Source organism: Geobacillus sp. BK01, from assembly GCF_052220245.1.
Lineage (GTDB): Bacteria > Bacillota > Bacilli > Bacillales > Anoxybacillaceae > Geobacillus.
On the sequence record NZ_JBQPTH010000020.1, the window covers coordinates 1 to 46,121 of the forward strand.

43 protein-coding genes, 1 tRNA gene, 3 pseudogenes and 1 riboswitch are annotated in these 46,121 nt (G+C 51.7%); of the genes and pseudogenes, 11 read left to right on the forward strand and 36 right to left on the reverse strand.

Going from position 1 to position 46,121, the window contains the following annotated elements; translation table 11 throughout:
* Positions 1–422: 422 nt before the first annotated feature.
* The 7 genes and pseudogenes from ACTVDO_RS14595 to ACTVDO_RS14625 all read right to left on the reverse strand — a co-directional run bounded on the left by ACTVDO_RS14595 (position 423) and on the right by ACTVDO_RS14625 (position 9,045).
* Positions 423–1,583 (reverse strand): 2-methylaconitate cis-trans isomerase PrpF family protein, encoded by a 1,161-nt coding sequence (locus tag ACTVDO_RS14595; RefSeq protein WP_020960208.1) that lies wholly within the window; start codon positions 1,581–1,583, stop codon positions 423–425.
* A gap of 185 nt (positions 1,584–1,768) precedes the next feature.
* Positions 1,769–2,962, reverse strand: coding sequence for a tricarballylate utilization 4Fe-4S protein TcuB (gene tcuB / locus ACTVDO_RS14600; RefSeq protein WP_020960209.1), 1,194 nt, complete (start codon positions 2,960–2,962; stop codon positions 1,769–1,771).
* On the reverse strand, positions 2,949–4,331 hold the full coding sequence (tcuA, locus tag ACTVDO_RS14605; RefSeq protein ID WP_442901762.1) for an FAD-dependent tricarballylate dehydrogenase TcuA: 1,383 nt from the start codon (positions 4,329–4,331) through the stop codon (positions 2,949–2,951). The genes tcuB and tcuA overlap by 14 nt, the downstream gene beginning before the upstream one ends.
* Before the next feature lie 159 nt (positions 4,332–4,490).
* Positions 4,491–5,657: a tryptophan synthase subunit beta gene (gene trpB, locus ACTVDO_RS14610; protein ID WP_020960211.1), complete on the reverse strand. Its 1,167-nt coding sequence runs from the start codon at positions 5,655–5,657 to the stop codon at positions 4,491–4,493.
* A 242-nt stretch (positions 5,658–5,899) separates the two neighbouring features.
* Positions 5,900–6,214 (reverse strand): annotated as a pseudogene (locus ACTVDO_RS14615) (D-glutamate cyclase family protein); the annotation flags it as partial.
* Positions 6,215–6,284: 70 nt separating this feature from the next.
* Complete coding sequence (locus ACTVDO_RS14620; RefSeq protein WP_023817658.1) at positions 6,285–8,726, reverse strand: DEAD/DEAH box helicase family protein; 2,442 nt, start codon at positions 8,724–8,726, stop codon at positions 6,285–6,287.
* On the reverse strand, positions 8,719–9,045 hold the full coding sequence (locus ACTVDO_RS14625; protein WP_020960214.1) for a nucleoside triphosphate pyrophosphohydrolase: 327 nt from the start codon (positions 9,043–9,045) through the stop codon (positions 8,719–8,721). Before ACTVDO_RS14625 ends, ACTVDO_RS14620 begins: the two co-directional genes overlap by 8 nt.
* Before the next feature lie 216 nt (positions 9,046–9,261).
* Between ACTVDO_RS14625 and ACTVDO_RS14630 the strand changes: the two genes are divergently transcribed.
* The 3 genes from ACTVDO_RS14630 (at position 9,262) to ACTVDO_RS14640 (ending at position 10,755) form a co-directional block, all read left to right on the forward strand.
* Entirely contained in the window at positions 9,262–9,720 is a 459-nt protein-coding gene (locus tag ACTVDO_RS14630) for a CBO0543 family protein (RefSeq protein ID WP_020960215.1), read from the forward strand.
* Positions 9,721–9,789: 69 nt separating this feature from the next.
* A complete protein-coding gene (locus ACTVDO_RS14635; protein WP_020960216.1) occupies positions 9,790–10,122 on the forward strand; it encodes a hypothetical protein in 333 nt (110 codons plus the stop codon).
* A 165-nt stretch (positions 10,123–10,287) separates the two neighbouring features.
* Positions 10,288–10,755, forward strand: a complete 468-nt coding sequence (locus ACTVDO_RS14640; protein ID WP_020960217.1) for a CBO0543 family protein — start codon at positions 10,288–10,290, stop codon at positions 10,753–10,755.
* Between the two features lie 59 nt (positions 10,756–10,814).
* Here ACTVDO_RS14640 and ACTVDO_RS14645 read toward each other — a convergent pair whose 3' ends face one another.
* The 5 genes from ACTVDO_RS14645 to ACTVDO_RS14665 all read right to left on the reverse strand — a co-directional run bounded on the left by ACTVDO_RS14645 (position 10,815) and on the right by ACTVDO_RS14665 (position 16,185).
* The gene (locus ACTVDO_RS14645) at positions 10,815–11,786 is read right to left on the reverse strand and encodes a sugar phosphate isomerase/epimerase family protein (RefSeq protein ID WP_020960218.1); all 972 of its coding nucleotides are present in this window, start codon (positions 11,784–11,786) and stop codon (positions 10,815–10,817) included.
* 96 nt (positions 11,787–11,882) lie between these two features.
* Positions 11,883–13,037, reverse strand: coding sequence for a Gfo/Idh/MocA family protein (locus ACTVDO_RS14650; protein ID WP_020960219.1), 1,155 nt, complete (start codon positions 13,035–13,037; stop codon positions 11,883–11,885).
* Positions 13,034–13,783 (reverse strand): ThuA domain-containing protein, encoded by a 750-nt coding sequence (locus ACTVDO_RS14655; protein ID WP_020960220.1) that lies wholly within the window; start codon positions 13,781–13,783, stop codon positions 13,034–13,036. Before ACTVDO_RS14655 ends, ACTVDO_RS14650 begins: the two co-directional genes overlap by 4 nt.
* Positions 13,784–13,989: 206 nt before the next feature.
* Positions 13,990–15,069, reverse strand: a complete 1,080-nt coding sequence (locus ACTVDO_RS14660) for a Gfo/Idh/MocA family protein (RefSeq protein WP_020960221.1) — start codon at positions 15,067–15,069, stop codon at positions 13,990–13,992.
* Between the two features lie 117 nt (positions 15,070–15,186).
* Entirely contained in the window at positions 15,187–16,185 is a 999-nt protein-coding gene (locus ACTVDO_RS14665; protein ID WP_442901763.1) for a LacI family DNA-binding transcriptional regulator, read from the reverse strand.
* 216 nt (positions 16,186–16,401) lie between these two features.
* Here ACTVDO_RS14665 and ACTVDO_RS14670 point away from each other — a divergent pair.
* Together ACTVDO_RS14670 and ACTVDO_RS14675 are read left to right on the forward strand one after the other, a co-directional pair.
* Positions 16,402–16,503: pseudogene (locus ACTVDO_RS14670) on the forward strand (DUF4351 domain-containing protein); the annotation flags it as partial.
* 21 nt (positions 16,504–16,524) lie between these two features.
* Positions 16,525–16,962, forward strand: a pseudogene (locus ACTVDO_RS14675) (GNAT family N-acetyltransferase).
* Between the two features lie 76 nt (positions 16,963–17,038).
* Here ACTVDO_RS14675 and ACTVDO_RS14680 read toward each other — a convergent pair.
* The 8 genes from ACTVDO_RS14680 to ACTVDO_RS14715 all read right to left on the reverse strand — a co-directional run bounded on the left by ACTVDO_RS14680 (position 17,039) and on the right by ACTVDO_RS14715 (position 25,441).
* On the reverse strand, positions 17,039–18,334 hold the full coding sequence (locus ACTVDO_RS14680) for an MFS transporter (protein ID WP_442901764.1): 1,296 nt from the start codon (positions 18,332–18,334) through the stop codon (positions 17,039–17,041).
* A 219-nt stretch (positions 18,335–18,553) separates the two neighbouring features.
* Positions 18,554–18,997, reverse strand: coding sequence for a MaoC/PaaZ C-terminal domain-containing protein (locus ACTVDO_RS14685; protein WP_442901765.1), 444 nt, complete (start codon positions 18,995–18,997; stop codon positions 18,554–18,556).
* A 309-nt stretch (positions 18,998–19,306) separates the two neighbouring features.
* On the reverse strand, positions 19,307–20,134 hold the full coding sequence (locus ACTVDO_RS14690; protein ID WP_442901766.1) for a carbohydrate ABC transporter permease: 828 nt from the start codon (positions 20,132–20,134) through the stop codon (positions 19,307–19,309).
* A 13-nt stretch (positions 20,135–20,147) separates the two neighbouring features.
* On the reverse strand, positions 20,148–21,455 hold the full coding sequence (locus tag ACTVDO_RS14695; RefSeq protein ID WP_442901767.1) for an ABC transporter permease subunit: 1,308 nt from the start codon (positions 21,453–21,455) through the stop codon (positions 20,148–20,150).
* A gap of 159 nt (positions 21,456–21,614) precedes the next feature.
* Positions 21,615–22,928 carry an ABC transporter substrate-binding protein gene (locus ACTVDO_RS14700; RefSeq protein WP_442901768.1) on the reverse strand — a complete coding sequence of 438 codons (1,314 nt, stop codon included), beginning with the start codon at positions 22,926–22,928 and terminating at the stop codon, positions 21,615–21,617.
* Positions 22,929–23,357: 429 nt separating this feature from the next.
* Positions 23,358–23,762: a hypothetical protein gene (locus ACTVDO_RS14705; protein ID WP_020960230.1), complete on the reverse strand. Its 405-nt coding sequence runs from the start codon at positions 23,760–23,762 to the stop codon at positions 23,358–23,360.
* 13 nt (positions 23,763–23,775) lie between these two features.
* Complete coding sequence (gene glsA, locus ACTVDO_RS14710) at positions 23,776–24,705, reverse strand: glutaminase A (protein WP_442901780.1); 930 nt, start codon at positions 24,703–24,705, stop codon at positions 23,776–23,778.
* Positions 24,706–24,865: 160 nt separating this feature from the next.
* Entirely contained in the window at positions 24,866–25,441 is a 576-nt protein-coding gene (locus tag ACTVDO_RS14715) for a Uma2 family endonuclease (protein WP_442901781.1), read from the reverse strand.
* A 304-nt stretch (positions 25,442–25,745) separates the two neighbouring features.
* Between ACTVDO_RS14715 and ACTVDO_RS14720 the strand changes: the two genes are divergently transcribed.
* Positions 25,746–26,480: an MBL fold metallo-hydrolase gene (locus ACTVDO_RS14720; RefSeq protein ID WP_442901769.1), complete on the forward strand. Its 735-nt coding sequence runs from the start codon at positions 25,746–25,748 to the stop codon at positions 26,478–26,480.
* Positions 26,481–26,635: 155 nt separating this feature from the next.
* Positions 26,636–26,709: transfer RNA gene (locus ACTVDO_RS14725), tRNA-Pro, on the forward strand.
* Between the two features lie 78 nt (positions 26,710–26,787).
* On the opposite strand, the gene bioF is transcribed toward ACTVDO_RS14725, so the two are convergent.
* Complete coding sequence (bioF, locus tag ACTVDO_RS14730) at positions 26,788–27,960, reverse strand: 8-amino-7-oxononanoate synthase (protein ID WP_442901770.1); 1,173 nt, start codon at positions 27,958–27,960, stop codon at positions 26,788–26,790.
* Positions 27,961–28,167: 207 nt separating this feature from the next.
* Here bioF and ACTVDO_RS14735 point away from each other — a divergent pair, with 207 nt between their 5' ends.
* The gene (locus ACTVDO_RS14735) at positions 28,168–28,350 is read left to right on the forward strand and encodes a small acid-soluble spore protein H (RefSeq protein ID WP_442901771.1); all 183 of its coding nucleotides are present in this window, start codon (positions 28,168–28,170) and stop codon (positions 28,348–28,350) included.
* A gap of 48 nt (positions 28,351–28,398) precedes the next feature.
* Here ACTVDO_RS14735 and ACTVDO_RS14740 read toward each other — a convergent pair whose 3' ends face one another.
* The 6 genes from ACTVDO_RS14740 to ACTVDO_RS14765 form a co-directional block, all read right to left on the reverse strand.
* Entirely contained in the window at positions 28,399–28,536 is a 138-nt protein-coding gene (locus ACTVDO_RS14740) for a hypothetical protein (protein WP_020960236.1), read from the reverse strand.
* Positions 28,537–28,628: 92 nt separating this feature from the next.
* On the reverse strand, positions 28,629–28,997 hold the full coding sequence (locus ACTVDO_RS14745; protein ID WP_020960237.1) for a VOC family protein: 369 nt from the start codon (positions 28,995–28,997) through the stop codon (positions 28,629–28,631).
* Positions 28,994–29,776 (reverse strand): YhfC family intramembrane metalloprotease, encoded by a 783-nt coding sequence (locus ACTVDO_RS14750; RefSeq protein ID WP_442901772.1) that lies wholly within the window; start codon positions 29,774–29,776, stop codon positions 28,994–28,996. Before ACTVDO_RS14750 ends, ACTVDO_RS14745 begins: the two co-directional genes overlap by 4 nt.
* Positions 29,777–29,798: 22 nt before the next feature.
* Entirely contained in the window at positions 29,799–30,446 is a 648-nt protein-coding gene (locus ACTVDO_RS14755) for an SdpI family protein (protein WP_442901773.1), read from the reverse strand.
* On the reverse strand, positions 30,433–30,717 hold the full coding sequence (locus ACTVDO_RS14760) for an autorepressor SdpR family transcription factor (RefSeq protein WP_020960240.1): 285 nt from the start codon (positions 30,715–30,717) through the stop codon (positions 30,433–30,435). The genes ACTVDO_RS14755 and ACTVDO_RS14760 overlap by 14 nt, the downstream gene beginning before the upstream one ends.
* A 519-nt stretch (positions 30,718–31,236) precedes the next feature.
* Positions 31,237–31,758 carry a DoxX family protein gene (locus ACTVDO_RS14765; RefSeq protein WP_442901774.1) on the reverse strand — a complete coding sequence of 174 codons (522 nt, stop codon included), beginning with the start codon at positions 31,756–31,758 and terminating at the stop codon, positions 31,237–31,239.
* A 265-nt stretch (positions 31,759–32,023) separates the two neighbouring features.
* Here ACTVDO_RS14765 and ACTVDO_RS14770 point away from each other — a divergent pair, with 265 nt between their 5' ends.
* Positions 32,024–32,305, forward strand: coding sequence for a PAS domain-containing protein (locus ACTVDO_RS14770; protein ID WP_158413367.1), 282 nt, complete (start codon positions 32,024–32,026; stop codon positions 32,303–32,305).
* Entirely contained in the window at positions 32,272–32,802 is a 531-nt protein-coding gene (locus tag ACTVDO_RS14775) for a diguanylate cyclase (RefSeq protein ID WP_158413368.1), read from the forward strand. Before ACTVDO_RS14770 ends, ACTVDO_RS14775 begins: the two co-directional genes overlap by 34 nt.
* Before the next feature lie 154 nt (positions 32,803–32,956).
* Here ACTVDO_RS14775 and ACTVDO_RS14780 read toward each other — a convergent pair whose 3' ends face one another.
* Positions 32,957–34,393, reverse strand: a complete 1,437-nt coding sequence (locus ACTVDO_RS14780) for a sodium/proline symporter (RefSeq protein ID WP_442901775.1) — start codon at positions 34,391–34,393, stop codon at positions 32,957–32,959.
* A 285-nt stretch (positions 34,394–34,678) separates the two neighbouring features.
* Between ACTVDO_RS14780 and ACTVDO_RS14785 the strand changes: the two genes are divergently transcribed.
* On the forward strand, positions 34,679–35,920 hold the full coding sequence (locus ACTVDO_RS14785) for an aminopeptidase (RefSeq protein WP_442901776.1): 1,242 nt from the start codon (positions 34,679–34,681) through the stop codon (positions 35,918–35,920).
* Between the two features lie 126 nt (positions 35,921–36,046).
* Here ACTVDO_RS14785 and ACTVDO_RS14790 read toward each other — a convergent pair whose 3' ends face one another.
* The 8 genes from ACTVDO_RS14790 to ACTVDO_RS14825 form a co-directional block, all read right to left on the reverse strand.
* Positions 36,047–36,352 carry a hypothetical protein gene (locus ACTVDO_RS14790; protein WP_020960248.1) on the reverse strand — a complete coding sequence of 102 codons (306 nt, stop codon included), beginning with the start codon at positions 36,350–36,352 and terminating at the stop codon, positions 36,047–36,049.
* Between the two features lie 212 nt (positions 36,353–36,564).
* Positions 36,565–37,335, reverse strand: coding sequence for a 3-oxoacyl-ACP reductase (locus ACTVDO_RS14795; RefSeq protein WP_442901777.1), 771 nt, complete (start codon positions 37,333–37,335; stop codon positions 36,565–36,567).
* A gap of 12 nt (positions 37,336–37,347) precedes the next feature.
* Positions 37,348–38,379 carry an ABC transporter substrate-binding protein gene (locus ACTVDO_RS14800; protein WP_020960250.1) on the reverse strand — a complete coding sequence of 344 codons (1,032 nt, stop codon included), beginning with the start codon at positions 38,377–38,379 and terminating at the stop codon, positions 37,348–37,350.
* Positions 38,376–39,131, reverse strand: a complete 756-nt coding sequence (locus ACTVDO_RS14805) for an ABC transporter permease (protein WP_020960251.1) — start codon at positions 39,129–39,131, stop codon at positions 38,376–38,378. Before ACTVDO_RS14805 ends, ACTVDO_RS14800 begins: the two co-directional genes overlap by 4 nt.
* Positions 39,128–39,874, reverse strand: coding sequence for an ABC transporter ATP-binding protein (locus ACTVDO_RS14810; protein WP_020960252.1), 747 nt, complete (start codon positions 39,872–39,874; stop codon positions 39,128–39,130). The genes ACTVDO_RS14805 and ACTVDO_RS14810 overlap by 4 nt, the downstream gene beginning before the upstream one ends.
* 14 nt (positions 39,875–39,888) lie before the next feature.
* Positions 39,889–41,340, reverse strand: a complete 1,452-nt coding sequence (locus ACTVDO_RS14815; RefSeq protein WP_442901778.1) for an acyl-CoA reductase — start codon at positions 41,338–41,340, stop codon at positions 39,889–39,891.
* A complete protein-coding gene (locus ACTVDO_RS14820) occupies positions 41,337–42,422 on the reverse strand; it encodes a LuxE/PaaK family acyltransferase (RefSeq protein ID WP_041267942.1) in 1,086 nt (361 codons plus the stop codon). Before ACTVDO_RS14820 ends, ACTVDO_RS14815 begins: the two co-directional genes overlap by 4 nt.
* A 69-nt stretch (positions 42,423–42,491) precedes the next feature.
* Positions 42,492–42,600, reverse strand: a riboswitch (TPP riboswitch).
* Positions 42,601–42,836: 236 nt separating this feature from the next.
* Positions 42,837–45,575: a tetratricopeptide repeat protein gene (locus ACTVDO_RS14825; protein ID WP_442901779.1), complete on the reverse strand. Its 2,739-nt coding sequence runs from the start codon at positions 45,573–45,575 to the stop codon at positions 42,837–42,839.
* Positions 45,576–46,121: the final 546 nt, after the last annotated feature.

Here is a 46,121-nt window from a genome sequence, read left to right on the forward strand (position 1 = left end):
ATGGAAATCTTTGTCCGAAACAATTCACAAAAAATTTAGCACATTCCTTCAGAAAAGGGGAGAGGGCTTTCTGAAAGAATGTGCAAAAAATGGGCGTTTTGTGCTGAAATAAAATGATAATTTACACCCAAGCATGAAAATAACCGCTCATGGATTCATTATTTTCACAGAAAACATCCATGAGTAAGCTTTTACTCGCCACCCAAGCATGAAAATAACCGCTCATGGATTCATTATTTTCACAGAAAACATCCATGAGTAAGCTTTTACTCGCCACCCAAGCATGAAAATAACCGCTCATGGATTCATTATTTTCACAGAAAAAAAGACAGCAAGCGCCGGAGGGAAATCCTCCCTATTGCCCGCCGTACTATCCTAAGAGATAATTTTTCTCAAAAAACAATGAATCAATTATTGTAATGTTAGGCTTCTCCATTAAATAAAGCTATCGGTACAACAGAGTAGCCTTCCATAATCCTTCTGGCAGTGCGTCCAATGGCCGCACGTTTCACCCGATACTCCCCATTCTCTCCTATAACAATTGCCTCAACCTCTATAATACCTGTCGGATGGCCAATCTTAACTGGTCCTTTATGACCAGAGAGAATATCGTGTACAACCGTCCCTGGTATTTGGCTAGCTGTAGCTAACGCAATAGCTCCGCTAACAGCAAAAGCCGGATGCAATGTCCCCATAGCAATATACCGCCCAATAATATGAATATCGTTGGCAGAGATGATTTGTTTTTCACTCGATACATAGCTCTTGCGTTTGGCGATGACACATATCTTAGGCAACGCATGAGTAAACGGACTTGGATTATCGTCCGGATCGATTAAACCTATTTGTTTTCCAATCTTCACACGGATTTCTTCTAGAACATCGAGAAGATCCTTTTTATTGAAATCTTTACCCACTTCTGTACCTTCAATACCCATTTGATCTGCTTTTACAAAAATAAGGGTATTAGCAGAATCGACTACAGACACTTCGATCTCCTTGCCCGAAGAAAGCCTGATCTTATCTTTCACATCACCTGTCGGTAACACTTTCCCAGTGATGGCTCCCCCAGAGTCTAAAAAATTTACACTAATCTTAGATGCAACCCCTAACACCCCAGAAATTGAGAAGTCTCCCTCGTAGACAATCTCTCCATTTTTAACTGGGACTTCTACTTCTATAATTTTATTTGTGTTAGTATTGAAGATTCTGACAACGGTATAAGGTTCTGTAATTTTACAAAACCCCTCCTCAACTGCATATAGCCCAACTGCTGCTGCCATATTTCCGCATGTAGGTGTATAATCAATTACTTCTTTAGTCACACTTACCTGTCCAAATGTATAGATAATATCAACGTTTTCCTGTTCAGATTTTCGAATTAGCGCTAATTTACTCGTTGTAGGTGATCCTCCACCAATACCATCTATTTGTAATGGATTAGGACTACCATAAATCTTTAAAATGACTTTGTCACGCGTTTCCGTATCCTTTGGCAAATGTTTCTCGTCAATGATTAACCCCTTGCTAGTGCCTCCCCTCATATAAACACACGGTATTCTGACTAATGATTGCCCAGCCAAGAGCGAACTCCCTCCCCATAGACATATGCCCATATCAAGAGTATACGCTTGTAATATATGTTACATTTATTGGAATATATTGCATAATAAAGGTACAGTTTTGCTCCCATTACTGAATACTTTTTTACCGTAGTGAAGAACACATTTATTCCTCAACTTTACTGGAAATACAAGTATATTTCACGTTAATTATTTATTTTTATCCCTTTTTGTACGACCAATGGTTGTTTGGCCTTTTGAACCACTCTTGTTTCCCTTTCCACTCGCTCCTCTTGGGCATAGTTAACTAAAGATAAAAATCGATAAACAAAATGGGCAAATTTCGAGTAAGGTGCTGTAAAGAATAGAGTTGCAACACTTGCTAAATGAATAGACAACCAAAATCCCATTAAGACTGTTTCACGAAAACCTAATACGAGCATCCCGGTCAGTGCAACGAATAACAAAGCAACGGAAAAAGTGCTGCCTTTTTTGACAGAAAATTCATCATCAACCTCTTTATCTGTCTTAGTTTTCAAATACAGTAGGCCGATAAGTCCGATAATCATCATAATTCCACCAACGGTACCTAAAATAACGACTGGATGAAACACTGGATACGGTGCCGGAACGTGTAGAACATGATCATAAAATGCTGCTAAAGTCGTAGAGGCGAAGTCAAGCAAAAATCCATAGCCAACCAAATGATGCAACCATCTACGGTTTGCCGCCGGCTTTTCTGTTGGATACGTACAACCGGCACCACCACCATCAAGATAACGAAGACTCATGGCGTATTTTATTGCAGTAATAATATCTTTCCATGCAACTTTATCCGTCTTTGAAGATCGTATATCACGCCAGTATCTAATCGCACCGATAAGCCAACCTACAACCATCCATAAGCCTAAAATAGTAAACACGCTAATCATGACGCCTTTCGGAATAATTTCATAGAATGATCCTTCCCCTGTATAGCGTTCGAAGGTACCTGAAATCCCGTTTTTGACAAAAGCACCTCCGACAAATACCAAAATGGAAACAATAAATACAATCCAAAAACCCGTTAGCTTTTCACCCATCAATTTTGCTAATGAACTTGGCCATGCGTATTTCACATACGTTTCCTCTCGAATTTTCGCAAACGTCTTCGGTGGGTTGATGCCGAATTCATGAGGAGTCGTAAATGGGCAGGCATAATAGCAATCACGACAGTCATGACACAAATTAGCTAAATATTTCATATCATTATCACTAAATTCACGGCGCCATTCAATTGCCCGCCATACAGCGCAAAAACCTTCACAATAGCGGCAAGCGTTACATAACTCCATTTGTCTCTTTCCATCTTCGTATAGCTCTCTTATTTTTTGATTTTTAGTTTCCTTACTTAACTGCATACGCTGCTTCCCTCCCTGCAATTCTTCCTAGGGTGGCACCTAGTGTAAGCCCAAATCCTGCTAAATATCCACGCCGAAGGACATTTCCAGAGGCAATTTCTCCACAAGCAAACATATTTTCTGCTAACCGCCCATCTTTCATCATCATTCTTGCTTGTTCATTCACCTTCACTCCTAAATAGGTAAAAGTAATACCGGCTTTTAATGGATAAGCATAATATGGCGGTGTATCGATCTTTAAAGCCCAGTGGCTTTTCCTTGGTGTCAGTCCCTCTGTTGTACAGTTATCTAATTCTGCCGGGTTAAAGTCTCCCGGCCGTACAGCAGCATTATATTCTGCAACCGTTGCTTCGACGGCATTGGGGTCTAATCCTAATTTTTCTGCCAACTCTCTTATGGATTGCGCTTTTTCCGACTTCCACACAGAAGGCATAAATTTTCCTAACACTTTACTATCAAAAATCGAATATGCGATTTGACCAGGCTGTCTTGCAATCAAACCTCCCCAAATGGCGTAACGTTTCGGCCAAAAATCCTCTCCCTCATCATAAAATCTCTTGCCATGTTTATTCACAACAATACCGAAAGGTACGCTATCCAAGCGTGTAACAATTCCCCCATCAAACTTTGGCGCTCTTCCATCTACCGCAACGGCGTGAAAAGCATCTTCCTCTCCCACCTTTTCGACACCTTTATTTAGGAGAAGTTCTAACACATTCCCTTGATTATAAGGAGTTCCACGGATAATAAAGTTATCGGCCGCATCTCCCCAATATCTTCTATGCCATTCAATATTGGCCTCGAAACCGCCGGAAGCGACAATCACCATTTTGGATCTTACTGTAATATACTCACCGTTCCTTTTGATGGTAGCTGACTTAAATACGTTCCTATCAATATCCATATCCACTAACATGGCCTCATACCAAATTTCAATGCCCTTTGCTTCAGCGGTATGATAATACGAATTCATCATCGCCTTACCGCCACCAAGTTGAAAAATGTTAGTACGACCTAGATGAAGCGTCCCAGATAATGTTGGCTGCCATCGAATCCCTTGGCTAGACAACCAGCTAGGCAGCTCCTCCGAATTACAAACTATTAATTTGGCGAGGTTTTCGTTAATTTCTCCGCCTGCGACTTTTTTTAAATCTTCCAAAAATTCATCTTCCAAATAAGTGCCGATCATATATTCACTTGGACGCGTATGCATAACCCGAAAGTCCCGTGTATGTCTGCTGTTGCCGCCGCGGTAAAACTTTGGCGCTCGCTCGACAACGAGCACTCTCCTCGCTCCATGATCGCGCGCCGATAAAGCAGCGCTCATTGCCGCATTTCCTCCCCCAACCACTAAAACATCGGTTTCCATGTGCAACCCCTCTTCCAAGTATTTTCAAAATAAGAATAATATATTTTGTCAAATAAAAAAAATACAAATTATTTATTCTTATCGATAAAAAAATACTATGATAAAACCTAACAAAAAAGCAGAATGCATCCTGTGATGCATTCTGCTAAACAATTAGCCTTATTTCGAGTTTAACATGCCAAACACTTGCTCGACATCTTTATCTCCGCGCCCCGACAAATTCACAAGAATGATCTGGTCTTTGCCCAATGTCGGCGCAAGTTTTATCGCGTACGCCACCGCATGGGCGCTCTCCAGAGCGGGGATGATTCCTTCCGTTTTGGACAACAGTTGGAACGCCTCAAGCACTTCCTCATTCGTAACCGTATAATACTCAGCCCGCCCGGACACTTTCAAATGGCTGTGCTCCGGACCGATGCCCGGATAATCGAGCCCAGCGGCGATCGAGTATGTCGGTTGCGGATTGCCGTTTTCATCAAGCAACACGAGACATTTGAATCCGTGAAGAACCGCCGGAACTCCCTTCGTCAACGTCGCCGCTTTCTCCGGCTCAACGCCGATGAGCCGCACACTCGGTTCATCCAAGTAGTGGGCGAACGCCCCGATGGCATTGCTTCCCCCGCCGACGCAGGCCACCACCGCATCCGGAAGCCGTCCTTCTTTTTCGACCATTTGCCGCTTGCTTTCTTCGCTGATGACCGACTGAAAATGTTTCACCATTGACGGATACGGATGCGGGCCAACCGCCGAACCAAGCAGGTAGAACGTCGTTTTGTAGTTTTGCACAAGGTCGTTCAACGCCTCATCGACCGCATCTTTCAACCGCCCTTGCCCTTTCGAGACCGGCACGACTTTCGCCCCTAACAGCTCCATGCGGAACACGTTGAGCGCCTGGCGCTTCGTATCTTCTGCACCCATATAGATGGTGCAGTCCATGCCAAACATCGCACAAGCCGTAGCGGTCGCCACACCGTGCTGGCCTGCGCCGGTTTCCGCGATGACCCGTTTCGCCCCCATCCGCTTCGCCAGCAAAATTTGTCCGATGACGTTGTTGATTTTATGCGAACCGGTATGGTTCAAATCTTCGCGCTTCAAATAAATCTTCGCCCCGCCGAGCCGCTCCGTCAGCCGTGCCGCAAACGTGAGCGGGCTTTCGCGGCCGACATACTCCCGCAAGTAGGTTCGAAACTCCTCATTGAATTCCGGATCATCCTTATATTTCAGAAACTGCTCCTCCAAATAATCAAGCACTTCCTGCAATTCATCCGGAACGAAGCTGCCGCCGAATTCGCCGAAATAGCCTTTCGTTTCCTGGACTACACTCATGGCTCATCTCTCCTCTGCTTTCTGAAAGTCGTAACAGTAACAGAATAGACTGTTTTGACAGGCAAGTCAATCAATAATTTTTACTTTTTGAAACATTAAAAAAAGGAGCGGCCCACCGCACAACCATACGCCAAGCATTCAACGCTAGTGCGGTGAACAGGTGCTGTTGCAAAGCCACCGTGCAGCCGCACCCTCACAGCTTCCTACTTCGGATATTCACCAACCAGAGCAGGCAGTTCGGCTTATAAAACCCCAAGCTGCTCATCGCGCAGATCGGTAATAAACATATGTCCTGGGGCATGCGTAATCATCATATCCGGCTTTACTTCCATAGCCACCGCTTGAGGGGTGACCCCACAGGCCCAAAATACCGGGGTCTCCCCCTCACGGATGGTGACCGGATCCCCAAAATCAGGCTTATAAATATCATGAATCCCTATAAGTTTCGGGTCACCAATATGAATAGGGGCACCATGAACGGACGGGAAGCGGCTCGTGACTTGAACCGCCCTGACAACATCCTTATGGGGAATCGGGCGCATGCTTACAACCACTTGCTCGAATTTGATGCCCGACAGTATTTTCTCGCAATCACCGTAAACTACCATAAAAAAGAGAGGAGTTTTCTCATCCCCCCTTCCTTTCAAAATACACATGCAACCGATACTCGCAAATCTCTTTTGTCCAGTTGTGCAATATTTCTTCATGCTCGTTCTCAATGGCAAATTGGAGCGCAAAAACGTTGTTTGCAAAGGAAATCAGCCCATTCGAACTGCCGCTCCATTTCGTCATCGGCATGCGGGTGATCAACCGGCTCACCTTTTCCTGGTCATATTCCCAGAGGCGCTTCGTTTCTCCGTCGGAAAAATCGATGCGCTTTCGGTATTCTTTTTCCGTTAAGTACCGATGGAAAAACGGGGCAGCCTCCTGCGGTGTAATTGGTTGGTGCCATCCGGACGGTCCACGTTCAAGCATGGCTTTTAGGACAACCATTTTATAGCTTTTTGACATCACCGTACGTTCCACTTCAACAAGCCACGATTCGTATTTTCGGAACACGTCCTTTTCTAGATCGGACAACTCATCTGCCCAATATAAAAACCCAACGTAAGATCCGAACTCTGATTTATACTCCGCCGCCTCGCTCCGACCATGAAGATGCAGTTCCAAATAAGTCGGCCGTCTGCCAAGCTCCTGTTTCAACTGCCGATAATCGGCAAGCAGCCGCTCTTTGCGCGGCTGGCGTTTTTTCTGCATCTCCTCGAGAAGATGGATGGCTTGAACATCGAAATGCAGTTCGCACGTTTCCGGAACTGTTGGCACAACGGATTCTCGCGCCTTTTTCTTCGTTTCGCCCCGCTGTGTATCGAACAGGCGCAATTTGACATCCGCATTCCGATAGTTTCCGATTAAATCAATAATCACGCAATAGTCCTTGCCTTCGTACAGCCGCAGCCCGCGCCCGACTTGTTGGGTGAAGACGGTTAACGATTCTGTCGGCCGCACAAACAAAAGTGTATCGACAGAAGGAATATCAACCCCTTCATTGAACAAATCGACGGTGAAAATGGCGTCCAGTTCACGGCGTTCCAACATGGCAATGGCCTGCTTGCGCGAAATAGACGTCTGTTTTGAGTGAAGGCTGACGGTTCGATAGCCATGGCGTTGGAAATACTTGGACAGAAAATCGGCTTGCCGAACGGATGAACAAAAGACAAGTGTTCTCGTTTTCTTATACTGCTCCCACGCTCGCAAAATTTTCTCCGCCACCTCCTCGCGAAGCTGCGCTTGGAGTAGTTGTTCCTCATCATAGCGGTTGCCGAGCCATTTGATTTGCGAATAGTCTATGTCATCGTAGATTCCGTAATAACGGAAGGGAGCCAACCAACCGCGCCGCACCGCTTCGATAAAATCAATGCGGTACGCGACATTGCCGTCGCAAAGAGCGTATACGTCTTTATTATCATTCCGGTCCGGGGTAGCCGTAATGCCGAGTAAAAATCTCGGGCGGAAATAGCGGAGAACCCGCTCATACGAAGAGGCCGCCGCATGGTGGAATTCGTCCACAACGATCAAGTCAAACGAATCCGGTTGGAACGCATGCAAATGTTTTTTCATGCTTAATGTAAAGATCGAAGCAAACACCATATCGGCATTTCCTTCTTTTTGATTGCCATCGTACAGCCCTCCCGTCCGGTCAGGCATCACGCGCTCAAACGACCGCTTGGCTTGGCGGAGAATTTCTTCGCGGTGGGCGATAAACAGCACCCGTGAAAAACGGCGGGCAAAAAAGGCGGCCAAGTATGTTTTTCCGAGCCCGGTCGCCATGACAACCATCGCTTTGTCGTACCCTTCTTCATAGGTGGCTTCCAGACGTCGAAGTGCCTCCACCTGGGCAAAGCGGGGCTGAATTGTTCCGTACGGCGCCGCTGTCTCGCGGACAAAATCGGGAGGCTCGTCGCTCACCTCTATTTCTTTCTGCTCCGCCGGGAGCATCAGCTCGATTTCCTCTGCTTCAACCCATGTACGCGCCAAGTTCGGGTGGCGCTGATGGTAATCTTGGCATTGTTTTTCATAATCAGCGATCGTTTCGACATTGACCGGCACGGTTTCCGGGGCGTAAAACAGCTTTAAAAACTGCTCCATCGCTTCTGCAAATACCCCTTCATCAACGCTCTTATCCAGCCCAAGGTTCCATTCGACCCCGTCAGTGAGCGCCGAGCGGGACAAGTTGGAGGAACCAACAATAAAATAGCCGCCTTCTGCATCTTCGAACAAATACGCCTTCGGATGGAACGAAACTCCCTCACTCCGATACAAACGCACCTCAATATCCGGGTGAATCGAAATCAGTTCGCGCAGCGCTTCCGGTTGAGTGACAAACAAGTAGTCACCGACGCAAACTTTTATATCTGCCCCCCGCTCCGCAGCCGCCTTTAGGTCGCCGTTTAGGAGGCGCACCCCGGACTTCATCGCAAACGATGTCAATATGTATATGGTTGACGAGCGGCTTATCTGTTCCTGCAGCTTATCGAGGAGATACCTAGAAATTAACTCCACCTTACTCATCATGGACCTCAATCAAGAAAATTTTCTCCTGGAAGCCGCCGCGTTTCTCTGCCTTTTCCGCCCGGATTTGTTCAACTTGTTCGATCGAAGCGCCGTGGCATTGGGCCAAAGCATGAATAATTTCCAACACATCCGCCAACTCTTCAAGAGCAGCCTCGTCCGTTTCTGCTTGGACGTATTCTTCAAGTTCTTCAAACGCTTTTTTCTGCAGTTCTTTCCGATATTCTTCATCGCCAAGTATGCGAGTTGTGGATGTTTTCCCTGCTTGTTCGATAATGGCTGGGATGCGGTCGCGGACGAGTTTGTTATATATTGGCATATCCATTCCCCCATTTATAAAGCTATACTACTATTTTACTAAATTCCACATCCTTTTCATAGAAACAATTCCCCCTTCTCTCTCCTTATTTAAAGCTGGCACCAATGATCGCAAAATAATAAATTAAACACTTCACATACTCCCCCCTCCCGCGTGTCATAATAAAAATCGACATGATTTTTGAAAAATCGACATCGTTCGAGTGTGGAGGATCATATGGAACGTTTCGTTCTTTGGCTGCTTGTCGCGGTCGGGGTGGGGCTTTTGCTGTTGAGTTTCCGCTTTTTGCCGGCGCGGGATGTATGGGTGTCGTTTTTGCTGAATGCGTATGCGGCGAGTTTTTTCGGTTCGATCGTGGCGGGGGCCGGGCTGCTGGAGTATCCGGTTCGTTTTTTTGCCGCTTATACGGATAACAGCGTCATTTTTGAATATCTTCTTTATCCGGTTGTCAGTGTGTACGTTTATGCCACCTCGCGCCGGGCGCGCTGGCCGGGCGCGGCGGCGCAATGCGCGGGGTATGCGGCGGCGCTGACGGCCCTTGAGGTTGTCTTTGAGCGGTATACCGATTTGATCGAATATCGTGCCTGGAAGTGGGAATACTCGCTCGTTACGATGTTTCTATTGACGCTGGCCGTTCGGTTGCTCGCCAGGCGAATGGTGGGGGGAACTGAATGAACAGGCATGTCTATTTTTGCCCGTTTGGCGCTATACATATAGTATCGTTGTCCAAAGGGGGGAAAATGGATGGTGCTGTTTGATGTGGAGCATCGGCTGTATTACGAAGCGGTCAATTCGGCGCGGCCGAAAATGGCGCCGATCCGCCAAGACCGGGCGTGGGGGTATGTGTGGAAGACCGTAAACGGTGAGCGGGTGAAGTTTTGGATCGATTTCCGGCGCGGGCGGTACATGTATTTTGAGTACGGGCGCAAGTGGTACCGGGTCGCGTATTTGCAGGCGAACGGAAAAAAGTCGGGCGATGACGTGTTCGATGGCGCGATGATTGATTTGACGGTGGACGGGCACCGGCTGCTGTTCATGAAAGGGCGCGTCGGCCGTCAAACGGCGCGGGCGGTATGAAGCAGGCGGTTGGCCCCTCTGCGGGCGTTGGGGGTCTCTTTCGCGATTGGTGCAGCGGGTGGGCGGCGTTCTAGTTTGGGGCAAACACAACTGGACGGAATAAGATCGTTGTTCGGCTGTGCATACTAGCAAAGTAGGCAAATTCTTCACAGGAGACGATAAGCCATGGACCGGATCCATTTGTGGGCGCTCTTTGTGGTTGGGATGATCTTGTTGTTTTTCGCCTTGCGGACCCCGCCAGTCAAGGAAAAGGTGATAGTGTTCCTGTTGAAAGCGTATTTTTCTACGTTTTTTGGGGTGATAGTCGTAGAAACGCATTGGCTTGAGTATCCCGTCCGGTTTTTAGGGAGCTATTTCGAAACGAGTGTTTTGTTTGAATACTTCCTGTATCCGATCATCTGTGTATATTTCTATCAAACTTCCCGCCGCTCGCGCCTCCCGGGCATTATCGGCCAATGTGCGCTGTATACCGCCGCTTTGACTGCTGTCGAGGTGCTTTATGAAAAGTATACAAATTTGATTGAGTATCACCGGTGGACATGGATGCATTCATTTGTCACCATTTTTGCCTTATCGTTTTCCGTCCGGATGTTGATGAAGCTCATTGACAAATGGGGACAGACGGTTGGCTGACTGGCGCAGACGTTTGAAACGGCGGGCGGCAAGGGATCGTTTTCCCTTGCCGCCATTTTTTACGCCCACCACATCTCCGGCAGTTCTTCTTTGAACAACACCTTTTTCAAGAGGGCGACGGCTTTTGACAGCCCTTCATCAATCGAGGCGAGCATATCTTCATGTTCGATCGAAAGCACATAGTCGTAGCCGACGGCGCGCAGGGCGCTGACGATGTCGCGCCACATTTTTTCGCTTTGCCCGTAGCCGACGGTGCGGAACACCCATGAGCGGTCAAGGATTTGGCTGTAATGTTTCGTGTCGAGCACGCCGTTTTTGCGGATGTTCGCTTCGTCTAGGTACGTGTCTTTCGCATGGACGTGGAAAATCGCCTTTTCGCGGCCGAGCAGTTTGATCGCTTCGACCGGGTCAATGCCTTGCCAAAGCAGGTGGCTCGGGTCGAAGTTGGCGCCGATCGCGTCGCCGACGTGGCCGCGCAGTTTGAGAAGCGTCTCCGGGTTGTAGACGACAAAACCTGGATGCATTTCAAAAGCGATTTGCGTGATGCCGTGCTCCTTGGCGAACGCCGCCTCCTCGCGCCAGTACGGGATGACGACTTCGTCCCACTGCCATTTTAAAATTTCCAAGTAATCCGGCGGCCACGAGCACGTGACCCAGTTCGGGTATTTGGCGCCGGGATGGTCGCCCGGGCAGCCGGAAAAGGCGTTGATGACCGGGACTTCGAGCTGCTCGGCGAGCCTGACCGTTTTCCGCCAAGTGTCATGCGACTGTTTTGCGAACGTTTTGTCCGGATGGAGCGGGTTGCCGTGGCAGCTTAACGCGCTGATGACGAGGCCGCGGTCGGCGACGGCTTTTTTCAACGCTTTGATTTTTTCCGGCTGGTCCAACAACACGTCCGGGTCGCAATGGGCGCTGCCCGGGTAATTGCCGGTGCCAAGCTCCACCGCCTCGATGCCCATGGCGGCGACTTTGTCCAGCATTTCCTCAAACGGCAGCTGTTGATACAAAACGGTAAATACGCCTACTTTCATTTTGCCTTTCTCCCCCTTTTGGCGGCCGCTCTGCCGCGCTGTTTTCGTTTCGCGCTGCCCGCATTAGTCTTACCGACGGGTTCCAACTGGCGCCGGTTATTCCGCCACCCGCACCCACTGTTTCGTGCGATGGCTTTCCAAAATGGCGTCAACGATCTTCATCGTATGGTGGCCGTCGGCGATCGTCGCAAACGCCAGCTCCCCGAGCGCTTCGCCGCGTTGTTTCCGGATGATGGCGCCGTAAAAATCCAAAAACAAGTTTTTCAGCCCGTCCGGCCAGCCTTCTTCATGGCCGCCCGGGTAATGGGCAAGGGAGGCGGCGCGCGGTGAAAGAAGCGCCGGGTCGCGGACGATTTCCTCATTCGGGCCGTTGCGGCGCCCAACCCAGAGGCGGTTCGGGTGCTCCTGGTCCCAGGCGAGCGTCATCTCATCGGCCGCGATTTCAAAGTACAGGCGGTTTTTGCGGCCGGCGCTCACTTGCGAAATCGTAAACGCGCCGTGAGTGCCGTCGTCAAAATGGACGAGCACGCTGCCGCCGTCTTCCGTATCAATCTGAACCGGCTCGGCGTCTTGAGCATGCCCGGATGTAAACGTGCTCCCTTCATGCGCCGGCTTGTAGCGGACCGGATGAACGGTGCGCAAGTCGGCGAACACTTCGACGATGTTCTTGCCGAGCACATGCTGGACGGTGTCGCACCAGTGCGAACCGATGTCGGCGATGGCGCGCGACGGGCCGTTTTGCGCCGGGTCGAGCCGCCAATTGTAGTCGGTGTCATACAAAAGCCAGTCTTGCACATAGCCGCCGTACACGAAATGGACGCGCTTCGCATCGCGGGCGAGCCGCTCTTTCGCCTCGGCGACAAGCGGATAATGGCGGTAGTTAAAGCAAACCGCGCTGAGGCCCGGGCTTTGTTCGGCCAATGTTTTCAACTCCGCCGACTGTTCGCTGTTCATAGCGAGCGGCTTTTCCGACAACAAATGTTTCCCCGCTTCGAGCACCGCCTTGTTGATTGGGAAATGAAGGACGTTGCGCGTGCAGTTGTGGATGACCGCAACGTCCGGGTCGTCAATCAAAGCGCGGTAGTCGCCGTACGCTTTCGGGATCCCGAATTGGCGCGCTTTCTCTTCCGCTTTTTCCTGGCTGCTTGAAGCGATGGCGACGATGTTCACAAACGGCAGGCGGCGGAGCGCTTCAATATGGGAAGAAGCGGAAAAGCCGGTGCCGATGATGCCGACGTTGATCGGGTTCACGGCGTCACTCCCCCTTGTTTCGCTTTGATCGGCTCGAGCGGCTTGACGTTGCCGAAAACGATTTCCCCGCGGTTGACCGGCGCCGCCCAGCGGACAGCGTTGGCGATCACTTTCAGCACGTCCGGATGATGGTACGTCGGGTATGTTTCATGGCCGGGGCGGAAGTAAAAAATTTTCCCTTTCCCACGCGTGAACGTGCAGCCGCTGCGGAACACTTCCCCACCTTCAAACCAGCTGATGAAAATCGTTTCATCCGGCTCGGGGATGTCGAAAAACTCGCCATACATTTCCTCCCGTTCAAGCTCGATGTACGGCCCGATGCCTTCGACGATCGGATGGCCCGGGGCGACGACCCAAAGCCGCTCTTTTTCATCCGCTTCGCGCCATTTCAAATTGCACGTCGTCCCCATCAGCTTTTTGAAAATTTTCGAGAAATGGCCGGAATGAAGGACGATAAGCCCCATCCCTTCGAGCACGCGGCGATGGATGCGCTCCACCACTTCGTCTTTCACTTCATCATGGGCGATATGCCCCCACCAGACGAGGACGTCGCAGCGGTCGAGCACCTCATCGGTCAAGCCGTGCTCCGGTTCGTCCAAGACGGCGGTCGCCGTCTCAAATCCGGCGGCAGCCAAATAGTTGGCGATGACGGTATGCATCCCTTCCGGATAAATGGCTCTTACGTTTTCATTTTTCTTTTCATGGCGGAATTCGTTCCACACAACGACGCGAATTGGTGTAGTCATAGCTAATCCCCCTCGGTTCTGTTTTGTCCCCGTCGCCCTTGACGTTGCTTCCATAGGTGTTGGTCAAGGGCGAATCCGGCTTTGAGAATGTCCCACGATGCCCAATGGAATGGCGCGTGTACCATGTTCGTAGGACGTTTGCCGCTTCCTTCTTCCGGCCTGCCCCCGGATCGGCAGCCAGGCCGGGTGATGCTCTCGCTGTTTTCTTACCATTCGATGCGGACTTGCCGCCCTTGTTCGGACGACTCGTAAATCGCTTCCAGCACTTTGGCGATCGTCAGCCCTTGTTCCGCCGTGCAAAGCGGCGGCGTGTTCTGGGCGATGCTCGTCAAGAAATGGTCAAGAAGCGCCACCCGTTCGCTTTGGTCGTCAAAATGGAGCGTGACATCAGCCGGAACGCCGTGTTCATTGCGGAACCATTTCACTTCCTGGCGCTTGCCGGCGATGTTCCACTCCCAGCGCACGCCGCCTTCGGTGCCGAGAAATTCGACATACGCCCGCTCTTCTTCAATGTGCGACGCCCAGCTTGTTTCAAGCAGCACTGTGGCGTCATTGTCGAGCTGGATGAACGCCGAGGCGAAATCTTCGACCGTATAGGAGGCGTTCGGCGCAAACGACGTTCCCGGCCATGCCCCTTGGCGGCGCGGGCCGAACTTGGCGTACGTTTTCCCGGTCACGGCCACCGGATTCGGATTGCCGAGCAGCCAAAGCGTCACATCGAGCATATGGACGCCCAAATCAATGAGCGGACCGCCTCCGGAGCGCTCGCGGTCAAAAAACCACGCCCCCCACGCCGGAATGCCGCGGCGGCGCACCCAGCCCGTTTTCGCGTAATAAATGTCGCCGAACGCGCCTTCTGCGATGCGTTGATAAAGCCATTGCGCCGCTTGGCGGAACCGGTTGTTCAACGACACCATAAACTGTTTTCCCGATTCGTCGCGGGCGCGGATGATGGCGTCGGCCTCTTCCGCCTTCGTCACCATCGGCTTTTCGCAAAGCACGTGTTTCCCGGCCCGCAAGCTGTCGACCGCCGCTTGGGCGTGCAGAAAGTTCGGCACCGTAATGATGACGGCATCGACATCCGGAGAGGCGAGCAGTTCCTTGTAGTCGCGGTACACGTCACGGATGCCGTACGTTTTCGCTTTCTCTGCAGCGGCTTTTTCATTGACGTCGCAAATAGCCTGCAAAACAGCGCGTTCAGGCAGGGCGAGCGCCGCTTTGATATGTTCTTTAGAAATTCCCCCAGCCCCGATCAAGCCGAGGCGGATCGGACGGTTGTTTTCCATCATTCTTCCCCCTTGCGTCGATTTACGTTTCTGTCGTTGCTTGATGTAATCGATTACATCAGACAACAAAAAAGATTCCTCTGCCCCCGCCGCCGGGAAGAAGCGCCTCCATAGCCCCTAGCGCTTCCCCCCGCACGACTCGCGGATCACCAGCCGGTCAGGCAATACAAACTGGCGACGTTCGACGTCATTTCCTTCAATCAATTGAAGCAACAGCTCCATCGCTCTTTGGCCGATCTCAAACATCGGCTGGGCGATCGTCGTGAGGCTCGGTTCAAAAATCGAGGCCATTTGGATGTCGTCAAACCCGACGACCGCTATGTCATCGGGAACGCGCCTCCCGCGGTGGCGAATGGCTTTAACCGCCCCGATCGCCATCTCATCATTGGCGGCGAAAATGGCCGTCGGCGGTTGCTCAAAGGCGAGCAGTTTCAACGTTAAGTTGTATCCAGACTCGTAGGAAAAATCGCCTTCCTGCACGAGCGCGGCGTCAACGTCAATGTTGTGCTGCGCCAACGCCTGATAATAACCGCGCAGCCGGTCGCGGCTGAGAATTACGTCTATCGGCCCGGACAAGTGGGCGATGCGGCGATGGCCAAGGCGGATCAAATGCTCTGTCGCCTTGCGGGCGCTGCTGATGTTGTCAATGGACACGGTCGGGATATCCGTCCCTTCGAGATACTCGCACGCCAAGACGATCGGAAACTGGCGCGCCATCTCTTCCATCAGCTCTTTGCGGATGCGGGCGGTCAAAAAAATCATCCCGTCGACTTGCCGCTGCGGCAATACGTTCAAATATTGCTCCTCAAGCTGCGCATCGTTTTGCGTATCGCCAAGCAGCACTTGATAACCGTGCTCACGGGCAACCGCTTCAATGCCGCGCAGCACTTTCGAGAAAAATGGGTTCGTAATATCGGGCACAACGACGAGCACCGTCTCAGTTTCCATCCGCCGCAAATACCGGCCGAGCACGTTCGGCTGATAGTTGAGCGCTTCAATTGCCTCAAGCACGCGCCGTTTCGTCTCCTCGGTGACATTGCCGGCGTTGCGCAATACGCGCGATACAGTCGCTGTCGATACGTTGGCCCGTTTCGCTACATCTTTTATGCTTGCCATCGGTGCAATCCTCTCGGTTATGTAATCGATTACATTACCATCGTACAGGAAAGACAGGGCGATTGTCAAGCGTTGTTTTTCTTGTCCTTCGCGCGTTCCTGAATGCGATGGGCCGTTGAATGACTTGAAGGATCCCGCAGCAATTCTTGTGAAAGGCGTTGTCACCGTATCTTTCCCCCATTTCCATAAACACTCGATCGGATGGAGTTGCTGTGTCGGCATGACAATCCGATGGCGGCTTCCCTTCTTGGCAAAATAAGGTATACTGAAAGTGAGAAGGTCGAGTTGAAAAAAGAGTTTTTGCGCATGTTGGTGCGATAGTTGGGAGAGGAGAACTCCATGGAAATTAGAAAACCAAACGATTCGGAATACAAAAAGATTTTATCACTCACACCCCAAGCATTATTCGAAGGCACATTAGGCGAGGCAAAACCGTCAGATGAAAAAGTCAAACAACTGATTGAACCATTATTGCAGAAAGGGGGCTATTATTTGATCGCAACAGAGGACGATCAGCTCATGGGGTGGATGTTAATCGGGGCAAGCTAAGACCCGCTTACTGAGAAAATATATGGATTCATCTACGAGTTGTTCGTTTTGGAAGAATTCAGGGGAAAGGGAATTGCAAAGAAGTTAATCGAAACCGCCATCGAACATCTGAAACAGGATGGATATTCAGAGGTTCGTTTGCGTGTATATGCAGGGAATCAAGCGATGAAACGGTATGAAACATTCGGATTCAAGCAGAAAACCATGATCATGAGCATGAACGTGTAAGGGGCATCCTTAGCAGGCGACAGGAAGAAGCGCCTTTGCCCGAACGCAAAGGCGCCCATCATGGAGTTCAGTCCGATTAATCAATCGCCTGGCGCGCACGGTCTTGAAGCATTTTAACCCCGACGAGCGAAATCAATCCCATGACCACGATGTAGAACGAAATCGCGGTCGCGCTGCCGTATGTGTGCAGCAGCCACGTGCTGATGAGCGGGGCCGGGCCGCCGGCGATGATGGCCGCCAGCTGGTAGCCGAGCGAAGCGCCGCTGTAGCGCAGGCGCGTCGGGAAGTTTTCTGCGATCATGGCCGCCTGCGGGCCATACAGCATGCCGTGGAACACCATGGCGACAATCGTCGCCAGAAGAATCAGGGCGACGCTTTTCGTATTGACGAGCCAATAATACGGGAACGCCCAAAGCATCAGCAAAATCGTGCCCGTCATGTAAACGCGGCGGCGCCCCCACCGGTCGGATAAATGGCCGGAATACACAATGGAAAGTGCATTGATCACCGCGGCGATAATCGTCGCATTGACGAAAATGCTTTTTTCCATTTTCAAAAACGTCGTCCCATAGCTGACGATAAACGTGACAAAAATATAGAACGACCCGTTTTCAATCACCCGCGCCAGCGCCGACCAAATGATTTCCCGCGGGTGTTTGGCCAGCACTTCGCCAACCGGCATTTTGCTTGTTTCTTGTTTGGCGATCGCCTCTTGGAACAGCGGCGACTCCAACACTTTCAGCCGGATGTACAACCCGATGACAATGAGCAGAAAGCTGACGAGAAACGGAATGCGCCAGCCCCATGCGTAAAAGCTGTCGCCGCCAACCGCCAACATGAGCGTCGTGACAAGGGAAGACGACAACAGTCCAAACGGCACACCCATTTGCGGCAGCGAGGCCATCAACCCGCGCCGCTTGCCTTCTTCCCATTCCATCGCAATCAATATGGCGCCGCCCCATTCCCCGCCGACCCCGATGCCTTGAATGAGGCGAAGAACGGTTACCAACACCGGCGCCCATAATCCAATTTGTTCATACGTCGGCATCAAGCCGATCAACGCCGTCGCCAGCCCCATCAACAGCAAGGTGGCCACCAATGTTGCCTTCCGTCCAATGCGGTCGCCGAAATGGCCGAAAATGGCCGCCCCGACCGGCCGCGCAACAAACCCTAAGGCAAACGTCGTAAACGACTGCATAAGGGCCACGTACGGATCGCTTTGCGGGAAAAACAGTTGCGGAAAAATGAGCGCAGCCATCGTCCCATAAAGGAAGAAGTCATACCACTCAATCGTCGTGCCGACCACGCTCGAAATCGCCGCCCGCCTTTTTTGCCGTTTCAATTCGGCGGCATCGATCATCGTTGTTGCCACTGCCAACACTCCTTTCGCCATAATCAACCGATCGAAAAATGGATGAATGATAGCGGAAGCGGCCTCAGCCGCTAATCACCCGGCTTGTTAGCGCTTCCAAAATAACCCTCTGACCAGCTTCCAAACCAACACTGCACCTGCGCCAGCTGCCGACTGTGGAAAACTCATCCATCCTGCTTTCTTCTAGCCTTTGGTTTGGAAAGGACGTTCACCGACCGCCTAGCGGCCCCCTTCCCGCGCCACGAGAACATGCACGATCGCATCGACAGCCGTTTCCCCATGCTGGTTGACGATTTGTTGATGCACGGTCACGAGTCCGGCTTCCTCGCCCCGTTCCGTCAGCTTCTTCACTTCCGATTCCACGTAAATCGTATCGCCGATTTTCACTGGACGGACGAAACGGAGCGCATCGATGCCGTAAAAGGCGAGCACACACCCCGGCTCCATCACCCACAACCCGGTCGCCGCGGACAGCGTTAACATCCCGTGGGCGATCCGTTCGCCAAACCGCGTCTGCCGTGCGTACTCGCGGTCGAGATGGAGCGGATAAAAATCGCCGGAAACGCCGGCAAATCGCACAATATCAGCTTCCGTCACCGTCCGCCCGCGCGAACGATGGCGCTCGCCTACGGCATATCCTTCAAAAGGGCGGTCAAAACGCACTCCTCTCACCTCCTTGCGCAAGATTGGAACAACCCGCCTGCTCCCACCCCCTTTCCGCCCATGCAGGGACATGCCCATTGTTCCAAATAGTGTAAATTTTCAGAACAAAGAATCCAAAAGACGACTGGCACTAACTGGACTTCAAAAGCTGCGAAAGGCTGCGTCCTTTCTGTCCAACGCCTGTCATTAGCATATGAACGACAAGCGGGGGATAGAACGATTCATGTACGGTTTTTGTATTTCCAAATCGTCCTGTCAACACAAAAGGATGCCCTTTGCGGCAGGCACCCTTCTCGCTGCTTCGTTTGATTATTCCTTAACAGAACCGGACGTGAGTCCAGATACGATGCGGCGTTGGAACAACAGCACCATGATCACAAGCGGGATCGTAACCACGACCGTCGCCGCGGAAATTTCGCCCCATGGGATCGTATATTGTCCTTGAAACATGGCGATGCCGACCGGGACGGTTTTGTATTTTTCCGCTGTGTTGATCGTCAAGGCAAATAAAAATTCGTTCCATGCGGCGATAAATACAAGAATGGATGTCGTAAACACGCCAGGCACTGCAAGCGGCAAAATGATTTTAAAATACGTCTGCATCGGCGTCGCCCCGTCCATTTTTGCCGCTTCTTCCAAGTCAAACGGAATTTTGCGGAAAAAGGTGACGAGCAGCCAAATCGACAATGGCAAGGCAAACGTCGTATACGGAATAATTAACCCTAAATAGCTGTTTGTTAAATCAAACTTTTTCACAAACATATAGATAGGGGAAATGGTTGCGATTTGCGGAAACATCGATACCGCAAGCACCAGGCCGAGAATGACGGTCTTGCCCTTAAACTCCAAGCGTGCAATCGCATAGGCCGCAAACGCGGCGACGAATACCGTATACACCGTCGTCACAGTCGCGACGACCGTGCTGTTCCATAAATAGCGCAAAAACGGATAATTCACAAATACGGATATATAGGACTTCAACGTCGGATGGCTCGTAAACCAATCGAACGCCTTTTCCCCAAACAGCTCGCTCAGCGGCTTTACAGAGCTGAGAAGCACCCATAAAAACGGAAACATCACAAAGAAAACAAACAGAGCTAAAAACACGTAAAAGAGCGGACCCGCTTTTTTCGTCATGATCCCACCTCGCTTATCGTTTCACACTCGCGCTGTCAGACAGCAAATCCTTCCCAAGCCACTTAATATAAATCATCGAAATGATGGCTACGCAGAGAAATACGATAACGGCCAACGCCGAGCCGCTGCCGAAATTCGTCTGCGAGAACATGACTTTGTATGCCAGGATGGAAATTGTTTCTGTCGAGTTTGCCGGGCCTCCGCCGGTTAACACGAAAATCAGGTCAAAGACGCGAAATGCATCCAACGTCCGGAACAAAAGCGCCACTAAAATGCTCGAGCGCAGCAGCGGCAACGTCACTTTGGTAAATTGTTGCCATTTTGTCGCTCCATCAATCGAAGCGGCTTCATATAGTGAATTAGGAATCGTTTGCAGGCCAGCCAGCAACAACAAGGCCATATACGGCGTCGTTTTCCAAACGTCGGCAAAAATAACGGCAAACATTGCCCCTGCTTCTGTCGTCAACAAATCCCCCATCCGATCCACAAGGCCGATCGTTTCAAAATATTTGGCGACAATTCCGTTTTGCCCATCGTATAAAAATTTCCACATGAGCGCGGATACAGCCGTCGGAATGGCCCACGGGATCAAAATCGTCGCCCGGACGAGCCCGCGGCCAACAAACGCCTTATTAATAAGCAACGCGATCGCCAATCCGAGTACGAGCTCAACAGCAACTGACACAACGGTAAAAAATGTCGTATTCCATAACGCTTTCCATAAACGCGGATCGCTGAAATTGTCTTTATAATGCTTTAATCCAATAAAATTCGGCTCGATGACGACGCCCTTAAGCCCTTCGGCAAGCCCGACAACCTTATCAGGCTGCTTCAGCTCCGTGTCTTTCCTGACCTGTTTCAATGTTTGGAGAACATCGCGAACCGTGGCCGTCAATTGTTCAGCCGTCTGTTTGTCCAATTCAGCAATTTTCAGTTCTTCGCTCGGAGATTCAAAGTTGTCCAGCGCTTCATTCACCCGGTCATATTGTTTCGCCACTTGCGCGTCGGCGCGGATGGCCGCATCCATTTTCTCTAACTTTTCTTGTACTTGGCTGAGCACTTCTTTCGTTTGCCCATCTGCCGCAGCGATTTCTTGTTTCAGAGCGCCTTGCAAAAACGGATAGTTTTGCAAATACCGCTCTAAATCTAAACTGTAGTTTAAATGAATCGACGATTTCGTCGGATCATTGAGCCGATAGTCGAACAGGCTGTAATAAAACGATTGAATGACCGGCCAAATGGCGATCGCCAAAATGAGCAGCATGGCCGGCGCGACGAGCGAATAACCTAAAATCCGTTCCATTCGCTTTTCATTCCTCATCGCCGCCTTCCCCCTTCCCTTTGGTAAAAAGGCATTAGCCTTCAGAACCGGCCAGGAGCGGCCTGAAGGCTAATACACGGAATCGCTGAAAACGCATGGTGTTCTCTCGTTCTCTTTTTTCCAACCTCTGCTGGGCTGCACCGTGCTAACGGAGCCCTTTTATTTGTTCATTGCCGCCTTCATCTCTTTTTCCATATTCGCTACCGCTTGCTCGACGGTCAGCTCTCCGGCTAGTGCTTTCGACACATTAATTTGGATAATTTCCGAGATTTCCGGATAGTTCGGCACGACCGGACGCGGCACGGCCGCATTCAAGGCGTTGACAAACCCTTCTTCCGCAAAGAACGGATTCGCTTTCAACACTTCCTCATCCTCGAACAACTCAGGCAATGTCGGCGCCAAACCGCCATAAATCGCCGAGATTTTTTGCCCTTCCGGCCCGGTCATAAATTTGACGAACTCCCATGCTTCTTTCGGATGTTTCGAGTATTTGTTAATGGCGGTCATCCAGCCGCCCAGCGCGGCAGCCGATCCTTTGTCGCCAGCTGGAAGCGGCGCGACGCCGACTTTGCCGACGATTTTCGATTGCTCTTGATCGTTGGCTAAAGCGTATTGGTACGGCCAGTTGCGGATAAACGGCGACTGCCCTTCAATGAACGCAGTATGGGATTCGGGTTCCATAAACGTTGTCACGTTGCTCGGCACGACATCCGATTGAACGATTTCGACCATTTTTTTCAAACCTTTAATAGCTTCGGGACTGTTGACGACGACGTTGCCGTTTTCGTCGACAATTTTCCCTCCGTACGAAGCGATAAATTCTACCGCGTTGCAGACGAGCCCCTCATACTGCTTGGCCTGCATCAAATAACCGAACTTCATGCCGCCTTTTCCTTTCAGCTCTTTTGCCGTCTCTAACAATTCATCCCATGTTTTTGGCACTTTCTCCTCAGGCACGAGGTCGGTGCGATAAAACAGCATACCGGTGTCAATAAATTTTGGCATTGCCCATTGCTTGCCATTAAAGTTGCCTGCCGCAAGCGCCCCTTGGTTGTATTTGCTTAAGTCAATGCCGTCTTTCTCAATAAAGCGGTCGAGCGGCAGCGTATAGCCTGCCTGGGCGAACTCCGCCGGCCAAATGACGTCGAGATCCATGACATCGATTTCCGACGATTGCGCATTTAACATCGTGACATACGCATCATGTTGCTTCCCGGTGTCGGCCGGCATTTCGCGCAACTCGACATCAATGTTTGGATGCGTTTTCTCGAACGCTTCGATGATTTTCTCGGTCGCTTTCGTCGAATCTTGGCCGCGGGCGTAGACAATTTTCACTTTTTCGGATTGGCTCGTTTTCCCTTCTTCTTTTTTGCTGTCTTGACCCGCATCGCTGGCGCTTTGGCCGCCAGAGCACGCCGCAAGCCCTAAAGTAAGCGCTAACAAAACTGCTGATGATTGAAACGACTTTTTCATTTCTTATCCATCCCCCTATTCTATGTTTGTTGTATAGTCAAAAACAAACAGAACCGAACACTTCGATGCTGCCGCGGCCCAATCACCTCCTAAACAGAACGATTATGCAGTTGCACGTTAGGCATCCTTTGTTGCTTGTCTGCTCCGTCTTTCTGTAATCGATTACATCAAACCGCTCATAGTTTTGCTTCTCCCCGCTCCTTCCGCGTTAAGAAGAATAATTCCTCTGAAAAACAGGCCTTTGGCATCCCTGTTCAACTCGCGGAACTTGTCTAGAAATCGACACCTTGCGCAATTTTTTCGCAAACTTATGTATGTAATCGATTACAAAACCATCTTACATCGGCTCTATTTCTGTCGTCAAGAGCCAAAATCTTTTTTTAATTCATAAACAAAGAATCCCAGGCTGTTTCGCCCGGGATCCCTCTCTCACACTTCCACCGTCTTCCCTTCCTCAACGATATGGTAAAGCAAATGCGCCAGATGGTGGATCGGTCCGTATTCTTCCTCGCCGTCTTCTGTCATTTCTTCTTCGTCAGCGAATTCAAGGTCGTTTAAGTAGAGCGCCATAAATTCGTAAAAGTCTTTCAGCTCAAAGCTGTAGCACGCGCTTGGGTCTTCGTTGTCTTCTTCATACTGAAGCATTAAGTACGATACGTTGCCTTCGTTGTCCTCGGCATCGAAAAAGACGAAATAACCGATATTGGTGTCAAGGTCAAACAAATGCCGCGTCCCGCCTTCGGTCGCCTTATCGAACTCATCTTGGCTCAGTTTGCCGACGTTCATCGCTTCGACGTCGTCTTCACGATGGAATTGGACAGTAAACGTTTTCATGTTCGTCTCCTCCTTAAAAAATGCTTAATGAATACGTTCTCGCCAACCGCTCGAGCAGCTTGACTCCGGTCAGGCTGTTTCCTTTGTCGTCAAGCGCCGGGCCGAAAATGCCTATGCCGCACCGGCCCGGGACGGCGGCGAGAATGCCGCCTGAGACGCCGCTTTTCGCCGGGATGCCGATTTTAATCGCAAATTCGCCGGATGCGTTGTACATGCCGCACGTGACCATAAACGTTTTGCAAATGCGGGCGACATCAAGCGGCATGAGCCGCTCGCCCGAATGCGGATCGCGCCCGTCAAGCGCGAACACCAAGCCGATGCGCGCTAAGTCGATGCACGTCATTTCGATGGCGCACTGCTTCGTGTACAAATCCATCAGCTCTTCGACATCTTCATCAATGATACGATGCTGCTTTAAAAAATAACAAAGGGAACGGTTCAAAAACGCCGTCTCAAACTCGGACCGGGCCACTTCCTCCGAATACGCGATCTGTTCGTTGCCCGCGAGGCGGCGGACGAACGCTAAGAGCCGCTCAAGCCGCTCTTCGACCGATCGGCCGCGGATCATATGCGTCACCGCCAGCGCCCCCGCGTTGATCATCGGATTGAGCGGCTTGGCCGGCTGCACTTCTTCGAGCTTCGCGATCGAGTTGAACGGGTCGCCTGTCGGCTCCATGCCGACTTTCCGGAACACCTCGTCTTCGCCGCGGTCGATTAAGACAAGGGCAAGCGTGATGATTTTCGAGATGCTTTGCAGCGTCACTTTCACCGTCACATCTCCGGCGCTCGCCACCTTGCCGTCCGGGGTGTATACAGCGATCGACAGTTCATTCGGATCGGCCTTGCCCAGGGCGGGAATGTAATCGGCTACTTTTCCATAGCGGGCGTACTGTTTCGCTTCTTCGACAAAGCGGACCAATTCTTCTTGACTGTACACAGGCATCACCGATCGTTAGTATCGCCTGTTTTTTCCTTTTCTATGCCCAAGTGTGTGGCAAACAGCCATCGATTCCCCCGCAGGCAGCCTCTTGCCCCCCGCCTGATGGATCCGCCCGCGACAAACGAACAAGGGGAGCATGCGGTTTGAACAGCAGCCGTTTTTCTTATTCTTCTTCGGCAAATACGTTTTTTAATTCGATCGCAAATCCGGGAAACAGACGGACAGGAATCGTATCATCGCGGACATACATCCCTTGGTGGCGGAATCTCCCTTCTTCGAGCACATAGACATCCATCGTCTCATTCACCGGATCGACAATCCAATATTCTTTCACCCCTGCCCGCTCGTAACGGTGAAATTTCACAATTTTGTCCTTGTGCACCGTTGATTTTGAAATAATCTCCACAACGAGATCCGGCACGCCAACAATTCGTTTTTCGCGAATGTTGCTTTTGTCGCAGACAACGACAAGATCCGGCTCAACCCATTCGCGAATTTGTTCCGGATCATCCCTCTCCGCCAAACAAACGTCGATCGGAGCGCCAAATACGGTGCATTCTTTCCCCCGCAAATAGGCCGCAAACTCGACCAACAATTCACGTTGCACGGCCTGATGTTTCGGCGTCGGAGCGGGAGACATGTTGAAGACTTGGCCGTCAATGACCTCATAGCGTACATCTTCGTCGAGCATCATGTATTGCGCATAGGTGAACGGCTGCCCTTTTTCCGGCATCGGCAGCAAAACAGCCTCCTTTCCTCTTTTCTTTTTAGTATACTTGAACGCTGCCCGGCAACCTAGCGCTTTCTTTTTTCTCAACAACCTGTTGTAGGCAAGGGAGAACGGTTTCAAGTATAATGAGAAAGAGGTGAGGAGCATGCAAGGCGAGTTGATTTTCCCAAGCTCCTCAACAGTTCGCCCCGCTCCCATCACGAGTTCTTTGCGGGACATCTTGCATGCTTTGTCGTATAATGGGGGGGCGAATCCTCTATGGCAAAAGCATGGAACCGGCGGATAGAGAAAAACACGTTCATAAGGAGATGAAATGATGCAAATCGCCCAAGGCGTCATGATGTTGGAACTGCGGGTGCAATCATTCGGCAGGGAGAGCATGTACCACCCGGTTGTCATTGCCGGTGAACAAGGAACGGTGCTCATCGATACCGGCACACCGGGGCAATGGGAGCCGATTCAAAACGCCATGACAAAAGTCGGCATTGACCCGGAAACATTGCAGGCCGTCATCATCACCCACCAAGACATCGACCATATCGGCAGCCTGCCGGAAATCAAGCAGGCGTTGTCCCATCGCGTTCGCGTCTACGCCCATCCGATCGAGAAACCGTACATTGAAGGCGAAAAAACGATTTTGAAATTCGACCGCAACCAAATGCCTCCTGAACGATGGGCTTCGCTGCCTGACGCGATGAAACAGCTTGCCGCCCGCCTGCCGAAAGCACCCGTTGATGAAACGGTGACAGACGGCTGCGTGCTCCCGTATGGCGGCATCACGGTCATCGAAACGCCTGGACATACACCAGGGCATATCAGCCTGTATTCGCCGAAACACCGCCTGTTGATCGCCGGCGACGCCCTCACCGCCGAAGACGGGCGGCTTTACGGGCCGAATCCGGCCTTCACGCCCGATATGGACGAAGCCATGCGCTCTGTCCGAAAATTGCTTGACTTTGACATCGAGACGGTCGTCTGTTACCACGGCGGAGCATGCCGCGGCGATATTCGCAAACAATTGGAGCGAATTGTTTCATCGATGGCATAACCTCATTCGGCGGCACAGCCCTGACAGACGAAGCCTTCTCTTTTGTTAACATCGGGGATGCCGACAACGGCATCCTTCTTCTGGTTTCCTGAAAAATTAGCCATTGATCTTATCCCGTTTTTCTTGTATAATGAAGTATGTCTGACAAACCATTTCGGGATGTAGCTCAGCTTGGTAGAGCACACGCATGGGGTGCGTGGGGTCGCAGGTTCAAATCCTGTCATCCCGATCGAAAAAACCAGCCGGCAAAACGCCCGGCTGGTTTTTTCTTCTTTCACGCCTTCCCTCATCGTGATGCTGTTTTCCCCTATGAAATCAATCCGATCTGCTTTCCTGCCAAAGCGATGCAGTCAACGGCCATCTCAATGTCTTCTTCCGTCATCGCAGCGGTGAGGGAAAAGCGAATGCGCGCCGTTCCCTCACGGACGGTCGGCGGCCGGATGGCGACAGCCGCGATGCCGGCTTCTTGCAGCAGCTCGCTCATGGCCACCGCCCGATCGTTCGGGCCGACAATCACCGGAACGATCGGCGTCTCGCTGCCGCTTATGTCAAACCCAAGCCGCTTCAATTTTGCGCGGAATGTTTCGCTTAAGGCGTGCAGTCGCTCACGCCGCTTTGGCTCCGCTTGGACAATATGAATGGCGGCTTCATTGGCGGCGAGAACCGCCGGCGGCAAGGCGGTCGTAAAAATTAGGCTGCGGGCGCTGTTGATCAAATAGTCGACCAGCCACGGCTCTCCCGTTACATACGCGCCGAAGCTGCCGAGCGCTTTGCTGAAGGTGCCGATGGCGATCACATCCTCTTCCTTCTCAAGCCCGACATGGTGAAGCAACCCTTCGCCGTTTGGCCCGAACACGCCGCCGCTGTGCGCTTCGTCGACGACCAAAACGGCGCGGTAACGACGCTTCAGCTCAACCAGCTCCTCGAGCGGCGCCATATCGCCGTCCATGCTGAAAACGGCATCGGTAATGATCCATTTCCGCTTACCGGGCGGAGATTGCTTCAACAACGTCTCCAGCTGGTCGATGTCGTTATGCCGATAGCGGAAACAGGCGGCTTTGCTCAATCGGATGCCATCGATCAAGCTCGCATGGTTCAACTCGTCACTAAAAACAAGATCATCGCGGCCGACTAACGCTGTCAATACGCCGATGTTGGCCGTATAGCCGCTGTTGAAAATAAGCGCCGCTTCCGTCTTTTTCCATTGTTTCAATGCGGCTTCCGCCCGCTCATAGAGCGGATGGTTGCCGACGATGAGCCGCGATGCGCCTGCTCCAGCCCCATATACACGCATCGCCTCGCAGCCTGCTTCGACAAGCCGCTTGTCATCGGCCAATCCTAAATAATTGTTGGATGCCAGATTCAACATCCGCCTTCCGTTTAGAATGACCGAAGCGCCTGACGCCTCTGCCCGGCGCAGCTGGCGCTTTTGCGCTTTTTGTTCCCATTCTTGCAGTTGCGCGGTCAGTTCGGTTTTCATCCCCATCCCCCCTTTATGTAAACTTATTATAAAAAACAGTTTACATTAAAACATGCGAATCGGCTAGGAAAAGATAATCGATTTTGTTAGCTGATTATTTCGCACATTGTTTTGGAAATTATCAATTTTCCACCTTCAGCTACATGCATAATCCAATCGCAGGCATGTCATACTATACGTGTTATCGGCAAAAAGGAGGTGCTCGAGATGGATGCCCGTCGGGCGCAAGAAATCGCGTTGTCGCCGGTGATGGCAAACGTCACATACAACGGCCAGCGCATTTACATCGAACATGTCGATCAGCAAAAAGGCGTAGCGACGATCCACCCGCTTGACAACCCAAGCCAAAAGCAAAGCGTGCCGGTCGCCAGCTTAGAAGAGCATGCTTAACCGCAAAAAAGCGAGAGAAAGGAATCGCCCTTTCTCCCGCTTTTTGATTTAATCGGCCGTCAGCTCTTCCCGCTGCTTATAGGCCTCTTGCACCGTTTGTTCCTTCATCGCTGTCCGGCCTGCCGTCCGAGTGTCGGCGGCGTGGGCCGGCTGCCCGGCGCGTTGGTCGTCCGGTTTCCGTTTCATCGCCATCCCCTCCTTCACCCCTAGCATGCCCCGAATGAAACGGGTTTACGACCGCGAAGGGGAAAGCGGCCCTTCCCGCCTCAAGCACGGTTTCACCTGATTTTTTCTAGCAGCTCGATCCGGTTGTGGAACGGATCGCGAAACGAAAACCGCTTTACCCCCGGGATCGGTTTTTCGTCTTGCGTCGCGACGCCTCGCTCTTCCAAATAGCGGCGCGCCGCTTCCACATCTTCCACTTCAAAGGCCGGGTGGCTTTTGCTGTTGTAGCCGTCTCGGTTTTCTACTCCAATATGAAGTTGAATATCGCCGACTTCATACCAAATCCCGCCATTTGCCTTCAACGACTCGGGCTTTTCGATTTCTTGAAAACCAAGCACACCGGTGTAAAAAGCGCGCGCTTCGTCTTCGGCGCCAACAGGAATGCAAATTTGCACATGGTCAAGCCGTTTGACGCGAATCACCGTTTCTTCCCTCCCTGTTCGAATGCTCGTTTTATACGGCGGGTGAACAAAACAGCCGCGAGCGCCCAAACGAGCAGCACCGCTTCGACCGCCCAGACGTTCGTGATGACTTTCGCCTGGTAGAGCGCCGGCAGCACGTCCATCGCCGCATGGATGAAGATGGCATAAACGACATAGCGGAACTGCCGCTCGCGCACCCCAAGCAAAACGAGCAGTGACAAGGCGACATGCACCGCAAGCGCCAACAGCCGTTCCAAGCCGCCTACGACATACAGCGCAAACGGCGTATGCAGCACTTGTTCCTTGATCAGCTCCGCCTGTCCTGCCGGAAGCGATGGGGCGATCGTTTTGTCAAAAGCGCCTGTTTGGATGAGGCTCATGAGCACCATCGTGTTCACGGCGCCAAACACGCCAAGCAAAATCGCTTCCGTCCCGCCGTGGCCAAGCCCGAATGACAGCCCATCGCCATATGCGCGTTTTTGTTTCAACAGCCAGCGAAACCCGACATAACGGCCGATTTCTTCAAACACGCCGGCGGCGAGCGCCGCATACAAAACGAAAAGCCAAACGTTGTCCGTTCCTTTTAACGCCGGGCGTCCCGGTTCGAGTACGGCGATGTGAATCGCTTTTTCCAACACTTGCGAGAAAACGAGAAAGATCAACGCACCGATGCCAAGCGCTTTCCACGAAAGCCATCCTTTTTTCCTTCCGTACCATACAAGTCCGATGGGAACGAACAACGAAATGCATAACTGCGCCACCGCGCCCGCCATGACCATATGATCTCCCCCTTCCGCTTATTTAGGAACGTTTGCGCTGCTCTTTCCGAAAATAAAGAAACGATTGGACAATCAAATACAAATTGCCAAACACTATGACGAACATCAAAAGAACAAATTGGATGTCCCCGCGCCAGAACGCGGTCAACATCAACAACACTCCCATTCCAATGAACACTTTGCCGCCAAGGCGGTGCGTCTTGTTCCAAACAGTTTCGCTCTCTAACGTCCACGGCGTACGGATGCCGATAAAATAATTATGTTTGATTTTCGGCATGTAGTTTCCAAGCACAATAAACAGCACCCCGACGCCAAGCGGCGCAAGCCGTCCAACATCGACCGGAACCCCGAGATTGTACGCCAATGTTACGATATGCAGGCTCAAGAAAAAGCAGGCGAGCGCCGCATTGACAATGCCGTAGCTTTTTTGAAACCGGCCGTAGTTGGCCTTTTTCGGATCAAGGTTTGGCAATACTTTCATAAAAATAAGGAGACCTGTCATCAATAAAGGCGGCAAAAACGCGCCAACCCATTTGTTGCTGAAGCCGTCGGCTTCACCCGCTGCGTTCCAGTGAATGGCCACTTGATCCGGCAAATAAGGAATGGCGGCCAAACTGATGACATAAGCGAAAACAGTGAGCGCGACCGCAAGCCGGTTACTCTTCATCATGTCTCTCCCCCTTTTCGACAAAGTCGTAAAACCAGCGAAGCAAATCTTGAAACACCGTCGTGTTGAGCGAATAGTAAATGTGTTGGCCGTCGCGGCGGTCTTGCACTAAATCGGCCTGTTTCAACACCTTCAAATGATGGGATACGCTCGGTTTTTGCATATCGAAATGCGAGGCGATTTCCCCTGCCGTTAAATCCCCTTTTCGCAACAACGATAAAATTTTCCGGCGCGTCGGGTCGGCAATCGCTTTAAACGCTTCGTTGAATGACAACAGGAATCCCACCTTGCGAACGAGTTTTGGATGCATCTGCAAAAGTCAAACGAGCCGCTAAAAGAGGCCTTTCATTCATCGCTGTTTTTTCGCTGTCTGTTTTTGGCATGTTTGTAGTTAGATATTTAAGAAATCATCTAAATATAAGACGAGTTTTTCGATATTTAGATAACTTTCTAATTAAAGAATATGCGATTTCCAACAGACTGTCAATGTCCTTCCTGATTTTCAACATCCTACTGTGTTAGTTTGATAGCTGCCGGCTTATCGAAGACTGTGCAGCATCGCGCCAAAAGTCCGCCTCTTTTACGAGACACATACAGTTCCGGCCCGCATATTCGGGATCAAGTACGCGATTTCAAACGTACTGCCAGTACATCGTATGATTCTTTTTCCGCACTCATCCGTGTTTTTCCTTCCGTTTCCGAAAAAACGGTAAACGGCCGCCCCCTTCCATTCGGAGAAGGGGCGGCCGTTGGGAAAAGGAGGTATTCGGCAGGCTTGGTCAGTATGCTATCGTCATTTGTGCGCTGCAGCCGGACGGTGCGGATGATTCGGGCGATGCGTGCTGCCCATCCGCTCACGGAGATACGGCAATACCCAACGGTCCAAACCGTAGCGGCCCGCGTTCGCCCCGGCAACGAGAATGAACACCGTCAGCAGCACCATTTGCGGGTTCGTGCTCGTCGTGCCTGAGAACATAAAGGCGAAGTTCATCACCGCTCCCATGAGGGCGGCAAATGTTGTAAACAATCCGAGAATGAGTGCGATCCCAACGAGAAATTCGCCCCACGGCACGAGGAAGTTGAACAATCCGACGTTCGGCAGCGCCACATTTTCGATAAACGCCGCCCACCAGCTTTGCACGGCCGGATGTTCGCCGGTCGCCTTCGTCAACGCTCCTTTCAAAAACCCGGTCGCATCAAAGCCATGCGTAATTTTCTCCCATCCTCCCATGAGCCATTCATACCCTAAATACAAGCGGAAGACGACCATCAACGCCGACGCCGTGACGTGTTCGCGCAGCCATTTGACAACCATCGTGTTTCTCTCCTTTCATTTTGGAAAATGTTCCTTACACTTTTATCTTAATCGTTTTTTCGCCTCGCGGAGCAAGGTTGCTCACCATTTCACGATATATTCAAAAAGTTTTGACGAAACCATGACTGTCCAATCCCTCTCATCACATTAGGTCTTTTTACACAGGAAAAAGGATTGACGTCTTGCCTCTTATACCGGAAAATAAAATAAACAATGTTAATTTTTAGAGAAAAGGAACGATTCAATGGAGGGGAAAAGAAAGAACATGTTATTAAGGCAAATGGATCACTTGTACGAGCAAATTGTCGAACATACGAGCCAAGGGATTATGGTGACCGATGCCGACGCCTGCATTCTTTTTGTCAATCGGGCGTTTACGGCCATCACCGGCTACAGCAAAGACGATGTGCTCGGAAAAACACCGCGCCTCTGGCAATCGGGGAAACACGGGAAACCATTTTACGCCCAATTATGGACATCATTGCTCGAAACGGGACGATGGCAAGGGGAAATTTGCTACAGCATATGCTGTCGCTTGACGGATTGACCGGCATCGCCAACCGCCGTTCATTCGATGAGCGCCTCGTCCACGAGTGGGAACGTGCGAAGCGGCATAAAGCGCCGTTTGCCGTCATGATGGTCGACATCGATGCGTTCAAACGGTTCAACGATACGTACGGTCATCAATGTGGGGACGACTGTTTGCGCCAAATCGCCTTGTCGCTGAAACAAACGGCAGAACAATACGGTGGGACAGCGGCGCGCTATGGTGGGGAGGAATTTGCCGTCATTTTGCCGCGCACTTCGCCGTCCGAAGCAGCGGCAGCCGCCGAGGCCATACGGGCAAACGTCGAGCGGCTCGCCATTCCGCACGGTTCCTCGCCCGCTGCTTGTGTTGTTACGGTCAGCGTCGGAGCCGCCGTCACCGTCCCACAACCAAATGAAGGCGCGCAAACCGTTCTTTCCCTTGCCGATCAGGCGCTTTATCGAGCCAAGCAAAACGGGCGCAACCGGACGGAAGTAGCTTGTCCCATTTGTGAATGAATCTTTCTCCTTGTTCCTAGGCGCGCATACAATGGCGACAAAAAGTTTTTACGGAAAAGTCTCATGGACCAATGTTTGACGACAGCGAACAGCCATGACGGCGATGCCTCCCCCTGACGCGCGGGGGAGGCATCCGTATCAGCCGCCCGACAGGCTACCTCGCCTGCTGCCGATCAGGGAACAACAGGCTAAACAGCACCCCGGCCGCCAGCGCAATGGCAAATGTCGCAAACCGTGAGCTAATGATGGCTTCAAGCGGCGAGGAAATCCAAAGAATCGTGCTGACAAAACCGGCGACGATCGTTGCGATGACGCCGACGCCGGAATATCGTTTCCAGAAGAAGGAAAGCAAAATCGCCGGCGACAGCGTGCAGCCGATTCCCGCCCACGCCCAACTGACAATGAAATACACAAGCGATTCCGATGTCATCGCCAGCACCAAACCAAGCAGCCCGGCCACGACCACCACCGCGCGGGAAAGCGCGACAAGCTGCTTTTCCGACAGGCGGAGGCGCAACGAGCGACGGACAATATCTTCGCTAATGGAGCTGGTGATCACAAGCAGCTGGGAATCGGCTGTCGTCACGATGGCCGCCAAAATGCCAGACAAAAGCAGCCCCGCCAGCCACGGCGGCAGTAAATCGAGCGCCATGTGCGGCAATACCGTTTCAACATCGGCGAAAGATTGATTTTGGTAAAGCGCGACCGCCGCCAGACCAATCAAAAAGGCGCCGCCATACGCCAACAGCGTCCAGATAATGGCGACCGTCTTTGCCGTTTTCGCTTCGCGGGCGTCTTTTAACGCCATGAAGCGGACGCTTAGTTGCGGCTGGCCGCCCAGGTAGCCAAAAAACCAGGCGAAATTGTTAAACAACAATAGCCCGAGCGCAAACCCAGCCGCCCCGCCCGTCCATGAGTCAAGGCCCGGTTTGGCTTGATGAAGCGCTGCGCTGATGGACAGGCCGCCGCTGTAAATTTCCAAAAGCGCCACAATGGGCAAAATCACGAGCGTCGCCAACATGAGCACACTTTGAATCATATCCGTCCAGACGACGCTGACAAAGCCGCCGGTATACGACAACATGATAACAATCGCCACACTGATGACCATCCCAAGCTTCGGATCAATATGAAACACCGTAAACAGCGTCTTGCCCGCTCCGGCAATTTGCGCGCTAAAGTAAAACATCATAAAACTGAAAATAAGGACCGTCGAAAGCCACAAAATCGTCCGCCCATGGGCGCCGAACCGTTTGGCTAAATAGCTTGGCAAGGTCAGCGCTCCGTACCGCTCCGCCTCTTGGCGGAAACGATCGGCCAGAAAGAGCCAGGCGCACACGATGCCGATGACAATGCCGACGGCCACCCAAATGGCAGAAAGGCCGCTCGCAAACACAAATCCAGTGTAGCCAAGCAACAGCCAGGCCGATTCTCCTGTCGCCCGCTCGGAAAACGCGAGCGCCCAGCCGGGAAGTTTTTTTCCGCCAAGCAAAAAGTCAGAGTGGCTCATCTCTTTTCTTCCATACCGATATCCAAGCGCCGCCATGACCAAACAGTAAAGGACGAGCTCCGCCAAAATGATGCCATTCATCGTTTCTCCTCCCTGTTGTATCATTCGCTTGGCCGCCATCGCTCCATGCTCTCCTTCTCTTCCCGCCATCCCCCCTTTTGTAGAAAAAGCCGGCATTGCCATCGTGTAGGACGACAATGCCGGCGCTGCTGTTCCATCGTTTTCCCTTCCTGCTGTCTTCTCTTTTACTATTACGTTTATGACCGGAGTATGTCATTTATTCCAGCAACCGAACTGTATGAAAGTTGCCAAAGGGAACAATATTGTATTAAAGTGGACTTGACACCAAAAAAAGGAGTGACCGAAGTGGATCGTTGGGAAAACGAATTACAAAAATACGCCGAGCTGGCTGTGAAAGTCGGCGTCAACGTCCAGCCCGGGCAGACGCTGTTCGTCAACGCCCCGCTCGAAGCGGCGCCGCTCGTCCGCAAAATCGCCAAAACCGCGTACGAAACCGGAGCGAAGCACGTATACGTCGAATGGAACGACGAAGCGCTGACATACATCAAATTTACGCACGCCCCGACCGAGGCGTTTTCTGAATACCCGATGTGGCGGGCAAGAGCGATGGAAGAGCTTGTGGAACAAGGGGCGGCCTTTTTATCGATTTACGCTCCCAATCCGGACTTGTTAAAGGACGTCGACCCGGCGCGCATCGCAACGGCAAATAAAACGGCGTCCCAGGCGCTCGCCAACTATCGGAGCGCTGTGATGGCCGACCGAAACTGTTGGTCGCTCATTTCCGTCCCAACAGCGGCATGGGCGCAAAAAGTGTTTGCCGGCCATAGCGAAAAGGAAGCGATTGACAAGTTGTGGGAAGCGATTTTCCATATCGTCCGCGTCGACCAAGACGACCCGATCGCCGCCTGGCAAGAGCACAACGACCGGCTCGCCCGCATTGTCGATCACTTGAACGCGAAACAATACAAGCAGCTTGTGTACGAAGCGCCAGGCACCCATTTGACCATCGAACTCGTCGACGGCCACGTCTGGCACGGCGGCGCGGCGACAAGCCAAAGCGGCATCCGCTTCAATCCGAACATGCCGACCGAAGAAGTGTTTACGATGCCGCATAAAGACGGCGTCAACGGCACAGTGCGCAACACGAAGCCGCTCAACTACAACGGCAACGTGATCGATCGGTTTACGCTCACATTCAAAGACGGTCAAGTCGTCGACTTCAGCGCTGAACAAGGATACGAAACGCTTAAACATTTGCTTGACACCGATGACGGAGCGCGCCGCCTCGGCGAAGTCGCCCTCGTCCCGCACCAGTCTCCGGTGTCGCTGTCGAACCTCATTTTTTACAATACGCTGTTTGACGAAAACGCCGCCTGCCATCTCGCTCTCGGCAAGGCGTACCCGACCAATATCGAAAACGGCGCGTCGCTTTCCAAAGAGGAGCTCGACCGCCGCGGCGTCAACGACAGCCTCGTCCATGTTGACTTTATGATCGGCTCGGCTGAGCTGAACATTGACGGCGTGACAAAAGACGGCCAACGCGAACCGATTTTCCGCAGCGGCAACTGGGCGTTTGAACTTGAATAATTCTTTTTCTGCGGCAGTACAGCAAAAAAACAAGGCTGTTTCAAGGCGATTCAATCCGCCTTTGAAAACAGCCTTCCCCTATTGAAATCGATCGTTCAAAACGCCGGTGTGTCGCACCGGACCTGCTTAATGGCGGCATTCCTCCCGCAGCGCCCTTCTTTCCTTTTCCGTCCGTTTCATGACATAAACGACTCCAAGCATGAAAAGAACAAACCATAAGACGAGCCCGTATTGGCCAACACCGAAGAAAACCGCTAACTTAATGCTTAAATAAAGAGGGGTGAACCATAAGGTGACAAGCGAGAAAAGTATGTATTGGGAAACGAATGAATTTTTTTTCCGTTCATTCCTTACAGCCAGAATCGTGATATGACGCAACAAAATGCCGCACATCAGGAAAGCGAACAACATCCAAAACAATGAAAGGTTCAAGGTTTGTCCCTCTTTTCCAAGGAGAAATGCAGCAGGCATCTTTTTCGCGGGGCATAAAATGTTAGGAACATTTTAACAATCCCTAACCATTTCCTATCATAACATAATTTTTCGAAATGTTCTATATACAAAATGAGGAAAAAGCTGCCCCCAACGATTCATTCTATAAGGACAGCTTGTTCCACGTACATATATTCGGGACGCCGGCAATGCTAGCGCATAACTAGCCCGCCGTCGACAAATAACGTTTGTCCGGTCATAAAGCGGCTCCAGTCCGACGCCAAAAAGAGAACCGGCCCGGCCACATCTTCGGGGGCAGCGATCCGCCGCAGCGGCGTCTGGGCAATCAGCATTTCTTTCACTTCTTCCTTCGTCCGTCGGCTGGCGTCAGTCGGGTAAACCAAACCGGGAGCGACACAATTGACGCGGATGCCAAACGGCCCAAGCTCCGCGGCTAAGTTGCGGCTGTAGCCAACGAGCGCCGCTTTCGCTGTTGTGTAGTCATGGTACGGGATGACCGGGCGGGCGACTAAATCTGTGACGATGTTAATCATGCTCCCGCCGCCCTGCTGTTTCATTATGGGTATCACCGCCTGGCACATATAATGGGTCGAGCGCAGCGCTCCGTCGATTTGCGCCTGATAGTCTTTCCACCCGAGCTCCCACGCCAGTTTGCGTTCATCTGGGTCGAATACGTACGGCGCGAACGCATTATTGACAACGACATCGATTTTTCCTGTCTCCATCACCACTTGCTCAATCAACTGCTTGACGGACGATTCCGAAGTGACATCGGCCTGAACAGCCCAGGCATCGCCGCCGAGTTCGACGCAGGCGGCGGCCACTTGTTCCGCCGCCTGCTTATTTTGCAAATAGTTGACAATCACCGTTCCTTGTTCACGGGCAAAAGCGCGGGCGATGGCCGCACCGATGCCCCGGCTCGCACCGGTCACAACAATGACTTTCCCTGAAAACATTCCCATTTTGATCCTCCGTTACTGTTGCGGCAGCAAATCGTCGGCGACGACTTCCGCCATGTTAAGATCATTTTTCACTAAGCCTAACGTTTTGTACGTGTCCGCGGCTTGCTGCAGCACGTTGACATCAAGCGCCCCCAACCCTTTTTCTTCCGTCAACGGCGACACGCTCGACCCATTTCGCAGCTTGATGATTTGCAAATTGCGCTGCTCATCCTTGCCATCGATGGCGTACTTTGTGGCCAGCGAAGCCGCTTCTTCCGGATGGTCGATCATCCATTGGGCGCTGTTCCGATACGCTTCCAAAAACATTTGCAGCAACTCTTTCTTCTCGTTATACGTCTTCTCGGTTACGACAAAGACATCGCTCGGGATATTTAAATAGTCTTTCACTTCCATTACGTTGACGTCCCCGAGCCCTTTTTCTTTCGCCATAACAAGCCCGGTATCGGTCGCCGCTGTCGCGTCCACTTGCCCTTGCATAAGCGGGGCAAAGTTTAATAAACCGGTCTCGACAATAGTCACATCACGTTCCGAAAGCCCGGCTTGATGCAACAACACTAATAAATTTTGCCGCGTTCCGCTCGCCAAGCTGTACACGCCAATTTTCTTTCCTTTTAAGTCTTCCGGTTTCGTAATCTGTTTGTCTTTTAGCGAGACGACGTTGAAAACGTTTTGCGGATAAATATTGTAAATGACTTTTAACTTCGCCCCTTTGTCCAGGGCAAAGAAGAGCGAACCCGGATCCGTAAAAGCGATATCGGCTTGTCCAGAAAGAATGTTTTTGATCGCATCGCCGCCGCCGGCGCCGGGGATGAGCGTTATGTTCAACCCTTTTTCTTTAAAAAAGCCTTTTTCTTTTTCCACGAGCAAGTTCGTCTGCTCAGTTATCGGCTGGCTCCAAAGGGCGACACGCAGCGATTCTGTTTTGTCTTTTTTCGCTTTTCCCGCCGTTCCGCCCGTTTGATCATTCCGCCCGGCTGCACCACAGGCCGCCAAAAAAACAGCAACCACCAGCAGCCATACAGCCACTAACGTTTTCCTTTTCATTTTCCGGTCTCCTTTTTATATGGTTTTAACAATCGCTTTTCAAGGAAATGAACCATCTGGTAAAGCACAGCCCCTAACATCGTTAATAAAAGCAAAACAGAAAACATAAGCGGGGTATCCATCATCCCTTGGGAAGCGATAATCATCGCACCGAGCCCTTCGCTGGCGCCGATAAATTCGCCGACAACCGCGCCGACAACCGCCAATACAACGGCAACGCGAAACCCGGCAAAAATGCTCGGCAACCCGGCGGGAAGTTTTAAATGAATGAGCGTTTGCCAACGTGTCGCGCCTAACACACGAAACAATTCCAGTTTGTTCCGATCAGTATATTGAATCGCCGTCACCGTATTTTCAAGCAAAGGGAAAAAGCAGATCAAAGCCGTAATGACCACTTTCGATGTCATGCCGAACCCAAACCAAAGAATAAATAACGGTGCTAGAGCGAGTTTCGGCACGGCTTGGCTGGCGACGACATACGGGAAGAACAGTTTGCGCAACCATTCCATTTCACCCATGAGAATGCCGACGACAAGACCAAGGCCGCTTCCTACACTAAGCCCAAGCAGCACTTCCAAGCTTGTCCGAACGATGTGCGGCCAAAAATAGCCGGTCTTAACTCCGTCCAAAAGCGTTGCGGCAACGACCGAAGGCGCCGGCAAAACAAGCGGCGACATTTGTTTGGCGGCCAGCTCCCAAACGAGAAGAAGCAAAACGAATAAGGCGACGGAATACACGCGAAAGTTGTTCACCGCTTCGCCCCCTCCATCGCCTGCCGCACTTGGAAACAGAGCTCGTTAAACCTCGGCTCATAACGCATTTCCAACGCTCGCGGCTTCGGAAGGTTGACATCGAGCGAATAGATGATGCCGCCATCGGCCATGACAGCGATGCGGTCGGCTAAATACACAGCTTCGGCAATATCGTGGGTAATAAACAAGACGCTTGTGTTGTGCAGCCGGCAAAGCGTCAACAAGTCATCTTGCAGCTCTTCCCGTGTGATGGCATCCAACGCCGCAAACGGCTCATCAAAAAACAAAAGCGCCGGCTTTTGAATCAAAGCTCTGGCGATCGCCACCCGGCTTTGCTGCCCGCCGGACAGCTGCGCCGGGTAGTGATCACGATGGGACCGTAAGCCCATCCGTTCAAGCAAATCGTGCGCCAACTCGTAATCTTCCTTCGTCGGTTTTCGTTTGAGTGAGATCGGCAACAGAACGTTATCAATGACCCGCTTCCATTCGAGCAAGGTCGGCGTTTGAAACACGTAGCCGATGGAAGGGGAAGGCTGCGTCACTTTTTGACCTTGTAAATAAATGCTCCCTTCATCAGGCCGTAAAAGACCGGCGGCAAGCTTTAATAACGTCGTCTTGCCGCAGCCGCTTTTTCCGACAAGACAATGAAACTCTCCTTCACGGATCGTCCAACTGACCCCGTCAACGACCGGTTTCGAACTTTGGTACCGGTACGTGACCCGGTCTAGCTGCAAAAAACTCATTCCCATTTTCCTCCTTAATCGACATAAGGAGCGAACTGTTCCGCATACGCTTCAGCCGCTGATTCAATATCGACCATTTGCACGAGGTCGCGCAAATTAAAGCGCCCATCATGGTGCCAGCCCGCTTCAGGAGAAGTCATATACCCAAGCGCTGTAATGCGTGTGGCGCCCGCTTTTCCTAACCACTTCGCCCATTCGAACAGCTCTTTTGGCGAAGCGGCCACTCCCACCGTCTGCAAAAACCGCCGATACGGGGCGATTTCTGAAATGATTTGTAAAATATCATCAAAGGCAACGATTTTCACAACCCGATTCAGGCAGCTCACAGCAAACTCCCGGTGTTCCGGCTCATACACGACGGCCCAATCTCCCGCTTCGTTTCCGAGCACTTCCTTCTCATTGTCCGCCAACGCGCTCAGTTCTTCGTGCTGCCGCCAAGCCGCTTGTGCGGCCATTTCCTCAAGAGAAAGGGGGCGGCGCGGAAACCGTTTCGCAAAACAGTTCAGCTCGTGGGCGACGTAGCGGGCAAACTCTTTTGGCGAGACACTTCCACCTTTTTGCACATAAAACAGATGCGGCGAATAACACCCTTGCTGGTCGTAGCGCACAATATCGAACGCCGCTTGGTGAGCGGTCTGCCACGCCTTTCTTGCATCAAGACAGGAGCGGGAAACAATGCCAAAACTAATTTTATGGCCAAACGGCAAAAAACGGGTTGTCACCGGAATGCGGCTTTGCATGTCTTGCAGCGATGCATTGCTCCCATAGCCGACGACTACATCCGCTTGCTGAAACATAGCGCGCTCCCGCTCGGCGTCTCCGCCTTTCCACCAAACGACGGCCAGGCAGTCCGCCAATTTCGGCTCGATTTCTACTACTAAACGGGCAAACCAGCCGGCAAAAAGCGGCTCAGCGCTCGATACTTTCCCGATGTTCCCCGCTTTCACCAACAGCCCGGAAATCAAGCTCCATAACGGCAGCGCCGGCACGTTCCCCGCCCAAATATGGACGATCAACTCCGGGCCGACCGCTTTGGAAAAGCCGCCTTTGGCCCGCGGTTGAAAGCCGTCGAGAAGCAGGGGGTTTTCGAAGTCCTCCACAAGAAACCGTTGCAATTGCGGTTTGCGGAACGTTTTGAAATACGAGGTCAGCCCAAGCCGAACCATTTCCGCATCATAACCGGTGACAATCGGCAGCACGCGTTCCGCCTTTTGCCGAACGGGATGGCGGCGATCAAGCAGCTGTTCAACCGCCCGGTCAAGCAACTCAACCATCTCCATCACCGAAAACGATGGAAGAACCCGGGCGCTGGCTTGTTTCACTTTTTCTGCCACTTTGTTCAGCTGTCCCACCGTTAAAAGGGGAACTTCCACCTCGACCGTTTCCCCGTTTTTTTTAAACGTTAAAACACGCGTTTCGATCGGTTCATCCCCGATGTCAGGAAGATAACCGGCATATTCTCTCATTCGGACATCCCCTTCGCCGCGCGGATGAATTCCTCGACTGCGATCGAACAACCTTTCGCTTCCGCCCCTTGCACCCGACCGAACAATCGGAAGCCGTCGTCCGTTTCCACGCCCATATCTTCCGTCAAAATCGTCGTTACCGAGTTGAAGTTGCCGAGGTCGCAATGAACGAGGACGCCGCGTTCTCCTTTTGGCATCTCCTCCCCGGTCAACGGATGAATCACTCTCGTGCGAATCCAATGCGGCCCCGATTTCACCGACGGAACTGTCTCATTTCCGTTATCGTAAAATTGTGTGCTAAGCTCTGTCATGCCGTACATGTTGATGCACGCGCGGCGCGGGACGCCAAGATAAGCGGACAGCGCGTCATAAAACTCATCGAGGCCCATTTCCCGCGACTGGTTTTTAAAGCCGCCTGTATCAAGAATTCGGCTCCCGTCCGGCAAACGGAACGTTTTTCCTCGTTTGGCGAGCTCTTCAAACAAATGAACGAAGCTAAACGAAGCCCCTAAAAGGGCGTACGGCTCACCCGATTGTTCCGCCTGCTCCAGTCCGGCAAGAAGCCGGTCCATATCCAGACCGCCGCGGTTGACAAAATATTGGCTGTCTTCCGTGCCAAACACGTTAATAGCGAGCGCTAAATAATGGGCGAGCGAAGAATTCGGCATATCCTCTTCCGCCGGAAACAGAATCCCCATCTTGATTTTATCGCGCCCTTTCATGAACCGCTTTTGAAAATTGACGATCATGGACTGATCGTACACCTTCAGTGTCGGATGATAATGTTTTCCCCGAACTCCTTTTGTCGTTCCGCTCGTCATAAACACACGTTCAGCCTGCTCAGGAGGCGTGCAGCTTAGCGTCAATTCTTTAAACGCATTGATCGGCACAGCGGGAATGTCCCGCCACGTTTTCACCGTTCTTGCCGTTTTTCCTTTTTGCCTGCAATATGTACGATACGGAAGATTGTTTTCGTATTGATAGGCAAATAGCTGCAAGGCATACTCGTTAAACTCATCTTCCGAGGACGTTTCCTTATTGATAAACGAAAGCAAACATTCGACGATTTCTTGTTGTGTCATATTTTCCAACCCTTTCTGCTCTATCCCCATTCCACTCTCGCAAAAAAGCACTTTGCGCGCGGCAAAGTGCTTCAAAATGCTTCCTTTCCCTGCGCTGGCATTATCCAACAGGTTCAACGGTCAACGGCGGATTAGCCGTACTCTCAGCCTGATTCCACAAGCTCCCGTAAGTGTATGATCTTTTTACAATCAAAGTCTACTCTCTAAAAAAAAAGAATGCAAGAAAAAAGCGATGGAAGCATCCTCCATCTGTGCGCGCAAACATCCGGCCAAGCCGCGGCAGATGGAGGCGGTGACGGAGTGAACCACAGCCTATAGAAGGGGCTGTCTTCAAAAAGTTGTGTTCTTCCGTTTTCCGTCAGTCATTACGCCTATATAGAGAAGGTGTCCCGTTAGTTAGGACACCTTCCTTCCTTATACTTGAACCGCGGTGGAGGCGGCCTGTGCCAGCTGTTCGCATTGGCGTAGACGGATGCCGAAAAGGACAAGCGGGTCGCGATACGCTTCCGGATTCGTGCGCATCTGCTTCAATTCCCCTTCCTGGGCGGCAATTTCAAGCTCCAACCGCTCCAACGTTTCCGTTAACACTGCCAACGGCGGCTGGAAAAATTGGGCAATGTCGCGTTCGAGCGATTTCGCAAACCATTCAAACGGCAGCAACAACTGCCCGATAACCGTTTCCGCCACATCGGCATAATCTTGCGTTTGGATAAACTGTTTATACTTTTGCGCCAACATCGCCTTATTTTGCGCGAAGGCGCCAAGCAGTTTGCCCGCCCCCTTCAGGAGCAGCTGCCCCGGCGTGCGGCGGAGGAAAACGTTCAACTTGTCAATTTGCGTGCCGCCTGCGAGCCGGTCAATATCGCGCCGCCAATCGGTCAAAATGCGGAAATCGCACTCGAGCGCAAGCCGCTCCTCACCGAACATAGCGTTAAACCCTTCACTCATTTCATGCAAAAACGCCTGGCATTCATGGAATTCCTCTTCTGTCGCGGCAATCCAATCGTTCATGGCGCGATGCAAATTCGGCAGCACCTCTTCATCGACATAAGCGCGAAGCTGTTCGTTCACGCTGTCATTCAGCTCGAGGTGAAGGCGGGAAAAGTCACTGTCTTCCCGCACAAAGTCGGTCGCTTTGCGCAATATATCCGGAATCGCCGCTGCCACGGCCGTCCGCGTCTCTTCCAAAACAGCGCGGAACGCTTTTACGATTTTCGCGGTTTTCTCCTCTTGCTGATCGCCGAGTTGGTGGATCGCCCCATTCAGCTTGGCGGCCATTTCTTTTTTCCAGACGACCGATTCCGCCAGCCGGCTTTCCGCCTCAGCCCGCTGTCGGAACAAATGGGCAATGAACCGGCGAATTGTCGCCAATATCGCTTCTTCCCGGCGAACGGAAGACCGATGCTGACGCACCTCACCAAGCAAGCCGACAAGCTCCTGTTGCTGCCTGCGGCTTGGCGCGTGCGGCGAATAGACGATCACGTTCGCCTCCGGCACGATGGTGCGAATATGCGCCTCGATGTCTTGGGCGATCCGTGCCGCTTCCTGTTCATCGATCATCCCGTCACCCGGCGGCAACAAAAAGTGAATCGGCACGTGCGGCGCCCGCTCGCAAAGCTGCAGCACGAGCTGTTCATCGACGCTAGAAAATGGATCATCACCGTTTAGAAGAAAAAGAATACTATCGGCGAGCGGGAATGAGGCGAACGCCTCATGGTCGGAAAAGGCGCGCCCGCCAAGCGGGCCGATGTCCAAAAAGGCCACCTCCTGCGGTACGAGCGGAAACGGCGCCGTGCACTCAATCACCGTATCATCAGGAAATCGGCTTCCCCGCCCCCCCGATGTTTGTTGAAACTCATCGAGGCTCGCAAAAACTGTAAACTGTTCATCACTAATTTTCGTCACTTCAGTCTCGTCTCCGCTTTTCCAAACAAGCACCGGGGCGGATGGCGCCACTAACGCCGCTTCACCGACCACCGTGCGCAAAAACGCCAGCCGCTCATTTCGCGACGCCCCGGCAATAAGGACGCGGTGCAGCCGCAAATCGGAAAGCTGCCGCACAAGCCAACGGAAACGAAAATGTGAGCCCGCCCGCTGCACCTCCGCCCAGTCGGCTATTTCCTCAAATAACGCCACACCCGCTTCCCCGGACTTCGCATCCGCACGAACAAGCTGTTTAGCGGCGTTCTTCACCGTTTCATCATCAAAGCTGTCCGGAAACTTTTCACTCCACGCCAATAAGGCAGCCGCGGCCTCCGCCCTCCCGCTTTCACCGGCTAAATTCACCCAGCTTTTTAAGAGCGGAGGCACGACTTCAACTAGCTCTTTTACCCGATACCGCCCTTTTACTAACCCGGCATACGCCTCGGCTAAAAGGGACGGGATTCGCTTCCACTCATAGTCGCGGCCAATCGCCAGCTCGTCATAAAGACGATTCCACTCCGCCAGCCACGAAAAATACACATCGCCATCTTGATAACCGTTCCATAACGCCTGTACTAATCGTTCAAACTTCACCCGATCAGTTTCATACAGCAGCGTCAAACACCGTGAAAACCGCGCAGGCGCCATCACCCGCGCATGCCCTTGTTCCACATAGCCTGTTAAAATGTCCGCCCAACGGCGCGCCGACGTCCGCACCGCTTCCCCTAAGGCGAGCTCGATGGCACTTTCCCAATCGCCTTGCTCCTCAAAAAAAGCACGCGCCCATTCGGTCATATTCGGGTAGTCGGGGTAGAGCGCCACGCCGCGTTTGATCATTTCATCCGCTTTTTCTCTTTCCCCCAACTCGCGGTAGAGCGAAAACAAACGCAAGATGATCTCCGCTTGAAGCGTTTCACTTTCCGCCTCGATCGAGCGATACAGCTCCTCGGCAGACTGAAGCTGTCCAAGCTCATAGTAGCTGTCAGCAATGTTTTTTTGCGCCCATGGACGCAAATCGTTATGGACGTTTTCCCATTTAAAAATTGCTGTCTCATAATCGCGGCGGTGGAAATACACCTCCCCTTGGGCAAAACGAATAGACGACAAATCGGCCCCGTCCCGGTACGCGGCGAAGAAAATGTCGCCAAGTGCATAGACGGTATCCCGTTCTCCCGTATCGATCAATGTTTCATAAAATGTTTTATGGACAAGTTGCTGTTCAAACCCCATGTCGATCACCTAACTCGTATAGTTGCCATGCATGTTCATTGTATGGCACGTTTTCGAATTTTATTTCTATCTTATACATTTTACCAAACTTTCGCGGAAAGGAACGTTTCAATTTGTTTTCATTTGCAAGACAAAACACAGCTGTTCCATTAACGAGAAAATGCTTCTGCCATCGCAGCAAGCTTGCGATGCCAAAAGAGAGAAGGTCGGCAAGTCCGGCCCAGACAAATAGAGGTTTTATCGCCTATGGAAGAAAAAAATCTCCCATCACGATTCAGCTAAACCGCGATAAGAGACTGATTTCTGTGTGATTTCGCCATATATGTTTAATCAAAAACGAAAGTCTCCTATTACAGCGCCCTCTGATCCGGCGCTCGCAATAGGAGACTTTTTTCACGCTACTTCGTGCGTTCCTTCCGTATGTAAATGGCGTCCCAGGAGAGATTCGAACTCCCGACCGACGGCTTAGGGCCGATGCCCCTTCCTCTGCGAGCCTATTCAAGGAAGCTGGATGCGTCGGGGCAACTCGCAGTTGTTTCAAAGAAG

Excerpts from the sequence above, each read along its gene's own strand:
- ACTVDO_RS14635 (WP_020960216.1), top strand. The coding sequence starts at position 9,790 with ATGGTGCTGTTTGATGTGGAGCATCGGCTGTATTACGAAGCGGTCAAT.
- ACTVDO_RS14645 (WP_020960218.1), bottom strand. The coding sequence starts at position 11,786 with ATGAAAGTAGGCGTATTTACCGTTTTGTATCAACAGCTGCCGTTTGAG.
- ACTVDO_RS14705 (WP_020960230.1), bottom strand. The coding sequence starts at position 23,762 with ATGAAAACGTTTACTGTCCAATTCCATCGTGAAGACGACGTCGAAGCG.
- ACTVDO_RS14620 (WP_023817658.1), bottom strand. The coding sequence starts at position 8,726 with ATGAGTAAGGTGGAGTTAATTTCTAGGTATCTCCTCGATAAGCTGCAG.
- tcuB (WP_020960209.1), bottom strand. The coding sequence starts at position 2,962 with ATGCAGTTAAGTAAGGAAACTAAAAATCAAAAAATAAGAGAGCTATAC.
- ACTVDO_RS14780 (WP_442901775.1), bottom strand. The coding sequence starts at position 34,393 with ATGAATGGCATCATTTTGGCGGAGCTCGTCCTTTACTGTTTGGTCATG.
- ACTVDO_RS14665 (WP_442901763.1), bottom strand. The coding sequence starts at position 16,185 with ATGGCAAGCATAAAAGATGTAGCGAAACGGGCCAACGTATCGACAGCG.
- ACTVDO_RS14700 (WP_442901768.1), bottom strand. The coding sequence starts at position 22,928 with ATGAAAAAGTCGTTTCAATCATCAGCAGTTTTGTTAGCGCTTACTTTA.
- ACTVDO_RS14825 (WP_442901779.1), bottom strand. The coding sequence starts at position 45,575 with ATGGGGTTTGAACAGCAACTTGTCCATAAAACATTTTATGAAACATTG.
- ACTVDO_RS14810 (WP_020960252.1), bottom strand. The coding sequence starts at position 39,874 with ATGAGTTTTTTGCAGCTAGACCGGGTCACGTACCGGTACCAAAGTTCG.
- ACTVDO_RS14765 (WP_442901774.1), bottom strand. The coding sequence starts at position 31,758 with ATGGTTGTCAAATGGCTGCGCGAACACGTCACGGCGTCGGCGTTGATG.
- ACTVDO_RS14735 (WP_442901771.1), top strand. The coding sequence starts at position 28,168 with ATGGATGCCCGTCGGGCGCAAGAAATCGCGTTGTCGCCGGTGATGGCA.
- ACTVDO_RS14740 (WP_020960236.1), bottom strand. The coding sequence starts at position 28,536 with ATGAAACGGAAACCGGACGACCAACGCGCCGGGCAGCCGGCCCACGCC.
- ACTVDO_RS14640 (WP_020960217.1), top strand. The coding sequence starts at position 10,288 with ATGGACCGGATCCATTTGTGGGCGCTCTTTGTGGTTGGGATGATCTTG.
- ACTVDO_RS14795 (WP_442901777.1), bottom strand. The coding sequence starts at position 37,335 with ATGGGAATGTTTTCAGGGAAAGTCATTGTTGTGACCGGTGCGAGCCGG.
- ACTVDO_RS14800 (WP_020960250.1), bottom strand. The coding sequence starts at position 38,379 with ATGAAAAGGAAAACGTTAGTGGCTGTATGGCTGCTGGTGGTTGCTGTT.
- ACTVDO_RS14695 (WP_442901767.1), bottom strand. The coding sequence starts at position 21,455 with ATGAGGAATGAAAAGCGAATGGAACGGATTTTAGGTTATTCGCTCGTC.
- trpB (WP_020960211.1), bottom strand. The coding sequence starts at position 5,657 with ATGAGTGTAGTCCAGGAAACGAAAGGCTATTTCGGCGAATTCGGCGGC.
- ACTVDO_RS14770 (WP_158413367.1), top strand. The coding sequence starts at position 32,024 with ATGTTATTAAGGCAAATGGATCACTTGTACGAGCAAATTGTCGAACAT.
- ACTVDO_RS14720 (WP_442901769.1), top strand. The coding sequence starts at position 25,746 with ATGATGCAAATCGCCCAAGGCGTCATGATGTTGGAACTGCGGGTGCAA.
- ACTVDO_RS14750 (WP_442901772.1), bottom strand. The coding sequence starts at position 29,776 with ATGGTCATGGCGGGCGCGGTGGCGCAGTTATGCATTTCGTTGTTCGTT.
- ACTVDO_RS14815 (WP_442901778.1), bottom strand. The coding sequence starts at position 41,340 with ATGAGAGAATATGCCGGTTATCTTCCTGACATCGGGGATGAACCGATC.
- bioF (WP_442901770.1), bottom strand. The coding sequence starts at position 27,960 with ATGAAAACCGAACTGACCGCGCAACTGCAAGAATGGGAACAAAAAGCG.
- ACTVDO_RS14655 (WP_020960220.1), bottom strand. The coding sequence starts at position 13,783 with ATGACTACACCAATTCGCGTCGTTGTGTGGAACGAATTCCGCCATGAA.
- ACTVDO_RS14820 (WP_041267942.1), bottom strand. The coding sequence starts at position 42,422 with ATGACACAACAAGAAATCGTCGAATGTTTGCTTTCGTTTATCAATAAG.
- ACTVDO_RS14660 (WP_020960221.1), bottom strand. The coding sequence starts at position 15,069 with ATGGAAAACAACCGTCCGATCCGCCTCGGCTTGATCGGGGCTGGGGGA.
- ACTVDO_RS14690 (WP_442901766.1), bottom strand. The coding sequence starts at position 20,134 with ATGACGAAAAAAGCGGGTCCGCTCTTTTACGTGTTTTTAGCTCTGTTT.
- ACTVDO_RS14625 (WP_020960214.1), bottom strand. The coding sequence starts at position 9,045 with ATGCCAATATATAACAAACTCGTCCGCGACCGCATCCCAGCCATTATC.
- ACTVDO_RS14630 (WP_020960215.1), top strand. The coding sequence starts at position 9,262 with ATGGAACGTTTCGTTCTTTGGCTGCTTGTCGCGGTCGGGGTGGGGCTT.
- tcuA (WP_442901762.1), bottom strand. The coding sequence starts at position 4,331 with ATGGAAACCGATGTTTTAGTGGTTGGGGGAGGAAATGCGGCAATGAGC.
- glsA (WP_442901780.1), bottom strand. The coding sequence starts at position 24,705 with ATGCCTGTGTACAGTCAAGAAGAATTGGTCCGCTTTGTCGAAGAAGCG.
- ACTVDO_RS14755 (WP_442901773.1), bottom strand. The coding sequence starts at position 30,446 with ATGATGAAGAGTAACCGGCTTGCGGTCGCGCTCACTGTTTTCGCTTAT.